Here is a 54,791-nt window from a genome sequence, read left to right on the forward strand (position 1 = left end):
CCGCGTCGTCCCGGCCGCTCGAGCCGGATCATCGGCGAGCTGGCTCGTCACCGCGATGCCGAGCGCCGTCGCGACGGTGCCGTCGATGCCGGCGAGACCTCGGTTCGCGTGCACGCCCACGCGTCGGGCGGGCGCGAGCGCGTCGAGCACGCGCACCAGACGCGACGCCGCGATGACCAGCCGATCGTGGGGCCACGTGCCGCGCCACACGCTCTCGACGAGCAGCTCGCGCGAGACCGGCTCGCGCATGATGGCGACCTCCGTGCGGGCGTAAGCGTTGCGCTCCTTGTAGCCCGGCGCGAGCGCCGCCTCGAGGTCGGGCTCGTGCACGGTGGAGCGCTCGCGCTGCAGCGCGCGGTCCGCGACGACCCAGGCCCCGAGCCAGCCTCGCAGGGCGCGGGCATCATGCTCGGGTGCGACGCGTGCGGCCGACACCACTCGAGCACCGCGGCTGGGATCGACGTACTCGGCACCGGATCCGTGGTGCGGATCGATCACGACCACGTCGACGTCGTCGCGACGCAGCAGCTGAGGAATCTGACGCGTGAGGGTCGGGTGGCCGAACACGATCGCGCGCTCCGTGAGGCCGCCGATCTGCGGGTCGTCGATCAGCGTGGCGTAGGCGGCGATGGTCTCGCGCCCGAATCGCGCTCCGCTCACCACCTCGGCGAGCAGCGGCAGGCCCGCGGCCTGCGCGAAGGCCTCGGCCTCGGGGCCCGCACCCGCTCCGGCGATCACGACCGCGAGCGCATCCCCAGCGTGCTCGTAGACATCTGCATCGTCCGCGATCGGCCCCGACTCGTCCGGCTCCGGGTGCTGCGCTGCTCGTTCTGCGGCCTCGCGGGCGGCCGCTTCGAAGCCCGCGACGATCATGCGCTCGAAACCTGCGGTCCCGGAGAGCGGGTCCCTGAACGAGAGATTCAGCTGCACCGGCCCGGCGGGCCTTCCGCCGGAAGCACCGAGAGCCGCGGCGAGGCCCCGGGTCACGAGCGTCGCCGGATCGCGCAGGGCATCGCGCACGAGGTCGCCGTCGACGAATTCGGGGGCCGGCACATCGACCGACCAGCGAGCGAATGCGTCGAAGAGACCCGCCTGGTGCGTCGCCTGGTTGCTGCGGATGCCGCGCAACTCCTCGGGGCGGTCCGCGGTGAGCAGCAGCATCGGCACACGGGCCTCGTGCGCTTCGAGCACCGCCGGCATGAGGTTCGCGACCGCCGTCCCGCTCGTCACGACGATCGGTGCCGGCATGCCCGTTTCACGTGCAACCCCCAACGCGAAGAACCCGGCCGATCTCTCGTCGAGCTTCACGTGGAGCCGCAGCGCATCGGCGTGCTGCGCCGCCGCACCAGCCAGAGCGAGCGCCTGAGAACGCGACCCGGGGCACACCACGAGATCGCGCACGCCGCGACGGACGAGTTCGGCGAGCAGTTCGACTGCGAAGACGGAGGCTGCTGCCGGCTGCGCCGAGCTCACGGCTTGGAGTCGCCGTCGGAACGCGTTCCTGGCTCGTCCGCACTCCGGGGCTTCGGCGATTCCTCCGTCGGTACCGCGTCAGGAACAGCGGGCGGAGCATCGGCATCAGCGTCGGCATCGATCTCGGCTTCGGCATCAGCTTCGTTCACGATCGGCGCTCCCGCTTCCGCGGGGGATGTGCGCGCTGCAGCGGCATCGGAAGTCGCCGCATCGCCGGTGCGATCCGGCGTCTCCGCACCATCGCCACCGCGGGCGAGCGTCGGCTCCTCCCCGGGAAACGTCTCGTCGTCGAGTTCGCGCAAGCGGTCTTCGAGATCCCGCATGTGCGCATCGAGGTCGGTGCTCGAAAGACTCGTGCCCGAGAAGCGCGGGTCATCGTCCGGTGCAGGCCGTCGCGTCGCCTGCGCCTGGGCGGACCCCTTGCCGATGAAGAACCAGAGCAGCGCGCCGATCACCGGCAGCACCGCGATGATGACGATCCACACCGGCTTGTTCATTCCGCGCGCACGCGATCCCTCGGTCATCGCCGCGTCGACCAGCGCATACAGCGTCAGTGCTACGGCGATGACGACCCCGATTATCACGAACCGCACCATACCCTTAATCGTACTCGCAAGCGTTCGCGAAACCCTGGGCCTTGCGCGGAGCCTCGCTTCAGGTGCCGCGGGTACACTCGTGCGGGTGAACAACCCGCGCACCGCCTGGATCGTGTACATCGTACTTCGTCTGCTCTTCTTCGCAGTGCCGTTCACCGTGCTCTTCCTCATCGGCCTGCAGCCGTGGATCGCAGCCGTCTTCGCCGCCCTGATCGGGGTCGCCCTCTCGGTCATCTTCCTCGCCCGCCCACGGTCGACGGCCTCCGAGAGCATCTACGACTGGCGCAATCGAGACCGCACACCCGACGACATCGTCGAGGACGAGGCCGTCGAAGCGCGCGAGACGCCGAGCGAGGCCGCTCAGCCGGGCCCTTCCGCCGGACCGGACGCGTCCGGCACTGGCACTGGCACTGGCACCGCATCGAACTCGCGTTGAACCCGCTTCGGTACGCGATTCGGCGTCGGTGAGCCACGTTCCGCGCGAATGATCTCACCGAAGCCGAATCCCACACCGAGTACCGGCGCGGCGGCGCACTCGGAGCAGCGCTACACCTGGGTCGCCTCCCACCCCGCGTAGAGCTGCGCGTACCGTCCGCCGAGCTCCACCAGTTCCGCGGGCGACCCGTCCTCGACGATGCGGCCGCTCTCCATGACGAGCACCCGGTCGGCGATCGCCACGGTTGACAGCCGGTGGGCGATGATGATCGCCGTGCGATCGGCGAGCAGACGCTGCAGCGCGTGCTGCACCAGTCGCTCGCTCGGCAAGTCGAGCGATGCGGTCGCCTCGTCGAGGATGAGCACCGTCGGATCGGCGAGGAACGCGCGTGCGAACGAGATCAGCTGGCGCTGCCCGGCCGACACGCGCCCGCCGCGCTTGTTGACGTCCGTCTCGTACCCGTCGGGGAGGGATTCGATGAATCCTTCCGCACCCACGGCGCGTGCCGCCGCCCGAATCTCGGCCACCGACGCGTCCGGTTTGCCGAGCGCGATGTTCTCGGCGACCGTTCCGCTGAAGAGATACGCCTCCTGGGTCACCATCACGATGGCGCGACGCAGATCGGCGGTATCGAGTTCGCGCAGGTCGACGCCGTCGAGTCGCACCGCCCCGCCAGTCGGATCGTAGAATCGCGCGACGAGCTTCGCGAGCGTCGACTTTCCGGCACCCGTCGTTCCGACGAGCGCGACCGTCTGGCCGGCCGGGATCTCGAGGTCGCAGTTCGCGAGCACCGTGCGGGCTCCACCGCGGTCGCCCCCGTAGGCGAAATCGACGTGATCGAAGCCGAGCTCGCCGCGCGGGCGCTCGAGGCGCACGGGCGCGGCGGGATCCTGCACCGTCGGTTCCTCCTCGAGCACGCCCGAGACCTTCTCGAGCGCCGCCGTCGCCGACTGATAGGAGTTGAGGAACATCGCGACTTCTTCCAACGGCCCGAAGAAGTTGCGCACGTAGAGCACGGCGGCGATGAGCACGCCGATCGCGAGCTCGCCGCCCGTCACGCGGAGCGCGCCCCAGAGCAGCACCACCGCGACCGTGACGTTCGCGAGCAGGATGAGCCCGGGATCGAGCACCCCGAAGAGCCGCAGCACGCGCAGGTTCGCGCGACGGTACTCGTCGGAGACGGCGCCGAAGTCGGCATCGCCGCGGCGCTCGCGCCGGAAGGCCTGCACCGCCCGGATTCCCGTCATCGTCTCCACGAACTGCACGATCAGGCGCGCGCTCGCGACGCGCGTCGAACGGAACCCCTTCTGCGACTCCACGACGAACCATCGCATGAGGATCGCGAGCGGGATCCCCATGAAGAGCAGCACCAGGCCGCTCTTCCAATCCAGCAGGAAGAGCATCACCATCGTGAACGTGCCGATGAGCACCGCGTCGACGAGTTCGTTGAGGCTGCCGTCGAGCAGCTCCTGAATCGATTCGAGATCGCTCGTCTGCCTCGAGATGATGCGACCCGATGTATACCCCTCGTGGAATTCGAGGCTCAACCGCTGGGTATGCCGGAAGATGCGCGTGCGCAGCTCGATCATGACCGCCTGCGTCAGGCGTGCGATGAGCACGACGTACCAGCCGACGAGCAGCGAGCCGATCGCGCCGGTCACCAGGAAAGCGAGCGCGACCCCGACGGCCGGCACCCAGTCCCCGGCGTCCAGCGCGGCCGGCAGCGCCGTGTCGATTCCATAGGCGATCAGTGTCGGACCCACCGCACGCATCGCGGATGAGATGATCACGACGACGGCCGTCAGCGCGATGAGGCGCCGGAGCGGCCGCAGAATCGAACCGAGCAGACGCAACGAACGGCGGCGGATCGCGCGACTCTCCTGGCGGGTGTACGAATCGCGATCCTCGCCGCTCGTTCCCTGCACGCTCGCGAGGCTCATGGGCGAACCTCCTCGGTGTCGGCGTCGGTGTCGGTGTCGGTGTCGGTGTCGGCGGTTGCGGTATCGGTCGGATCGGTCTCGGTCCGACCGGTCTCCGCCGTGTCGGCGAGGGCGTCCCGCTCGATCCCGGCGATCAGGCTGCGGTACTGGGCGCTCGTGCGCAGGAGTTCGGAATGGGTGCCGACGGCATCGATGCGACCGTCGAGCATGACCGCGACGCGATCGGCCAGCGCCACCGTCGACGGACGATGCGCGACGATGAGCGCGGTCGTGTCGGCGAGCACGCGTCGCAGAGCCGCCTCGACGAGCGCCTCGGTGTCGACATCGAGCGCCGAGAGCGGATCATCGAGCACCAGCACATCGGGGGCCGCCGCCACGACCCGGGCGAGCGCGAGCCGCTGGCGCTGACCGCCGGAGAGGCTGAGCCTCTCCTCCCCCACCTCGGTGTCGAGGCCGCGGGGAAGATCGGCGACGAACCCCGCCTGCGCAACGGCGAGCGCATCCTGCAGCACCCGATCCGCCTCGGCGCTGCCGAGAGCGAGATCATGGCGACCGAGCAGCACGTTCTCGCGCACCGTGGCCGAGAACAGGATCGGCTCTTCGAACGCCACGCCGATCCGGCGCCGCAAGTCGTCGAGCGCCAGATCGCGCACGTCGATCCCGTCGAGCGTGATCGCCCCGCCCGTCACGTCGTACAGCCGCGTCGGCAGCGTCGTGAGGGTCGTCTTGCCGCTCCCCGTCGCACCGACGATCGCGAGCGTCTCGCCCGGACGCAGCGCGAGGTCGAGCCCGTCGAGGAGGTCGACCTCTTCGGCACCCGCGTCGGGATACCGGAAATGCACGTCTCGGAAGACGAGTTCGCCGCGCGCCTGGGCGATCGTCTCCGGGCGCTCGGGCTCCCGCACGGTCTGCTCGGCGTCGAACACCTCGAACACCCGGTCGGTCGCGGTGCGCGTGTCGATCAAGAAGGCGAACAGGAAGCCGAGCGAGCCCATCGGCCACCGCAGCGCCGCCGCCATCGCGAAGAACGCCACGAGCTCCCCCGTCGAGAGCAGGTCGTGCGCAGCGAGCCAGACGCCCGTGATGAAGCACGCACCCATGGCGAGGATCGGCACGAGCTCGTACCAGAACCAGAGTCCGCCGACCTCCCGCGCCTTGCGCATCTCCGTCTCGCGCAACGTCTCAGCCCGACGCGTGAACTGCGAGAGCGCATGGCCGCCCCGGCCGAAGGCTTTGAGCACGCGAATGCCGTGCACGCTCTCCTCCACAGCGGTCGCGAGATCACCCGTCTGATCCTGGCTGCGCCGCGACAGCACGCCGTAGCGCTGCTCGAAGCGGTAGCCGACGACCCAGATCGGGATGGAACACGCGACGAAGACGACGCCGAGCGCCCAATGCCAGCGGAAGAGCAGTCCCATACCGATCACGATCGTCAGTACGTTGACGAGCAGCAGGATCAACCCGAACGCCAACCACCGGCGGATCGAGCTGATGTCCTGCATCATGCGGCTGAGCAGCTGGCCCGACTGCCACCGGTCGTGGAAGGCGACGGGCAAGCGCTGCAGTCGCTCGAAGAAGGACTGACGCACCGCGTACTCGATCGCAGCGGACGGGCCGAGCACGAGACGCCGGCGCATGAACACGAGCAGCGCTTCGAGGACGCCGAGCAGCAGCACGGCCAGGGTCGCCCAGGCGATGAGGGTGCGGTCGCCGGACGCGATGGGACCGTCCACCGCCCATTCCAGCACGAGCGGAACGACGAGGCTCGCGAGTGCGGCGCCCAGACCGAGGAACGCGCCGGTGATCAGTTTCGGGAGTGCGGGACGGGCGAACGGGAGCAGACGCGCGAGCGCGCGCGCCGTGGAGACGCGAGCGGGATCGCTCGGTGTGTGCTGAGTCGCAGCGAGGTGGTTCATGATGCCTGACGTGTGCCGGCGCCTGGACGCGGGCGCCCAAGGGCTGGCCGCGCGCGGCGCGAGAGGAAATGCTGAGGTGGAAGCGGAGAAGGGGCGGCCCGCGATCGGAGCCGCGTCGACCTACTGCCCTGGCTTCGGAGTGCCCCGGAGTCGCGGCGCCGACGGCTGGGTGATGATTGCCATGGTGCGCTCCTCTCCGGGGTCAGGGTTTCCGAACCTCAGCCTAGCCAGGCTGCGCGCTCGAGCACAAGGATCGCGTCGAACGCTCGGCGATCCTGCGCCGGATCACTCGGCGTCAGAACGCGAAGGCGATTCCGAGCAGCACACCGTAGGCGAGCGCGGCGAGACTCGTGAGCTGCAGGACGAGGATGAGCTCCCGCGCCGTCTTGGCGGTGAGTGTGATGATCGAAGCCGGAATGGCGAGGAGGAGCACGAACCAGACGAGGATCATGCCCGGCTGCGCGAGCGCGTAGAACGCCGGCACCGCGAACGGCAGCAGCACGCAGACGACGTAGAGGATGCGGGACGCGCGGTCGCCGATGCGAACCGCGAGCGTGCGCTTGCCCGCCAGGCGATCCGTCGGAATATCGCGGATGTTGTTCACCACGAGCACGGCCACCGCGAACAGGCCGACGCCGGCGCCCGCGACCCAGGGCTCCTGCACGTCGATGTCCGTCTGCAGCCACACCGTGCCGACCGTCGCGACGATCCCGAAGAAGACGAAGACGACGATCTCCCCCAGCCCCGCGTACCCGTAGGGGCGCTTGCCCCCCGTGTAGAACCAGGCGGCGACGATGGCCACCGCGCCCAGAGCGAGGAACCACCAGCGCTCACTGAGCACCACTGCGACGAGGCCCGCGACCGCGGCGAGCGCGAAGAACGTCAGCGCGACGGCCAGCACCCGCTTCGGGTTGACGAGCCCCGACCCGGTGAGCCGAGCGGGGCCGACTCGAAACTCGTCCGTACCCCGGATACCGTCGGAATAGTCGTTCGCGTAGTTCACCCCGATCTGCAGGAACACGGCGACGGCGAGCGCGAGCAGACTCAGTGTGAGCGAGAACTCCTGCACCATGTGCGCGATGCCGCTGCCCGCAGCCACCGGCGCCACGGCGAGCGGCAGGGTGCGCAACCGTGCTCCGCCCACCCAGTTGCGCCAGGTGATCCGCGGCGGCGCCCCCGCTGCGGCCTGCCGCTCAGCAGCGGCCCGAGCCGCGGGATTGCCCGATCGTCGACGGTCGTGTGCCTGGTTCACGTCTGATCCTTCTCTCCGTGCGCATCGCCCTGCGCATCTCCGTGCGCTTCGCCGTGCGCATCGCCCTGCGCACGCATGCCGTGCACGTGGGCGGCATCGCCGCGCCGCACCTCGCTGAAACTCGAGCGCAGTCGCCCCATCCATTCGCCGATCGCGGCGTAGTCGGGCTTCCCGCCAGGAAGCCGCGGAATCGCGTCCACCTCCGTCACCCATTCGGGCACGGCCGCAGGGCCGAGCGACGCGCGCAGCACCTCCTGCACGCGCTCGAAGGCGGCGCGTTCGTCGGGGGAGCTCTCCACGGCGGCGCCCGTGCCTGCGCCCGGGACCACATCGACGACGAGCGACACCCGCTCCCCCCACTCGGGATGCGGGGCGCCGAGTGCCACGGCGTGCTCCCACCCCGACTGCTCGCGCACCACGCGCTCGACCTCGTCGAGGGACACGTTGACGCCGCCCGAAATGATGACGCGATCGAGACGGCCGGTGACCGTCAGCATGCCGCCGAGCAGCTCGCCCGAGTCGCCCGTGCGATACCAGCGCACCGGCACCCCGTCACGTCCCGCCTCGGTGATGAAGGCGCGATCCGTGAGCTCCTGATCTCCGACGTAACCCAGCGCGAGGGCGCTGCCGGCGAGCTGCACCTCGCCGGCGCGAATGCGCACACGGGTGTCGCCGATCTCGACGCCGTCGTACACGCACCCGCCCGCCGTCTCCGACATCCCGTAGCTGCGCGTCAAGGCGATGCCCAGCGCGTGCGCACGGCTGCGGAGCGACACGCTCACGGACTGCCCGCCGACGAGCACCGCATCGAAACGGCGCAGCACATCGGCCGCCGAGCGATCCTGCTCGACGTGATCGATCAGTCGCGCGAGCTGCACCGGCACCACCGAGACGTAGCGACGATCGGCGTCGAGGGTCTCCGCCTGCTCGAGAAAGGCGGCTGGCTCGAAGCGGCCGTCGAAGAAGACGGGCTGCGTACCGGCGAGATCGCTGCGCACCAGCATCTGCAGGCCCGAGATGAGGTGCGTCGGCAGCGCCACCAGCCACTGCCCGTGCCCGCCGAACCGCTCGGCCGTCGCCTCGGCGCTCGCGCGCAGGGCGTCGGCGGAGAGCGCGACCGCCTTCGGAGTGCCCGACGACCCTGACGTGCGCACGACGACAGCTGTACCCTCGGGCAGATCCTGCTGCTGCAATGCGACGATCGCGTCGGGGTCGGCACCGGGAGCGACCGGCACGACCGGCGCCCCGCCGCGCAACGCATCGGCGAGACCGGCGGTCAGCCAAGCACGATCTTCGGTCGGGATCGCACGGAGTCTGTGGGGCGCAGTCACCCGACCAGGGTACTCCGCGCAGCCCTGCTGTGCGCATCGCCGGCGAGCGGGCGCGGCGCACGGCGGGCGGGCGGGTCGTGTGGCCGCCGTCGCCGCCGCCACGCCAGCCCAGGCCACCCACATGCGAGCGGGGTCACTGTTTGTGCGTGTCGCGGGCCTGACACGCACGAACAGTGACCCCGCTCCGGTGGAGACGGTGAGCGCAGCGGTGCAGGAGCACCCGTCGCGGTGCCGCCAACGCAAGACGGGTCACTTTGAGAGTGGGTCTGGGCCCGCCGCGCTGCGACACGCTCTGAAAGTGACCCGGCTCGGGTGAGCGCCGCGGAACAGCAGCGGAGCAGCCGCGGAGCAGCAGCGCACCTCGGCGCTCAGTAGTGGTAGGGGAAGGGGCTCCAGTCGGGCTCGCGCTTCTCGAGGAACGAATCGCGGCCCTCGACCGCCTCATCGGTGCCGTAGGCGAGGCGGGTGGTCTCCCCCGCGAAGAGCTGCTGCCCGACGATGCCGTCGTCGACGGCGTTCATCGCGTACTTGAGCATCCGGATCGCGGTCGGCGATTTACCGAGGATCGTGCGCGCCCAGGCGATGCCAGTGCGTTCGAGCTCCGCGTGCGTCACGACCTCGTTAACGGCGCCGATCTCTCGCGCGCGCTCGGCGGAATACTCCTCGGCGAGGAAGAAGATCTCCCGTGCGAACTTCTGGCCGACCTGCTTCGCGAAGTAGGCGCTGCCGTAACCGGCGTCGAACGAGCCGACGTCTGCGTCGGTCTGCTTGAACTTGGCGTGCTCCCGGCTCGCGATGGTGAGATCGCAGACCACGTTGAGCGAGTGGCCGCCGCCCGCCGCCCAGCCCGGGACGAGTGCGATGACGACCTTCGGCATGAATCGGATCAGCCGCTGCACCTCGAGAATGTGCAGCCGCCCGGCGCGCGCCGCGGCCTCCGGCCCCACCTCGGTCTCGTCATCCGAGTACTTGTACCCATCGCGGCCACGAATGCGCTGGTCGCCGCCCGAGCAGAACGCCCAGCCGCCGTCTTTGGGGCTCGGCCCGTTTCCGGTGAGCAGCACGACCCCGACCTTCGGGTTCACTCGCGCACGCTCCAGCGCGTCGGCGAGCTCGTCCACGGTGCGCGGGCGGAAGGCGTTGCGCACCTCGGGCCGGTCGAACGCCACGCGCGCGATGCGGCCGTCGAGGCTGAGGTGGGAGGTGATGTCGGAGTAGTGCTGAGCCCCGGGGGCGATCTCCCACTCGGCGGGGTCGAAGAGCTCGGATACCTGCTGCGTCATGCCCCTAGCCTAGGGCGCGGAAGCGCGACGGACACCGCCAGGGCGTGACAGGATCGAGGCATGACCGACACCCGCAGCGCCGCGCCCGCCGCCCCTCCGCTGGCCGAAGTGCTCGCGGCCGCGCACGTCGTCTCGATTCCGACGCGTACGCGGTTCCGCGGCATCGCCGTGCGCGAGGCGATGATCTTCGATGCTCCGCTGGGCGCGAGCGAGTTCTCGCCGTTTCTCGAGTACGACGACGCAGAGGCCGCTCCGTGGCTCGCGGCGGCCCTCGACTTCGGATGGGCGCCGCAGCCGGAGGCGCTCCGCGCGCGGATCGAGGTGAACGCCACGGTGCCGGCGGTGGGCGCGCACGAGGTACCCGGCGTGCTCGCCCGCTTCCCCGGCTGCACGACCGCGAAGGTGAAGGTCGCCGAACGCGGGCAATCGCTCGCCGATGACGTCGCCCGGGTGCGAGCGGTGCGCGAAGCGCTCGGGCCGGCGGGGCTCGTACGCGTGGATGCGAACGGCGGTTGGAGTGCGGACGACGCTGTCGACGCCCTCGCGGCACTCGCAGACTTCGACCTCGATTACGCTGAGCAGCCGAGCGCGAGCGTCGACGAGCTCGTCGAGGTGCGTTCGAGGCTGCGCGCGTCGGGCGTTTCAGTGCGCATCGCGGCCGACGAGAGTGTGCGCAAGGCCGAGGATCCGCTCGCGGTCGCCCGAGCCGGAGCCGCCGATCTGCTGATCGTCAAGGCCCAGCCTCTCGGCGGCGTGCGCCGCGCGCGGTCGCTCGTGATCGAGGCCGGGTTGCCCGTCGTGGTGTCGAGCGCTCTCGACACGTCGGCCGGCATCGCGATGGGACTGCATCTGGCCGCCGCCCTCCCCGAGGGGATGCTCGCGGGCGCGTGCGGTCTGGGCACCGTCGCGCTGCTCGACGGCGATGTGACGGCGTCGCCCCTGCTGCCGCTCGACGGTGCGATCGAGGTGCGGCGGCCCGGCCTCGACCCCGCGTTGCTCGATCGCTACCGAGCGGCTCCGGATCGCGAGGAGTGGTGGCGGCAGCGCGCGTCTCGCGCTTACGCGCTGCTGCGATCCCGACGCGACCAGCGCTAGGCGGGCGCCGGGCCCGCCTCAGACGAGCTTCGCCGCGCGGCGCGCGCCCTCGCCCAGCGCCTCGAGCTTGGCCCAGGCGATCTGCGGGTGCACGCGGCCGCCGAGGCCGCAGTCAGTCGCGGCGATGACGCGATCCGCTCCCACGACGTTGGCGAAGCGCTGGATGCGCTGCGCGACGAGATCGGGGTGCTCGACGAGGTTCGTCGAGTGGCCGACGACGCCCGGGACGAGGATCAGGTCGTCTGGAACGATGCTCTTGTTCTCCTCCCACACGGCCCACTCGTGCTCGTGGCGCGCGTTCGCCGCCTCGAAGGAGATCTGACCGACGTTCGCTCCGAGCACGGTCTTGAGGATGTGCTTCAGCTCGATGTCGGTGGTGTGCGGGCCGTGCCACGATCCCCAGCACAGATGCAGGCGCACCTGCTCCTTCGGCAGCCCCTTGATGGCCTCATTGATCGCGTCGATACGGATCTGCGTGAACGCGAGGTAGTCCTCGACCGAGGGCTCCGGATTGATCTGATCCCAGTTCTCGGCGAGTGAGGGGTCGTCGAGCTGCACGATCAGCCCGGCGTCGGTGATCGCCCGGTACTCCTCGCTCAGCGCCGCGATCCAGGCGTCGATGTGCTCCTGCTCAGAGGCGTAGAAGTCGTTCTGAATGCGCGCGGCCGATCCCGGTGCGATCGCCGTGATGAACCCCTGCTCGCCCGGCTGCAGCGCCGCTCGCAGGTTGCGGGTGTCGGTCGCGACGAGCTCCTGCCCGGTGTAGGTGATCGCGTCGGTCGTGGTGGGGAACGGCGTCGCGTTCGTGCCCACGTTGATCTCGGCCTGGTAGGCCTCGGAGAAGCGCACCCAGTCGCGGCGATCCGGGAACGACGTCAGCTGGATGTTTCCGGGCGTCGAGCGCACCGGTTCCTGGGTGAAGATGTTGCGCTCGGTGATCGTGAGGCCCGAGGTGCGCTGGAACGAGTACGTCCACCATGCGCCGTAGTCGACGGCGTTCGACATCGCCTTGCCGAACTCGCCGTCGCCGGGCTGCGTGATGCCGAGGTCTCGCTGGCGTGCGACGACGTCGCGCACGGCCTCGGTCACGAGCGCGTCGAACTCCGGCGTCGACTGCAGCGTCAGGCCGTCATCGGCAAAGGTGCGTGCGGCGTTCGCCTCGATGAGCGCCTGCGTGCGGGGCAGGCTGCCTGCGGTGGTGGTTTCGATCTGCGTCATACCTCGAAACTATCCGGCAGGACCCCTCATACGGCAATCGCGTGACGCCGCATGACGGCGGATCAGCCGGCTGGGTGGTTGTCCGGTCGGGGTCCGCCGATCCTGCGCAACGCTCAGCCCTTGAGCCCCGGGAAGTCCTCCTCGCGCCATTCGCTCGCAATGCGTTCGCCCGCCGCATGGGCAGCCTCCTCGCGCTGGCGCAACTCGATGCGACGGATCTTGCCAGAGGTGGTCTTCGGCAGCTCGAAGAACTCGACGCGCCGTACCCGCATGTAAGGCGGCAGTGCGCCGCGCGCGTGGGAGAGGATCTCGCGTGCGGCTGCCTCATCGGCGGTGACACCGGCTGCGAGCGAGACGTACGCCTTGGTCACGTTCAGTCGCGTGCCGTCCGGCGCTCCGACCACGGCGGCTTCGGCGACGAAGGCGTGCTCGATGAGCGCGCTCTCCACTTCGAAGGGCGACACCTTGAAATCGCTGGACTTGAAGATGTCGTCGGTGCGGCCGACGAAGGTGAGCACGCCGTGCTCGTCTCGCTGGGCCACGTCGCCGGTATGGAAGAGGCCGCCTCGGGTCGCGCGCGCCGTCGCTTCCGGATCGCCGTAGTATCCCGGCATCAGGTTGACGGGGCGCTCGGGGTCCAGGCGCAGACAGATCTCGCCCTCTTGCGCCTCCTCGCCGGTCGCAGGATCGATGAGCACTGCCGAGACTCCGGGGAGCGGCCGCCCCATCGCGCCGGGCACGATCGGGTCTCCGGGAAGGTTGCCGATGAGCGCCGTCGTCTCGGTCTGACCGTACCCGTCGCGGATCTCGAGCCCCCACCACTCGCGGATGCGCGCGATGACCTCGGGGTTCAGCGGCTCGCCTGCCGAGACGATCTCGCGCAGCGCGCGCGGCTTCCTCGACAGTTTGCTCTGGATGAGCATGCGCCACACGGTGGGCGGAGCGCAGAAGGTGTTGACCCCCGCGCGGTCGAGCTCGGAGACGAGGAATTCCGCGTCGAAGCGGGCGTAATTCGCGACGAAGATGGTCGCGCCGACGTGCCAGGGGCCGAAGAAGCTCGACCATGCATGCTTCGCCCAGCCCGGGGCGCTGATGACCAGGTGGGTGTCGCCGGGGCGCACCCCGAGCCAGGACAGCGTCGTGAGATGCCCGAGGGGATAGCTCGTGTGGGAGTGCACCACGATCTTCGGCAGGCTCGTCGTGCCGGAGGTGAAGTACAGGAGCGCCGGGTCATCGCTCGTCGTCGTCTTCGCGATCGGAGCGAGTGATGCCGCGGACGACTCCTCGTACCGCGCCCAGTCGTAGAGCCGCGCACGGTGATCGGCGGGTGCCGCATCGAATCCCACCCCGATGCCACGGTAGTCGCCGGGGACCTCGCCGAATTTCATCGCGTCCTCGGCGGCGGCGAACACCCATCGCACCGTGCCGCGCTCGACGCGATCCACGAGCTCGTGCGGCCCGAGCACGACCGAGGTGGGCAGGAGCACGACGCCGAGCTTCATTGCGGCGAGCATGATCTCCCACAGCTCGACCCGGTTGCCGAGCATGAGCATCGCGACGTCGCCGGGCTTGGCGCCGATGCGGCGCAGCCAGTTCGCGACTTGATCGGAGCGCTGCTTCAGCTGCGCGAACGTCCGCTTCAGCTCGCTTCCGTCGGCTTCGGCGATCCACAGGGCGGTGGTGTCGTTGCCCTCGGCGATCACGTCGAAGATGTCGTGCGCCCAGTTGAAATCCGGTCCGACCTCGGGCCACTCGAATTCGGTGCGTTGGCGCTGCGGCTCTCCTGCGAGCGCGAGCAGCTGATCCCGTGCGGCGAGGAATGAGGCCGTGGCGTCGATTTCGGTCATGCTCCCTATTGTCCCTTCTTCCGAGTGCCGGATCCCGTTCGCCGCGCCACCATCGCGCCCTGGGCGATGACCGCGGTGAGCATCACCGCGCCGAGTGCGATGGCTCCGCCGCCCCTGACGTCGCTGCCCGCCATCGGCAGCACGACCCAGCAGAACGTGATGCACTGCGCGAGCGCCAGGATGGGAAGGGTGAGCCACGCGGTCGTCCGCAGACTGGCGCTGGCAGGGCGCCGCACGCGCGTCGTGAAGACGATCACGCCGGCCGAGGCCACGACGACGATGCCCAGGAGCCCGAAGACCGCGACGAACGGCAGGTTGAGGCCGCGCTCGGAGCGTTCGAGGGCCCCGTCGTCGACGCCGCCGAACGTATCCGGGTGAAACCGCAGGAGCGCCCCGAGATCGTCGTCGAGGTCGAGTGCGTACTGGCCGAGTGTGCGGTTGAGGTCCGCATCGACCGTCCATTCGCCAGCTGGTGTGCCCGCGGCGAGGTCCTCGGCGACGCGCGACTCGACGGTGTCCGCGTCGATCTCGACGACGAGTGCCCCGTCGTCGCGCACCCGCTCGGATCCGATGCGCAGCTCTGAGTGCGTGCGATCCTCGAAGTCGGCCTCGTCGGAGTAGTGGCTCTGCTGCGTCACCCAGGGCTTGGCAGCGTTGCCGTCTTCGAGCGGCGAGCGGTCTTCATCCGAATCGGTGGTGATCCAACCGGCGTCGGTGAGGTTCCCGACGAGATCGGGGTGCACTGCGAGCTGGATTCGGAGCGGCCGAACGGGGAGCTTCGCCCCGGAGTAGTCGCCCGGTTCCGCGGAGTACTCGTCTTCCCAGAACGACAACCACGCCGCCCAGCGCACCTCCTGGACAGCGTCGTCCCCGGCGTCGGCGTCGACCGCAGCGTGGTCGAGCGAGTAGGCGATCTCGATCTCGTGCTCCCCAGAACGCACGTCGGGAAAACGGGTGAGCATCGCGAGGCTGCTCGTCTCCGATTGCGGCAGTTCGGTGTAGGGCGCGGCCTCCCCGTCGATCGTGACCGATTCGAGTTCGAAGCCGAGCGACTGCCCGAGGCGTTCCGTCGGCCATTCCTTCGCGAACTGCGGCACTTTCGAAGCCGAGTCGTCGAAGACCACGTCAAGCCGCTCGACGACGTCGAGGCGCGCTCCGCCGTCGTCGCCGCGTCGCAACTCGGCTTCGATGTCGAACCCGGAGACCTCGGTGTACAGCGTGCCGGGGAGGTCGTTCGACCAGGTGACGAAGTCGATATCGGTCCGGTACGGCGCCGGCTGCGTGGATACGGTGACGATCGAGCCCGCGAGCACCACGATCGATGCGAACAGTGCGAGAAGCGCGGGCGCACCCACGAAATGCTCGGTGCGCCATCCGCGTGAGATTGCGCGATCGCCGGTCTCTGCTCCCGCGTGCTCCGCGATCTTCCGACCGGCGCGGCGGGGGCGCTCGAACAGCAGGGCGTAGGGCAGCAGCGGGTCGTCGAGCGGTCCGCGGTCGAGCAGCCGGGTAGCCCGCGCCCACACGTCGATGCCTTTCAGCTGCTGCATCGCGAGTGCGCCGGCTCGCGTGAGGGGGCGGGGGCGGGAGACTGCGACGTTCGACATGATCGCCAGCACGGTCGAGACGAGCACGAATACGGCCGGCCACCAGACGACTGCGAGGATCACCTGGTGCGAGAGCTGACGCAGCACCCCCCACTGCAGCAGCATGATGGCGATGGGGGCGACGGTGAAGAAATCGCGCACGTAACTGTCGGGCACCCATCGAAGCCCGGCCCGCACGGCGGCTCGGCTCGATCCCCACGACCGCGTGCGCCGCAGCACCGTCGGAGTGTTTCCGAGGCTGCCCGCCCGACGGCCCGCCCGGGCGAGACGCCGGAGCCATTCCGCTCGTCGAGACGACCGCGGCCGGGGAGGGTGCTCGAGCGCAGTGAGGAGCTCGACGTGCCGTCTCTGCCCCATGAGCTCCGCGGCGAGCATGGGCGAGAGCCGTTCCGGCGGCTCGTTTCTCGGGAGGTACCACGGGTCGCCGGCGCTGTCGGCCCACACCACGCGCCGAGCGGCGAACGCGAAGAGCGTGAGCACGACGAGCACGGCCATCGGGAGCAGCGGCCCGTACGTCTGCACCCAGAAGAGCGTCGTCGTCTGCGGTTGCGTGAACGTGCCGGGTGCGAACTGGGCGCTGACCGAGAGGTCCGCGTTCGGCGGCAGCGCGTCATCGTTCGAGAAGGCGTACCGCACCCCGGCGGCGTCCTCCCCCTCGGGGGTCAACCACTCGGTGCCGCTGATGAGCAACCAGCCGATGTAGGCCCGCGGGGCCCGCACCAGAGCCTGGTCGATCTCGCGGGCGAGCGTCACGGATACGTCGATGCCTTTCGTCGCCTGCGGCCACGTCGGGGCGAAGAGCGGCCAGTCGAAACGATCGACGCGTTCCGCGGTCGCCTCGTCGACATCCGTCGTGACGAGGTCGTGCAGCTCGTATGTGAGCGCGATCTCCCGTGTACCGGAAAGCGCTTCGCCGTCGCTGCGGGTGAGCCGCACCTCCGTGGTGGTCGGCTCGTGTTGCACGTCGATCTCGGCTTCGGCGCCGTCGATCGTCGCACTCGTCAATGAGAAGCGCACGTCGTGTCCGTGGTACTCGGTCAGAACGGTGCGCGCCACGCTCGATTCGGGGCCGTTGCGGAATTCGGCGTCGAAGCGCTCGCTCACCTGCGCGACGAAGCCTCCTGCTGCGTCGCGGTCGATGACGTAGTCCACCTCGGCGTCTCGCGCGACCCAGTCGACGTCGTCGATCTCGGCTGATGCGATGACGTCATCGAAGTCGAGCGGCTCATTGATGACGGGGCCGACCAGCAGGAAGACTCCGACAAGGGCTACGAGAACCCAGAAGAACCGGATCGCGTTCCGCAGCGCGGTGTCGCCGCGAGCGCGCAGGCGCGACTCGACGAGCTGCAGCACGTTCGCGAGCCACCGGAACACGGGCGTGTGCTCGGGGAGCGGATCAGGGATCCTCCCGGACGTGAGCAACTCGGGGTCGCTTCCCGCGAGATCGAAGAAGTCGGAGGCGGGCAGCCGCTGCCCGCTGCGCTTCGATGATCGACTCATACTGCAAGCATCAGGCGAACCGCGGACATCGCGGCGTCAGCTCCGGAAGACCGTGTGCAGCGAGGCATCGGCGACGGTCTCGCGCCCGCCGAGGCCATCGATCTCGAAGAGCACCGACGTGCCTGCGGCGACGTAGCCGAGCCGCTCGACGAGTTCGTGGGCGGCCGCGAGCGTCCCGCCGGTGGCGAGAACGTCGTCGATCAACAGCACGCGGGTGCCCGGCGCGAAATCGTCGTGCGCTTCGACCTCTGCGGTGCCGTACTCCAGCTTGTAGCCGACGCTCGCCGCAGGACGGGGGAGCTTGCCCGCCTTCCGAATCGGCATGAGGCCGGTGCCGCTGGCGTACGCCGCGGCACTCGCGAGCAGAAACCCGCGCGCTTCGAGGCCCGCTACGACGTCGAACGAACCGTTGAACGGTTCGATGAGGGCGTCGACCGTCGCGCGCAGCGCGCCAGCATCGCCGAGCAGCGGCGTGATGTCGCGGAAGAGGATGCCGGGCGACGGATAGTTGGCGATCTCGCGGATCAGTGCTTCCGCGCGGGCGAGTTCTGGGCTCAGTGACACGGGTTCCAGGGTACCGCTCGCTCGCGACACGCGCGGCGCCATTGTGCGAAGGGGGCGTGATTTTCGTTTTTCGATCGTCTCGTGTAGTCTCTTTCGAGTTGGGAAACCAACGGGCGCCCCTAGCTCAGCTGGATAGAGCATCTGACTACGGATCAGAAGGTCAGGGGTTCGAATCCCTTGGGGCGCACCAGTTCACGCAGAACCCCCGTCGCGAAAGCGGCGGGGGTTCTGTCGTTTCGAGGCGGAGCACCGATTTCAGCTGGAGCCCGCGTACCGCCTCGTGACGTTCCTGACGATCACCGTACCGGCCGCAGGAGCCGTCGCTGCGATCGCTCGAGCCGTTACCTGATTCGAACTCGCCGCGCCTGCCGTTCATAGCCGAGCACGCCTGCCGCGCAAGCCGCTGCGGCCGCGACGCCGAACGCTCCCGCGTACCCCAGCTGCGCGACGAGGGCACCGACGACGGCCGCCCCCGCCGCCTGGCCGATCATGAACACGACGAAGAGCACGGCGGTGCCCGTAGCAGCGCGCGAACCATCGATCTGCGTAGTCCACTCGATCAGGGCGCCGGTCGCGGTCACGTATCCCCAACCGAACACGGCGCACACCGCTCCCGCAAGCAGAGGAGAGCCGGAGGACACTCCGAGAGCGGCTGTGGAGACTGCGGCCGGGATCGTGGAGACTGCCCAGAGGCTGCGCGGCCGCAGCCTCCGCACGAGCGGCGCCGTGAGGATCACTGCCGTCCCGCCGACACCGAGCAGCACCCACGCGAGCAATGAGACACCTGCAGAGGCGCCGGCATCGATGAGCGCAGTTCGCCCGTAGTTCCAGACCGCTGCAGCTCCGAAGCCGAAGGCGGCAGCGGCCAGGAGCGCTGCGCGATGAGACGCCCACCAGGCCGCGGGCGGCAACCGGAGCGCGGACCGCGCTTCCACGGCTTCCGACGCTTGCTCCCGACCCAACCAGAGCACCGCGATGGTCGCGAGCGCCGTCACTCCGCCGGCGATCACCCAGGCGAGCCGCCAGTCGGGCGCGAGCGACCACGCGATGCAGCCCGCTGCGACGAGGCCGGGGCCGGTCCCCGCGTTGACGACCGATTGCATCGTCGCCCGGTCGCCGGAGGACGCGGCCCGATGAATGATGCGCACGAGCCCGGGAGACGCGCACCCTGCACCGGCCGAACTCACGATCGCGCACGCGCTGAAGATTCCGACGTCGTGCGTCAACGCGATGCCGATCGATCCGCCGCCCGCGGTGAGACCGGCCGCGAGCACCAGCGCGCGCGGAAAGCGGTCCCCGACGAGGAACCCGGCGCAGGCGGCGAGCCCGTAGACCACGGATGCCCCGGCCGAGATCAACCCGAGGGTCGCGATGCCGAGACCGAACTCACGGCTCATCTCGGGGAGGTGGAGGCCGAACGCGAGTCTGACGAGGCCGTAGGTCGCGGCGATCACCGCGGTGCCCGCGACGACGAGTGCCCACATCTGCGGCGTGGCTCGCCGTGAACGAGTTCGCTGCTGCGCCGACATGCGCACCCCCAAAACGATAACGTGCGTTTCACTTATCGCTAGCCTAGAGTATTCCCATGGGGCTCAGGTCGAGTACGGAAGCGCGAATTCTCGACGCCGCCGAAGATCTGTTCTTCTCGCAGGGGATCATCTCGACCCCGATCGACGCCATCACGGCGCGCGCCGGAGTCTCCCCCGCGACGCTGTATCGCGGATACGCCAGCAAAGACGCACTCCTCGCGGCCGTGCTCGAGCGACGCCAGAACGCCTGGATCGAATCCTGGGATGAGGCGATCGCGAGAGCTTCGACCGATGAGCAGCGTCTGCTCGCGATCTTCGAGGCGCTCGACGCGTTTCGCGAGCTGCCCCGCGGCTCGCGCTGGTGCGCGTTTCTCGGAGCATCGGCCGAATACGCGTCGGCTCCTCCCGAAGTGGCTGCGGCGATCCGCGCAGAAACCGACGCCATGCGGTATCGCTTGACGCGACTCGCCGAACCGGTGTCGGCGCAGGACGCGCCCGCACTGGCGGAGCAACTCCTCCTCATCGTCAGCGGCGATCTCGCCATGCGCTTGCGCGCGCCCGATCACACCACGGGCACTGCTCGCGCGATCGCCGCATCGCTGATCGCTCAGCGCGCCTGAGAGCTATGCAAGTACGGCCACGCCGAGCGCCGCGAGCACGCCGAACACGACGCCCCAGATGATGATCGAGATGATCTGCCAGAAGATGACCTGGTTCTTCGGAGCCCCGAACGAGACCATCGCCGCCGACGTGATCTGACTCGGCAGGAACACCTGGCCGAGCAGGCTGACCCCGGGCACCCCGTAGCGCTCGAACCGCTGCTTGAGCTTCTCGCGTCGCGGCGTCAGCGGCTTCGCGTCCTTGCCTTTCGTCGCGCTGGCACGGACCCCGTGCGCGGTGAGCACGAAGACGAGCATCGAGATCACGTTTCCGACGACCGCTGCTGCAACCGCGATCACCGGATGAATACCGACGATGACTCCGATCGCCGAACCGAAGTAGGACTCGACGAACGGAATGGCCGCGATGACCAGTACGCCGAGCCACTGCAGCGGCTCCGGGAGCGAGGCGGCGAATTCCTGGAGAGTGGTGATCATGGGGACCTTTCACGTCGGGAGAGGATCAGCCCCGCCGTCGGTCGTGAGGGCGCTGCTGATGAGGTACGTCCATCGTTTCCCACTCGTCGTCGGCGCCGTAGTGCCCCCGTGTCATCGGTCGGCATGCACATCCGCACCACTTCGGCATGACATGTGTCACGCGACGGCGCACGCCGGGCCCGATCGCCCGAGATGCTCGTAGTCTGGTCAACGCTATGATTTCAGCTGACATGCACCGGGCTCCTGGCGCCGGTGTGACCGCGACGTGGAACTACACGCTCGGCTCCATCGTGTTCTTGTTCGTCGTCATCGACGCGATCATCGCGTTCGACTACCTCGCCGACTTCGCGGCGACGCGCGATCCTCTCGTGCTCGCGCTCCTGATCACGAGCGTCCTCGCCGCGGCCGCTCGGATCCGCTACTGCTGGTTTCTCCGCGATGATGCGCCCGACACGCGACCGCACCGCGGGTGGACCGTCGCACTCTTCCTGCCCCCCGCGATCTCGTGGGCCCTCGCCTTCGCCTCTCCCGAGTTGGCGGTCTACGCCGCGGCGCAGCTCTGGTTCTCCGGCGTCCTGTTCGCGGCCGTGCTCTCGGGCGGGCGCCGATGGGGGGCCACCGGCCTGGCGCTGGCTCTGGCCGCGATCCCGCTCCTCGTTCACATCAGCCGGGGATCGGCGATCCTGCAGCACTCACTGGATATCTCGAGCGGATTCGTGCTCCTCTACGGCGCTCTGCTCCCCTTCATGCTGTTCACCAGCCTGTGGATGTGGCGGATCATCCGGCGGCTGGACGAGGCCCGGTCTCTCGCGGCGACGCTCGCCGTCACCCGAGAACGACTGCGCTTCGCCGCAGACCTCCACGACATTCAAGGTCACCATCTGCAAGTCATCGCGTTGCAGGCCGAACTCGCCGAACGCACGCTCGGCCGCGACGCAGCTCGCACCGCCGAGCAGCTCACCGAGATCCGCCTCACCGCCAAGCACGCCATGGAGGAGACGCGAGCGCTCGTCGCCGGACTCCGGGACGTCGACCTCCCGGATGAACTCGAGAACGCTCGCGACGTGCTGACCCTCTCGGGAGCGGAATGCACGCTGGACATCGCGAGGAGCCCGGAGGACCCAGCCGCTCAGCGCGCGCTGGCCTTCGCGGTGCGCGAGGCCACGACCAACATCCTCCGGCACAGCGTCGCCGCCCGCGCGACCATCGCTCTCGCGCCTCAGCGAGACGGATTCGCGCTCGCGATCACCAACGACGGCGTGGAAACCACGCATGATGCGCATGCTGGCTCCGGACTCGCTGGGCTGCGCGACCGCATCATGGCCGTCGGCGGCACGCTGACCGCGTCGCACGACGACGAAGCGGGGCGTTTCGAGCTCACGGTATGGGTCCCGGGCGGAGGAGCACGATGACAGAACCGATCCGGCTGCTCATCGCCGACGACGAGCAGCTCATCAGAAGCGCACTCGAAGCGCTTCTCGAACTCGAACCGGATATCGAGGTCGTCACGGGCGCCGACGACGGCGCAACAGCCGCTGCGCTCGCGATCGAGCTGCGGCCCGATGTGTGCCTGCTCGACCTCGAGATGCCCGGCACCGATGGCATCGAGGCTGCAACGCTCATCGCGGCAGGCGCTCCCAGTACGCGCATCATCATCGTCACGCGACACGCGAGGCCGGGCGTGCTCCGACGTGCACTCGCCGCGAAGATCGTCGGATTCGTGCCGAAGTCGACGCCCGCCGGTGAACTCGCGCAGGTCATTCGCGACGTGGCTGCAGGCAAGCGCTACATCGATCCGGAGATCGCGGCCGCCGCGCTCTCGGCCGAGCACTGCCCGCTCACGGATCGCGAACTCGACGTGCTGCGCGCCACCCGCGTCCACTCGAACGTGCGCGACATCGCCGAAGCGCTGTTCCTCTCACCCGGCACGGTGCGCAACTACCTCTCCGCGGCGATGACGAAACTCGGAATGGGAAATCGCCAAGAGGCGGCTGAACACGCCTGGCAACAGGGGTGGATCTGACCCCTACGCACAGTTCGAGGCCGCAGTGCCAGGGGCTTGCACGTCGCCACGCATTCTTCGACGATGGAACCACTGCGCGGCGGACTCGTCCGCCGCAATGTGCGAACAGGAAGGAGCACTCATGACCGGTCGCGCCGATGACGAACAGGTGAATGAGCAGGTACCCGGATCCGAGGAGTCGCAGGACATCACGGAGAACGCGGAGAATGCGGAGTCACGCGAGGATATCGCGGAGCACCCGGGTTCGACCGAGGTGTCGCACGAGCACGCGGACGCCGTGGCAGACGAATGGGGCGAGGATTCCTTCCCCGGAAGCGACCCGCCCGCGCACTACTGATCCGATGAACGCAGAGGGCCGGCGGATTCCGCCGGCCCTCCGTCGTCCCGGCGAAGCACCCACGGGCGAAGCGGGCAGGTCGTTCTACTCCCGAGACGCCCCGCCGCGATCCTCCATGATCGAATTGCCGCCGTCGACGACGATGACCTGGCCGGTCACGTACGAGGCATCTGCCCGGGCGAGCCAGGCGATGGCACTCGCGACCTCCTCGGGCCGCCCCGATCGTCCGACCGGCGTCGCGTCTCCCATGCGGAGCTCGTGGGGCGTGGACGATCCGGTGTCGATCCACCCGGGCGCCACAGCGTTCACCGTCACCCCCTGCTCGGCGAGGTCGATGGCGGCGGCCCGTGTCAGACCGACGGCGCCGGCTTTCGCCGCGTGATACGCGATGTCGCCCGCGTAGGCCGTCACCGGCCCGGAGAGCGAGGCGACGTTGATGATCCGGCCGGCGCCGCTTCGCACCAGGGGCGGGGTCGCCGCGCGCGTGACGAACAGCATGGTGTCGAGATTGCGGCGGAGCGCCGCGTCCCACTGCGCGTTCGAGATGTCTCGAATGCCCGCCGGCTGCTCCGGATCACTGACCGAGGTCATGCCCGCGTTGTTCACGAGCACATCGAGTCGACCGAAGGCCTCGAGCACCTCGGCGACCGCACGATCCGCCTCCGCCGCATCAGTCAGGTCGGCGATCACGGTCACCACCTCGTGCCCGAGAGCGCGGAGCTCCGCCGCACGCTCCTCGATGCGGTCGGACGTTGCTGCGATACCGAGCCGGTGACCCGCCTCCGCGAGCGCCCGAGCCGCCGCGAACCCGATTCCGCGGTCGCTCCCCGCGCCCGTGATGAGCGCAACACGAGCCTCCGATGAACGCACGGCTGTCATGGCACCTCCTCGGCCCTCTACCATGGGTAAGCGTACAACCCGTTCTCCTCGCTGGGGCGAGAGGAACCGCATGCCGTGCGCATCCGTCGACCATTTCAGAGAAAGCACTATGGCGCAGTCACCACCGCAGACCGGATCGACGTTCCCCGAGTACGGGAGCTACCGCGAAGCCGGGCGTATCACGACACTGCTGCGCAAGGAGACGGTGGGCGGCATGCTGCTCGTCGTCGCTGCGATCGTCGCGATCATCTGGGCCAACTCGCCGTGGTCTGACGCGTACGTCGCACTGCGCGATTTCGAGTTCGGCTACGAGCCGTGGCATCTGAAGCTGAGCCTCGGCACCTGGGCCGCGGACGGATTGCTCGCCATCTTCTTCTTCCTCGTCGGGCTCGAGCTCAAACGAGAGTTCGTCGCCGGAGATCTGCGGAGCTTCCGCTCCGCAGTCGTACCGATCGTGGCCGCCGCCGGCGGCGTGCTCGTTCCCGCCCTGATCTACACCGCGGTCGCTGCACAGCGACCCGACCTGCATCACGGCTGGGCGATTCCCACCGCCACCGACATCGCGTTCGCGGTGGCGGTGCTCGCGATCATCGGCTCGCACCTGCCGCCGGCGCTCCGCATCTTCCTCCTCACGCTCGCGGTCGTCGACGATCTGCTCGCGATCAGCATCATCGCGGTCTTCTACACCGACCACATCGAGGTCGTTCCCCTCGTTCTCGCCGTCGCCGTGATCCTGGTCTACGGCATGCTCGCGCAGCGATTCCGGGTGTTCTTCAGTCGCCATGCGTCCGCGGCGTGGTGCATCCTCCTGCCCGTCGGCGCGGTCGCCTGGGCGCTGATGCATGCCTCCGGCATCCACGCGACCATCGCCGGCGTGCTGCTCGGCTTCGCGATCCCCGTGCTGCACCGGAAGGGAGCGCGCGACGACCGCTCCTCCGCCCCGGGCCTCGCCGAGGAGTTCGAGCACCGCTTCCGACCGATCTCCGCCGGGTTCGCCGTTCCCGTGTTCGCGTTCTTCGCCGCCGGGGTCTCGCTCGGCGGCGTCGACGGACTCCGCGAGGCGTTCACGCAGCCGCTCACCTTCGCCATCATGGCGGCGCTCGTGATCGGCAAGCCGATCGGCATTCTCGCATCGACCTGGTTGACGACGAAGGTGCTGCGCGCCCGGCTCGACCCGGATCTCCGGTGGATCGACATGGTCGGCGTCGGGCTCCTCGCCGGAATCGGGTTCACGGTGTCGCTGCTCATCGCGGAGCTCACCTTCGCGCCGGGCACCGAGGAGCACGACATCGCGAAGGTCGCCATTCTCAGCGCATCCGTGGTCGCGGCCGTGCTCGCCTCGCTGCTCCTCGGTTCTCGCAATCGCAGGTACCGGCGCATGGCGCTGCGCGATGCGGTCGACGAGGACGGCGACGGGATCCCCGACGTGTACCAGCGGAACCGCGAGGATCGGGCGCCCGAGACGGATGGCCGCGCTGACGCCGCGTCAGACCGTTAACCTCCGAGGAAACCGGCGAGCGCCTCGGTGATCTCGGCGCGCGCCTGGTCGTCGGAGATCGTCGGCGTTCCATCTCCGGGCTGCTCGCCGTACGCGCCGAACTGCGCGTGCACGGCCCCTGCGATCGTCTCGAAGCGGGTGCCATCCGGCAAGTCCGCGGCCGACGCCTCGATCTTCTCCGGCGTCGCGAGCCCGTCATTCGTCGCCGAGAGCGACAGCACGTCGACATCATCGCGACCGGCGAGGGCGTCGTCTGCGCAGTACGACGCGAACAGCACGAGAGCTGTGACGTCCTCCGGCTCGGATTCCGCGAACATGCAGGCCTTGACGCCGCCCATGCTGTGGCCGCCGACCGCCCACGTCTCGATCTCCGGGGCGAGACTCGTGAAATCGCTCAACGGGCGCGTCTCGAACAGGGGCAGGTTCAAGAACGATTGCACGATGACCACCGTCTGGCCTGCAGCCACCGTCTCACGGAAGGTCGCCTGGTACGCCCCGGGTTCGACTTTCGCCCCGGCGAAGAAGACGAGGCCGCTCGTCTCGGCACCCTGCGACGGGCTCATCACGATCGCCCCGTCTCGCTCGGTCACCGTGACGCGCTCGTCCTGCGCCACCGATTCGAGCGGGCCTCGCTCCGCTGGATACGTGAGGTTGGCCCAGACCACGAAGGCGACGACGGCGAGCACGAGCAGCGCACCGATCGCCGCTCCGCCGATACCGACGATGCGGCGCGCTCGACCCGTTCGCCCGGGCATCAGAGGGTGGCCTCGTCCCAGCCCTGCTGGGGCGTGCGGCACGTCTCCCGGTATACGAACTGCGATGGCGGGCGGCGCTCACGACTCGACCAGTCGATCTTCGGCCGTCGCTGGTCCTGCGGCACGTAGCCGAGCCGATACAGCGCCATCAGTTCGAGGTGATCGGGAACGTCGAGCAGTTTCGTCAACCGCTCCCACTGCTCCGGCGCCTCCATCGGGAACGAGATGAACTGGATGCCCATGCCGAGCTCGACGGTCGTCAGCCAGATGTTCTCGACGGCGGCCCCCATGCTGAACTGGCAGTAGAAGTCTGCGAGCGGGTGAGCCCCGCGCTCCGCCCGATCGAGCATCACGCCGAAGATCAGCGGGGATCCCGCGACCAGCTTGCGATTCTCCTCGCCGAGCGTCTGCGGCACCCTCAGCATCCGCATCATCGCGAGCCCCGAGGCCGTGAACACCGCGCGCGTGAACGGGCGCAGAGGTGCGGGCAGCTTGTCGAAGTACATGCCGGAGCGATGCTCGGCCATCTCCTCCGCACTGAATCGGAAGTGTCGCTTGTAGCGGGTGAAGAACGATCCCTCGCCGATGACCGCGGTCATCGACTCTCCGCTCACCCGCGCGATCGTCTCGATGGTGTCGCGATCCTCGATCACCACGAAGCGCCAGGGCTGACTGTTGAACTGCGACGGCGCGGAGGCCGCGGCCGCGATCAGCAGACGCTGATGCTCCTCTGAGACCGGATCCGGGAGGAACGGTCCGTTCGTCGTTCTCCGATTGAACAGCACATCGCGAAACTCCATGCTCGCCTTCCTCTCACTCCTTCCTGGACCCTACACGCGGTGCAGTGTCAGAAGGCGGCGACCGCCCAGAGCAGCAGCGCAATCGCGAAGCACGGTGCGGCCACCAATCCGATGATGATGTGCGTGCTGGGACGGCGGCGCACCGGTCTCCCCACGAAGGGCAGCGTCAGGAGTGGCACCAGCGCGACGATGAGAGCGGCGCCTCGAGCACCGTGCTCTGGGAACGAGGTCGCCGCGGCGATCGCGGTGAGCGCGAGCGCGACGAGGAAGACGCGACCGTGCCATGAGCGCGGCACACGGCGGCCGCGCAGGCTCGCCGTGCCGATGCAGACGTTGCCGGCATACGCGAGACATGCGAGCAGCGTCCACGGCACCTCCGCAACCATCAGCGTGCGGTCACATCAGGTCGGGATTCTTCTTCGCGTAGGCCTCAGCCTCTTCCTCACTGATGACGATCAGCCCACGCGGGGTGTTGGAAAGCGCGTTCAGCGCCTTCAACCAGGTCATGTTGAGTTCGGGGCGCTTGCTGCCGGAGAAGCGGAAGGCGACCGTGACGTACGGCGAGAGCCACACCGATACGCGTCCGCTGCCCTGGTCCGGAGTGCGCGACCAGCTGAGGAAGAAGCTCTCCTGCTTCACCAGTTTCTGCCCGATGACCGTCTTCAAATGCGTGAGGAGACGATCCTCGAACTCGTAATCGTTGCCGCCATGAATCAGAAAACCCATGCAAGCAGCATGGCACATCCGGACGGATTCGGGCAGGCTCGATTTCGTTTTGCCCGCAGTGCTGCGACCTCCGCTCGGCTCCCGCGTATACCCGCCCCTCCCCCGAAAACACAACCGTCTAATCAATACCGCGAATGCATGCGAGAGTCTCACCATGAGAACGATCACCTACGCTGGAGAAACCGTCACCACCACTGACGACGTCGCCGAGGCGCTGGTCAAACTCACGGCCGCCGTCGCGAAGAACGGACGTGCCGAGGCGGTGAGGATCCCGATCGTGACCGACGATCACGATCGGGTGGGCACCGCCGATCTCGTCATCGGAGTCGGCAACGACGTGCTCTCGCTCCCCGCCAACTGGGAGGGAGAGGAGCAGCCGGACTTCTCAGAGCACGCCGAAGAGCTGCGCACGCATCCCAGCTTCCCGCAGCCGGTGACCGGAGGCCCGCTCCTCGATGAAGAGATGCGAGCCCCCGATTGGGATTACGAGTTCGACGGCTTCGATCGATCCTGACGCGCCGGTCACGCGGTGGGCTCTCCCCGCGAGAGCGCTTATACCGAGCCGAACGCGTGCACCGGCCTTCCATGCGCTCCCCCGTCGAACATGTAGATGGCTCCTGAACCCGGAGCGGCCCGCAACTGCGCTTCGGTGAGGTTCTCGCGCGCAGTGCCGACGAGGGCCCGACCGAGACCCGGTCCGGCGAAGGCGACCGAGGTGACATTCGGCACAGGAATCGCGACCTCCTCGATCAGTTCTCCCGCTTCCGACCACCGCGCCACCACGCCCTCGCCGTAGAGCGCATTCCAGAACGTCCCGTCCGCGGCGAGCGCGAGGCCGTCACTCGGACGGCCCGACACGAATTGCTCGAGCTCCCCGAGGAGGCCATCCGGGCCGTACGAGCCGCGGTAGACCGTCTCGGTCGAGGTATCCGTCACGTACATGGTGCGCCCGTCGTCCGACCATTCCATGCCGTTCGTGATGCCGAAACCGCCCCGGAGTACCGTGACCGCGCCGTCCGGCGCGACAGACCAGAGATCCGCATCCGGGGTCTCACCGATGACGCTCATCCCGCCGACCACGAAACGTCCGAACGGATCGACCTTTCCCTCGTTCAGACGCATCCCGTCGCGACGGTGCCGCAGCAGCGCCAACTCGCGAACCACTGCGCCGTCGGCGTCGAGCAGCACGACGGAGTCCCGGAGCGATGCGACATACCCCTCGTCGGGGCCGGGTTGCACCGCCGAGAGCGGTGGGGGCAGGTGGACCACGCGATCCTCACTGCCATCCACCGCCCCGTCGAGACGTCCGCGATGCAGCAGTCCAGCCACGATGTCGACCCACACGACCTCCTCGGTACGGGCATCCCACCAGATGCTCTCGACGAGAATTCCGGGCGTCGAGCGGAACACCTGCATCTCGCGCTCGCTCATCACGGAGTCGGCATGCCGCCGTTGACGTTGAGCGTCTCCCCCGCGACATAGCTCGACTCCGCCGAAGCGAGGAAGACGTATGCGGGCGCGAGCTCTGCAGGCTGGCCCATCCTGCCGAACGGGGTCTCTGCGCCGAACTCCTCGATCTTCTCCTGCGGCTGGCCGTCGCTCGGCTGCAGCGGCGTCCAGATCGGCCCCGGCGCGACCGCGTTGACGCGAATGCCCTTGGGGGCGAGCTGAGCCGCGAGCCCCTTCGTGAATGCGTTGATCGTCGCCTTCGTCGACGCGTAGTCGACGAGGATCGCAGCCGGCGAGTACGCCTGGATCGACGTGGTGTTGATGATGGTCGACCCGGGAGCAAGATGAGGCAGGGCCGCCTTCGTGATCCAGAACATCGCGTACACATTCGTCTTGAACGTGTCGTCGAACTGCTCATCGCTGAGGTCGGCGAGTGATTCCTGGAACACCTGCTTGCCGCCGTTGTTCACCAGGATGTCGAGCCCGCCGAGCTGGGACACCGCATCGGCGACGAGCGTGCGGCAGTACTCGGCATCGCGCAGGTCTCCGGGCAGCGTCGCCACCGTGACTCCGGCGTCGCGGAGGATGCCTGCGATGCGCTGCGCATCGGTCTCCTCCTCCGGCAAGTAGGAGATCGCGACGTCGGCGCCCTCGCGCGCGAAGGCGATGGCGGTCGCCGCACCGATTCCCGAATCTCCACCGGTGATGAGGGCTTTGCGGCCCTGCAGACGGCCGGTTCCGCGGTAGCTCTCCTCGCCGAGATCCGCCTTCGGGGTGAGGTCGGCGTCGAGGCCCGGTTCGGGCATGTGCTGCTTCTGCGGCTTGATATCCGCGTACAGTTCGGCAGGGTTGACGAAGGTGTACTGGTCACGTGACATGGTGTTTCCTTTCACTCGTGTTTCCTGTTAGGGGTGCGTGCGCCCGGCGCGACCGTCAGCGGCCGTCGAGCATGTCTGGTGGCACGACATTATGAATCGTCATCGCCGCTCCGAGAAAGGCGAGGTGGCTGAGCGCCTGCGGCGTATTGCCCCACGCGGCCCCCGTCTCGGCATCGATCATCTCTGCGTAGATGCCCACGTCGTTGGCATGCTCGACGAGGGCCTCCATCAGCTCGAGGGCTTCGGCGTGGCGGCCGACGCAGGCGAGTGCCTCGACGCGCCAGAAGGCGCACGCCACGAACGTGTGCTCCTCGCGCTCGGCGCCGCTGTAGCGGTAGAGCAATGGGCCGGCCCCGAGTTCGTCGGTCAACGCATCGATGGTCGACGACATGCGCTCGCCGCGGTCGAAGCCGGTCGGGGCGTGCAGCAGCACGGATGCATCCAATTCGTTCCCTCCCGCGTAGAAGAGATACGAGCCGCGCTCCTCAGACCAGCCGTGTGCATCGATCCAGGCGCGGATGCGGTCTCGCTCCGCCCGCCATCGGCTGGCGTTCCCCGGGATAGCCGCAGCCTCGACGAGCGCGACAGCGTCGTCGAGCGCCTTCCAGCAGCCCATCTTCGAGGAGATGTAGTGCCGCTCCACTGCGAGCTCCCACATTCCCGCATCCGGATTGCGCCACAGATCGCAGGTGCGGTCGGCGACGCCAGCGAGCATGCGAGCCGTCGCCACGTCAAGTACGTTCCCGGCATCGACGTAGGTTCGGCAGATCGCGATGAGGTCGCCGTACACGCCGAGCTGCAGTTGCTCGCTGGCGGGATTGCCCGAGACGACCGGACCGATTCCTCGCCATCCGGCCACATGATGCTCCTGAGGGCCCGCCACGAGATCACCGTCGAGTGTGTACATCACCTGCAGCTCCGGGCCGTGCTTGCGAATGGTCTGCAGCATCCAGGAGAGCGCAGCCTGGGTCTCCTCTCGAAGCCCGAACCGCACCAGCGAGTGGGCCGTGTACGCGAGATCTCGCACCCAGGCGAAGCGATAGTCCCAGTTCTTGCCACCCTCGGGGTTCTCGGGCAGCGATGTCGTCGCTGCCGCAGCGATGGCTCCTGTCGGACTGTAGATCAGGAGTTTCAGCGCAAGCGCGTTCCGCTGCATCAGCTCGGCGTAGGGGCCGTCGTAGGAGAACACGTGCGACCAATGCCGCCAGTTCTCGATGGTCCGATCGATCCCAGCGTCGACGTTCTCAGGTTTCGGAAAGTGCAACGGCTCGTCATGCGTCGCGGCGATCGCGATGAGATGCCGCGACCCCGCCCGTGCGGTGAACCCGCCTTCGAGCTCCGGCCCCCGAGCACCGTCGGAGTCGGGCTCGCCCGGGCCATGCTCGAGACCGACGACGGTGAAGGCGGTCGCGCCGCTGCGCACCACATGCCCATGAGCGGTCGCTTCGATCCACGGCGCCGCGGTCTGCAACGACGTGCCAGGGTGCACGGCCCAGCGCACGGGCACTTCTCCCTCGATACCCGTCACCCGACGCGCGAGCTCCGCCCACGGGAGACGGCCCGAGACGCCGACGAGCAGGGCATCGGTGACGCGCACGCTTCCCGACTCGGCGACGAACGTCGTCTCGAGTACGTTGGTGCCGGGCACGTATCGACGCTCGGTCCGGTACTCCGTCTCGGGGAGGTCTGGCGCAACCTCGAAGTACCCGCCCGTGTCGGCGTCGAGAAGGTGCGCGAACACCGGAACATTCGTGAGGTTCGGCAGGGGAAGCCAGTCGATCCGCCCGTTCGAGCCGACCAGGGCGACCGTGCGGCCGTCGCCGATCGGCGCATATGACTCAATCGGGCGCGCCATGTGAGCCCGCCGAGGCGATCGCGATCCGGAATGCCATGCGCCCATCGTCGAATGCGGTGCGGGATCACGGCAGAGCCTTGCGTCCGGCCCGTCTCCCGCGATAAGAGTGTGGCATGCCCACCCGTCTGCTCATCATCGCCGATACCCACTTGCCGAAACGGGCGAAGCGAATGCCAGGGGCGGTGCTCGCGGCTGCGGCGACGGCCGACGTCGTGCTGCACGCGGGCGACTGGGTGGATGCCGCAACCCTCGACCTGCTGCAGGCGTCCTCTCGTTCGCTCGTCGGCGTGTGGGGCAACAACGACGGCCCGGAGTTGCGGGCGCGGCTTCCCGAGGTCGCGCACATCCGCGTCGAGGAGCTCGATATCGCGATGGTGCACGAGACCGGTGCTGCAGCGGGGCGCGAGCAACGGGCGGACACCGCATTCCCCGACGCCGACGTGCTGGTCTTCGGCCATTCGCACATTCCTTGGGACACGGTCTCACCCGGCGGCATGCGCCTGCTCAACCCGGGTTCCCCGACCGATCGTCGCCGCCAGCCGCAGTGCACCATGATGCTCGCCGATGTCGACGGCGCGGATCTCTCCGTCGAGCTGATCCCCGTGGATCGCGACGCCTGACTCACTCCCCCTGATTAGGCGCGGATGGCACATGATCGGCACTCGTGCAAGGCCCGTCCCCTCTCGAATTCCTTCGACTACAAACGGTGTCACACCGGCAACGATCCGGCGTGGAAGGAGAGAACATGTCCCATGAGAATGAGCTCCTCGGGAGCGGAAACGCGAATCCGAATCGCACACCATCATCCGGCACGGTCGACACCGCGAAGGAGGAGGCCGGCGAACTCGCCCACACGGTGCAGGAGGGTGCGAGCAACGTCGCCCACACCGCGAAGGACGAGATCGGCAACGTCGCTGAGGAAGCGTCGATGCAGTTGCACGAGCTCGTCGCGCAGACGACTCGCGAGCTGAACGACGAAGCCTCCAAGCAGCAGTCGCGGCTCGCCTCCGGCCTGCAGCGCGCCGGCGACGATCTCGAAGCAATGGCTTCGAGCGCTTCGGGCGGTGGTGTCGCACCCGATCTCGTGCGCCAGACGTCTGAGAAGGTCGCGCGCATCGGCGACTGGCTCGACAGCCACGAACCGCGCGAAGTCGTCAGCGAGGTCAAGGCGTTCGCGCGCCGACGGCCGGGCGCCTTCATCGGTATCGCCGCGGTCGCAGGCGTCGTCGCGGGGCGCCTCACCCGCGCTCTCGCTGCGAATGCGCACGAGCAGTCCTCGTCCGAGTCGAGCGCTCCCGCGGGCGGGACGACCCCGGCGCGCCCCGTAACCAGTCCCAGCACCAGCACGTCGGCTCCGGGTTCGAGCCCGGCTGCACCCGTATCGCGCCCCGTCGCTCCCGCTGCACCTCCGGCAGCGCCCGCGGCCCCGGTCGCGCCGGCATCTGGTCAGCCAGCACCCCCTGCTCCGGTCGCGCCGGAATCTCCCCTTCCAGGAGTGGGCCCAGGCGCCCCGGGAACCGCGCCCGGTGCGCCGGGAGCCTCGCGCCACGGCGACGTCACGGGAGGAGGCGCAGATGGTCGACCCAACCCCCTCTGAAGAACGGGCAGCGAACGAATCGCTCGGTGACCTGCTGAGCGAGGTGACCGGAGACCTCTCGACGCTCATGCGCCAGGAGCTCGCCCTCGCGAAAGCCGAGCTCCGCGAATCGGCGAAGAACACCGGCCGCGGAGCAGGCATGCTGGGCGGCGCGGCGTACGCCGGGAGCATGGTGGTGCTCTTCCTCTCGATCGCGCTCTGGGCAGCGCTCGCGACCCTGGTCGGCGGCGGGTGGTCGGGCGTCATCGTGGCCGCGATCTGGGCGGTGATCGCCGCCGTACTGTTCGTCATCGGCAAGGCGCAGCTCAAGAAGGTCAAGGGCGCGCCGCAGACGATGGAAACCCTGCAGGAATTCATTCCGACACTCAAGAGAAATGAGGAGAACTTATGAACGAGTCACCGGATGCCATCCGAGCCGATATCGAGCGCACGCGCCGTTCCCTGGGCCAAGACACCGACGCCCTGGTCGACAAGGTCACTCCCGGCAAGATCGTGGACCGCCAGAAGGACAAGGTGCGCACGAAATTCGGATCCATCAAGGAGCGCGTGATGGGCGCCGCGGACGATGCGAGCGGCACCGCATCGGGAGTCGCAGGTCGAGCCGGGGATGCCGCCCATGACGCCGCGCACACGGTCAAGGCGAAGGCCGAGGGGAACCCTCTCGCCGTCGGGCTCGTCGCGTTCGGCGTCGGGCTGGTCGCTGCGTCGCTGATCCCGAGCACTGACAAGGAGAAGGAACTGTCGCAGACGCTCCGCGACGAGGCGCAGCCCCTCGTCGACGAGGCCACGGCTGCGGCGAAGTCGGTCGCATCGAACCTGCAGGACCCCGCCACGGAGGCCGCTGAGGCCGTGAAGTCGACGGCGACGGAGGCTGCCGAGCACGTGAAGAGCGAAGCCACCTCGGCGACCGGCGACGTGCAGTCGCGCGCGGGCGAGGCGCGCGAGAACCTCTCCAACCAGTAGGGGCCGGTGCCGGCGAGTCGCCCGGCGTCGACGGACCTCCCGCTTCGGCGGGCGCCTCGTCGGCGCCGGGCACTGGCGTGCGCGGCCCGGTGCCCGCCCCCGTCGCCGCAGGGCCTCCGTTCGGCGATGCCCGCTCCGACCGCAACCCCCTGGCGCTCCACGGTCTGGATGGGCAGAGTGGAGCGCACGTGGCCGAGGCGGCCATGCGATCAGCGAAGGGGGCGTCGCTCATATGGATGCGCAGGTAGACGAAGATGTCATCGCCCGGGCGAAGGGACCGACGACGTTGCGCCAGGTGCTCGTCGCCGTCATCTTCCTGGTCATCGTGGCCGCGGTGGCCTTCGGCGGTTCCATCGCTTCCACTGGCAACGTCGACGGGTGGTACGCCGATGCGGAGAAGGTCCCGTGGGATCCGCCGAACGCCGTATTCGGGCCCGTGTGGACGGCGCTGTACGCCCTCATCGCACTCGCAGGCTTCCTGATCTGGCGCCCGGGTTTCCGCATGGGCGGGCCGAACGCCGCCCGTTCCACCCTCTCGCTCTTCGTTCTGCAGCTGGTGCTCAATGCCCTGTGGACCCCGGTGTTCTTCGCCGGATATCCCGTTTTCGGCGAAGCAGCCTGGTGGATCGCCGCCGTCATCATCATCGCTCTGATCGTCGTGGTCATCGCACTCGCCGTGTCGGCTGCGAAGTGGTCGCGGATCGCCAGCCTCATCATGGTGCCCTACCTCCTGTGGCTGTGCTTCGCGAGCACGCTGAACATCGGCATCATCGTCCTCAACTGAAGCGGGGGCGTCGTCTCCCTGAGAAGCTCGGGGCATCATACTGCCTCCGATTGGGCAAATCCGCCGGAATCGGCTAAAATTAGTAGGAAGTGCAAGTTCGGGGGCACAGCGGACCGCATATCGCGGCGTCCAGTCCCTTCGCACTCGTCGAGACCGTGAGGCATCCAGCCCGCGCGTCCGCACACGACATTGCCTGAGGAGATCACTATGCAGCAGTCTCACGTCGTGGGACATACCCTCGTGTACCCGCACCACGGTGCGGTTACGATCACTGCGATCGAGGTGAAGAAGATCGGCGGCGTCGAGCGCACCTGGCTGACGCTGCAGCCCCTGCTCAACGAGCTCTCCATTCAGATCCCCGCGGATCAGCTGAACGAGATCGGCGTGCGCGAACTCATCGATCGCGATGGCATCGAGTCGCTCATCCAGATCCTTCAGGAGGAGTTCACCGAGGAGCCAGGCAACTGGTCGCGGCGCTTCAAGGCCAATGGCGAGAAGCTCGCCTCCGGCAGTGTGCACCGCGTCGGCGAGGTCGTACGCGACCTGTGGCGCCGCAGCCAGGGCGCAAAGCTCTCCACGGGCGAGAAGGCGATGTACCAGCGGGCAAGCGGCATCCTCGTCACGGAGTTCGCGCTCGCCCGGGGCATCTCGGAGACTGACGCATACGAAGAGGTCGAGAAGATTCTCGCCGGCGAGAAGATCGCCGTCTGAGTTCCCTCTCCCGCAGAACGGGCCGCGCACGATGACTCGTGCGCGGCCCGTTCTGCGTGGTGAGGAGCTTCGGCCGCGGCTGATGTCGAGTGGCGCCTTCGGCAAACCAGTGGCTGCCGCCGGAAGACGGTGACGGTCAGGCGGCGGCGTTCGCGACTCGCGCTGCGCGAAGCACTTCGACGAGCGAGGTAGTCGGGCGGCCGATCAACTCGGTGAGCGTCGGATCCTCGACATCGAGATCCCCCGCCGCGATGCCAGCGTCGAGCCCCTCGAGGAAGCCGATCGTCCCCGCATCCAGTCCGGCGCGTTCGAGCGCCGCGCGGAATTCGGCAGCTGACACGTCGTGGTGCACGACCTCGCGACCCACCGCTTCGCCGATCGCCGCAGCGATCTCGTCGTACGTGACGGGTTCGCCCGCGAGCTCGTACACCTTGCCGACGTGCGCGTCATCGGCGAGCACGACCGCTGCCGCTGCCGCGTAGTCAGCACGAGCAGCCGCTGAGACGCGACCCCCGTGCGTGGCGGAGAGCAGCACGCCCGTCGCCTCGGCCTGGTCGAGGTTCGCCACGTAGTTCTCCGCATACCAGTCGTTGCGGAGAATCGTGGCGGGGAGACCCGACTCCGCGATGGCGCGCTCCGTAGCGAGGTGCTCCGGCGCCAGCGCCAGGGAACTGCGCTCGACGTTCGCGAGGCTCGTGTACACGAGATGCTTGACGCCCGCGCGGGCCGCCGCCTCGATGACGGCGAGGTGCTGAGCCGTGCGCTTGCCGACCTCGCTCCCCGAGATGAGCAGTACGCGGTCGACGCCGGCGAACGCTCCCTCGACGGACGAGGCGTCGTCGTAGTCGAGCGGCACGACTGTGACGCCGCGCTCCGCGATGTCAGCGGCCTTCGCGGGCGTGCGCGCACCGGCGACGATCTGCGCAGGGTCGATGCCGCGAGCGAGCAGTGCATCGATGACGAGGTGGCCGAGGGCGCCGGTGGCGCCGGTGACGAGAATGGTCATGGGGTTCCTTTCTGGAGGGGTTCGAGGAGTGCAGCGGTCTTCGACGGCCGCACATTCCCGAACGCGGGTACCCACTTTCCGGTAAGGTACTCCCCAAATGGTAAGTTATGCGGAATTGCGCGAAACCGGAGCCTTCGCTCCGGCGTGCTCGACGCGCGTGGTCCTCGATCACGTCATGAGTCGCTGGGGCGTGCTCGTGCTCTGCACGCTCTCAGACGGCACTCATCGCTGGGGAGAGCTGCGCCGTGAGGTCGAGGGCATCAGCGAGAAGATGCTCGCTTCGACCCTGCGCCAACTCGTCGCGGATGGCATCGTCCACCGGGAGTCACTGCCGACGGTGCCGCCGCACGTCGAGTACTGCCTCACCGAGCGCGGCCGCGACCTGATGGACCGCATGCTCCCGCTCATCGAATGGATCGCGGTGCGAGCCGATGACATCGTCGGCGTCGCATCGCGTACCACGCCGAACGCCCGCTGATCCCGCACTCCGAGACCACCGGGTGGACGACGGAATGGCTACATCTCTTCGTGGGTTCGGGGATCCGCACCGAACAATCGGCCGTCGGAGCGCCCGAGCGCGGTGATGGCCGACACCTCGGCCTCGTCCAGCACCACGTCGACAGCAGCGAGATTCTCCCGCTGCCGCTCCAGGTGCTGCGACCGCGGGATTGAGACGACGCCCCTCGCCGCATGCCACGCCAACACGACCTGCACCGGGGTGCACTCATGCGACTGCGCCAGCTCACGGATGACGGGTTCGCTGAGGATCGCCCCCGCGCGCCCGATCGGGCTCCACGCCTCCGTGATGATTCCGAGCTCGCGATGCGCTTCGACCGCTTCCACCTGAGGGAAGTACGGGTGCACCTCCAGCTGGTTCACGACGGGACGCACGCCGGTCTCCCCCTCGATGCGTTCGAGGTGTTCGAGGAGGAAGTTCGACACGCCGATCTGATCGACCACTCCCCGCTCGCGAGCGTCGATGAGACCCTGCCAGGCATCGACGTACTGCGCCTGCGACGGATTCGGCCAGTGGATGAGATGCAGACCGATCGCATCGACGCCGATACGGGAGCGGCTCTCCTCGATGCTCGTCCGATTCGCGGGCGCCTCATGATGCCGGCCGGGCAGCTTGGACGTGACGATCACCCCGGCACCGGAGTCACCGGCGAGGCGCACACCGCGGCCGACGGAGCCCTCGTTCTCGTAGTTGACGGCGGTGTCGAGCAGACGGTAGCCGGCACGCACCGCTGCCGCGACCGATTCAGCCCCAGCGTCGCCGTTCAGTCGATAGGTTCCGAGCCCGATGGGCGGGAGGACGAACCCGTTGTGCGCGGTGAACGGTGCGTACTCTGCCATGTTGCTCCTCCATTGGTCGCCGACTCGCGTACCTCCTGTCTAGCACGCCGCGCTCGGCGCGGCCTGCCTCTCCCCGCCCCAATCTGCGAGCGGGGTCACTCTTCGTGCGTGTCGGGGATGCAACACGCACGAAGAGTGACCCCGCTCGGTGGGTGGGTGGGTGGGTGGGGTGAAGGTGGTGGGTGGGTGGGGTGACGGTGGTGGGGGGGGGGGGTGCGGTGCGGTGCCGCGTCGCGTCAGGCGAGCCAGGCCGGCGCGCGACCGCGCAGGAGCGGGCGGTCGAGGGAGAGCGATCCGGCGCCAGTGAGTGCGATCCCGAGCGCCGCCGCACCGAGCACCGCGACGAATTCATAACCACCCTCGGCGACCCAGAATCCGGCCGCCGCGTGCACGAGCACGAGCGCCACGACCATGTCGATGGCGAGCAACAGGGCGACGAGCCGAGTCAGCAGCCCCAGAATCAGCAGGATCCCGCCGGCGAATTCGAGCACGGCGACCAGCGGCGCGGTGATCTCGGGAAGCGGAGCGCCCATCGCGCCGAACGATTCGACCGTGCCCGGGATCGTGAATTCGAAGAGCTTCTGCGCGCCGTGCATCAGGAAGACCGCGCCGAGCGCGAGGCGGATGATCAGCAGACCCCACGCTGTCGAGGCGGTCGGGGTGGAGGCGTGTGGCGAACGGGTGCGGGGCATGTGTGTCTCGCTTTCATGGCATCGGTTCATTCGGCCGTTGGGGCCGGGCGCCAGGTTAGGAGATGCGGAGAGTATGAATCTGAGGAGTTGCGAACTCTGCGGTTTCGAGACGTCCGCATCTGGTACTCGTACCGGCGAGCCGGGTCAGCGCCGCCCGGTCTCCCGCGCCACCCGGGCTCCCGCGCCGTCCGGCGGGCCGGGTCAGCGCCGCCCAGCCTTCCGCGCCACCGCTGCCTTGCCTTGCCTTGCCTGTACGAGCCGGGTCACTTGTGGAGGGTGTCGCGAAGCGAAACCGGCCGACACACGCCGAAAGTGACCCCGCTCGCATAGGGACGGCAGCGCAGCAGCGCAGCGCAGCGCAGCGCAGCGCAGCGCAGCGCAGGGACGGCAGCGCAGCGCAGCGGCTGGTCAGGCAGAGTGGATGTAGCTGCGCGGCACGCGCGAACCGATGCTGGTGAGGATCTCCCACGGGATCGTCTGAGCGGCGTGCGCCCATTCCCGCGCGTTCGGGCGCCACCCCTCCGCCGGGCCGAAGAGCACGACCTCGTCTCCCTCGGCGACACCCGAAGCATCCGGCCCGAGATCGACGACGAACTGGTCCATGCAGACGCGTCCCACGCTCGGGAATCGGCGCTCTCCGATGGCGACGTCGAACTTGCCCGACATGATGCGCGGCACTCCGTCGGCGTAGCCGAGCGGCACGAGCCCGAGCGTGGTGTCTCGCTCGGCGGTCCAGGTGTGGCCGTACGAGACGCCGTCGCCGGCGTGCACGCGCTTCATCAGCGCGAGCGGAGCCTTCAACGTCATCGCGGGCGTCAGCGACGTGTCGGGGTTCTCGAACGGGGTGTACCCGTACATCGCGAGTCCCGGGCGCAGAGCATCCAGGTGCAGGTCTGGGCGGGCGAGTGCGGTGCCAGAATTGCCGAGGTGCATCTGCTCGACAGGGATGCCGTGCCGGTCGAATGAGGCCCGGGCGGCCAGCAGTCGCTCGAGTTGCACGCTGTTCTGCGGATGATCGGGTACATCGGCGTGCGAGAGGTGGCTGAAGAGGCCGTGCACGCGCACGGCGCCTTCCGCCCGAAGGCGCCCCAGCTGACGCAGCACCTCCGGCAGCTCGGCCTCGGTCACGCCGTTGCGGCTGAGCCCGGTGTCGACCTTGACGTGGACCTCCACGGGCCGGCCGATCTCGCGGGCGGCGGCGGCGATCGCGTCGAGCTGGCTGCGCGAGTTCACACCGAGACGCACGTCTTGCGCGATGGCTTCGGCGTACCCGCTCGTCGACAACCAGCTCAGTATCGGGGCGGTGACCCCACCGGCGCGGAGCGCCAGGGCCTCGGAGATCGTGGCCACGCCCAGCGACCCTGCGCCGGCCGCGATGGCGGCGTGCGCGACCGGAAGTGCCCCGTGCCCGTATCCGTCGGCTTTGACGACTGCCATGAGCTCGGCGGAGGGCGCGAGCGCGGCGAGCACCCGGATATTCGACGCGATCGCGTCGAGGTCGACTTCGGCTACGGGTTCGGTGATCATCTGAGCGGCAACCACCCTTCCTTGGTTCGCCGCCACGTACGGAACGCAGCGTACCCACCAGTCTAGGCCGCGCGCGCAGTGCAACCTGCGCGCACCCCTCGGCTATGCCACGCGCACCCCGTGATCGAGTCGCACGATACGGTCGGCATTTGCGATCGCCGCGTCGTCGTGGGTCACGCACGCGACGGTGGCCCCGCGATTCGCTTCTTCGACGAGAATTGTCTGCGTGCGTGCGCGGCTCGCGGCGTCGAGGCCGGATGCCGGCTCGTCGAGGAGGAAGATCCGAGCCCGGCGTGCGATGCCCTGGGCGAGGAGCACCCGTTGGCGCTGCCCGCCGGAGAGCGCACTGAACGGCCGCTCGGCGAGGTCGGCGAGGGCGACTCGCTCGAGCGCATCGACGACCCGGTCCCGCCGCTCGCTGCGGGCGAGTCGCCGCCGCTCCCAGGTGCCCATGGCGACCACCTCGCGAACGGTGACGGGGAGCGCGTCGGGTGCGGCGATGCGCTGCACGACGAGCGCGACGGATCCGGATCGCTCGACGCGGCCGCTCGACGGGGTGCGCACGCCCGCCAGCACTTCGAGCAGCGTGGATTTGCCCGCACCGTTCGATCCAGCGATGACGGTGACGCTGCCGGGTTCGAGCTCGATGTCGATGCCTCGGAGCACCGGGGTGGTGTTGAACGAGAAGTGGATGCCGGTGGCGCGGAGGACGGCCGGTGGAGCGGCCGCGCGGGAGGTGCGCCGGTCCGTGAGAAGTGACATGCCTCAAGCCTAACTGATTTTGATAATGATTCTCGTTTATGAATATGATGAACGCGTGCTGCCACTTCTCGAACCCTTCACCGCCGACTTCGTGCTCCGCGCGCTCGTCGGCGGCGCCCTCGTCGCAGTCGTCTGCGGCGTCGTCGGCACCTGGGTCGTGATTCGCGGCATGGCCTTTCTTGGCGAAGCGCTCGGACACGGGATGCTGCCGGGCGTCGCCCTCGCGACCGTGCTCGGTCTGCCGACCCTGGCCGGGGCCGCTGTGAGCGCCGTCGCGATGAGCGTGCTCATCGGATGGGTGCAACGCCGCGGGCGCCTCTCGTACGACACCAGCATCGGCCTGCTCTTCGTCGCCATGCTCTCTCTCGGCATCATCATCGTGTCGCACTCCCGCAGTTTCGCCACGGATGCGACGGTGATGCTCTTCGGCGACATTCTCGCCATCACCCCCGCCGATCTCTGGCTGCTCGTCGGAGCCGCCGCGATCACGATCGCGGTCGCCGCCGGGTTCCACCGCCGATTCGTCGCCGCGGCGTTCGATCAGCGCATCGCTGCAACGCTGCATCTGCGGCCGCAGCTCGCCCAGGTCGTCCTGGTCGGCCTCGTCACGCTCGCAGTCGTCAGCTCCTATCAGGCCGTCGGCTCGTTGCTGGTCGTCGGCCTCCTGCTCGCCCCCGCGGTCGCAGCAGCGCCATGGACCAGCAGCATCGCGACCCGCATGGCGCTCGCCACCGCGATCGGCGTGCTCGCGGTCTTCGCAGGCCTGCTCGCATCGTGGCATCTCGGCACCGCCGCGGGCGCATCGATCGCGGCGGCCGCCATCGCTCTCGCAGCCCTCTCCGGGGTCGGCGTCCGCATGGTCGATGTCGTCCGTCGCGCCCCGCTTCCCCAGATCACCGCACTCTCGTGAAAGGCACGATGTCTCCGCACCCCCTCCGCCCGTCCCGCGCCACTCCTCTGGCCGGAGCCGCCATCCTCGGCCTGCTGCTCGCCGGATGCAGCGCTTCCCCCTCCGATTCGAGTGCGCCAGCAGACGCAGCGTCGTCTGCTGAAACTCCGAGCGACGACACGGGCTCCGGCCACGGCGAGATCGAAGGAGCCGCCGAAGCCTCCGAGCCGCCGCTGCATCTCGTCTCCATCGATGCTGCCGGATCGGTCTCGCTGCTCGACCTGCTCGACGGCACCGAGACCGAACTCGACAGCGTCCGCGCTCCGCGCTCGGTCGCCTCTGATGGGCGGTACGCTTTCGTCGCTGACGAGCACGGCGTTGACGTCGTCGACAGCGGCGCCTGGACGTGGGATCACGTCGACCACTTCCACTACTACCGGGCCGACCCGGCTTCGCCCGGAACCGTCGAGGGCTCCGGCGTCGCGTCGATCGCCACCGGCATGCTCTCGACCGCCGGCGGCACCGGCGTCTTCTTCCCCGACTCGGGTGAGGCGGTGCTGCTCGACAACGGAGCCCTCTCGAAGGGTGAGATCAACGAGACGCTGCGCCTCGAGGTCGCGCCGCACGACGGACTCATCGCCCCGCTCGGCGAGGGAGCCCTCGTCACCGAGGCTGACGGCAGTGGGCGGATCGAGCGCGTGCGCGCCGTCGATGCCGCGGGTGACGAGATCGACTCCATCGCGTGCACCGAGGCCTCTGGCACGATCACCACGCGGCTCGCGCTCGTGGTGGGTTGCGCCGACGGGGCTGTGCTCGCGACTTCCGTGGCAGGCGAGACCGCATTGACGAAGGTGGCGTACCCCGCTGACGCGAGCGGTGACGCCCCTCCCGCGACGGAGTTCTCCGCCCGAAAGGGCCGCCCCACCGTCGCGGGCCTCGGAGATGGGAGCGGTGTCTGGCTCCTCGATACCCGCGAGCAGTCATGGCGCTGGATCGCGATGCCCGAGCGTCCCGTCGCCGCGTCCGCCGTCGATGATGAGGCGGGTCACGTCGTGACGCTCACTCCCGACGGCAGGGTGCGCGTCTTCGACGCGGACGGGGCGGAGCGCGCGGCGACCGCTCCGATCGTCACCGATGCAGTGGGCGGCGGCGGCCAGGTTTCGCTCACCGTCGACGCGCAGCGCGCCTATGTGAACGACCCCGCTACGGGTGCGGTCTTCGAGATCGACTACGCCGACGGGGCACGCGTCGCTCGCACGCTCGAGACCGGGGTCCCGGCTCATTTCGTCGCGGAGGTCGGCCGATGACCCGGGCGTTCGAGGCGTCCGCATCTCGACGCCGCGCTCGGCGGGGAGATCATCGCACGCGGCGGCCGATCCGGCACGCGACTCTCGCGGCTCTCGCGACCGCGGTATTCGCCCTCACGGGCTGCTCAGCAGCGGCCGGATCCGGCGGCCCCGATCAGCCCCAGATCGTGGTCACCACCAACATCCTCGGCGACGTGGTCGGCGAGGTCGTTGGCGATCAGGCCGAAGTGACGACGCTCATGCGCGCGAACGCCGACCCGCATTCCTTCGAGATCTCAGCGCAGGAGGCCGCCCTGCTGGGCGACGCCGACCTGATCGTGTCGAGCGGGCTCGGCCTCGAAGAGGGGTTGCAGCAGCACCTCGATCGCGCCGCCGGGGCGGGCGCCCCCCTGCTCGTGGCCGGCGACGCCGTCGAAGCGCTGCCCTACACGAGCGGTGACGCCACGGGCGCCCCCGATCCGCATTTCTGGACCGACCCCGGCACCATGATCGACGTCGTCGATGCCATCGAGGTCTCCGCGTCGGAGATCGACGGCATCGACCGGACGAAGCTCGCCGAGCACGCGGATGCGTACCGGGAGGAACTGCGCACGCTCGATGCGGAGATGACATCCGCCTTCGAGGCCATTCCGCAGGAGCGCCGCGCTCTCGTGACGAACCATCACGTGTTCGGATACCTCGCCGAACGCTACGGCTTCCGCGTGGTCGGTGCGGCGATTCCCGGCGGCACGACCCTCGCCGCCCCGAGCGCCGCCGACCTGCGGGAGCTCAGCGATGCCATCACCCGGGCGGGGGTCTCCACGATCTTCGCCGAATCCTCCCAACCCGACCGCTTGGTGCAGGTGCTCGCCAGCGAGGCCGACATCGATGTGCGCGTCGAGGAGCTCTACACGGAGTCGCTCACGGGCCCCGGCGAGGGCGCAGAGACCTACCTCGAGATGATGCGCGCGAACACCGCTCGCATCTCCGAGGGACTGACGAAGTAACACCCACCGAAAGAAAGCAGGACACCACTATGACCCGACGACACCTTCGATACGCCGCTCCCGCGGCGCTGCTCGGGCTCGCGCTGCTCGCAACCGGCTGCTCCTCGAGCACCGCGAACGATTCAGCGGCGGAAGAGTCGCCAGCGGACGCGTCGAGCGAGGATCACGCCCACTCCGACGAGCAGCGCGTCGCCGTCTCGTACGAGGGAGGCATCGCCGTGCTCGACGCCGAGACGCTCGAGCTGGTCGACGAATTCGAGAGCGAGGAGTTCACCCGTCTGAACGCTGCTGGCGATGGCCGCCACGTCTTCGTGACGACGTCGAAGGGGTTCGAGCTGCTCGATACCGCGAAGCCGGCGCTCACCGGTCTGACCGTGGACGCCTCGGCCGCCGGGCACGTCGTGCGCCATGCCGGCAAGACCGTGCTCTTCGACGACGGCACGGGCGAGACGACGATCTTCGACTCCCACGACCTCGCCCACGCGGAGGATGCGCTGCCCGAATCGGTGACGCACACCGCCGAGCACCCGCACCACGGCGTATCGATCGAGCTCGAGGACGGCACGCTCGTGACGACCCTCGGCGATGAGACCACTCGTTCGGGGGCCGTCGCCCTGCACGCGCACGACGACCACTGGGACGAGGTCGCTTCGAACGACCAGTGCCCCGGCATCCACGGCGAGGGGACTGCTGCTGACGAGGCGGTCGTCTTCGGATGCGAGAACGGCGCGCTGCTCTACCAGGACGGCGCGTTCACCAAGCTCGATGCCCCCGATGCCTACGGCCGCATGGGCAACGCATTCGTCTCCGAGACGAGCCCCATCGTCGTTGGCGACTACAAGTCCGACCCCGACGCGGAGGGTTACCTGCTCGGCTCGGTCGCACTCATCGACACCGCCACACAGGAGCTGCAGGTCGTCGATCTGCCGGAGAACGTGCGCTACACCTTCCGCGATGTCACTCGCGGCACCGACGATCTCGCGTACATCCTCTCGACCGACGGCTCCATCCACGTGCTGGATCCGGAGACCGGCGAACTGGTCGACGAGTTCCCCGTGATCGACGCCTGGGAGGGTCCGGCCGAGTGGCAGGATGCGCACCCGGCGATCATCGGCACCGGAGGCGACACCGCGTACGTGACGGAACCGGCGGCGAATTCGGTGCACGCGGTCGACCTGCGCACTGGTGAGATCACCGCCACAGCGGAGCTCGAGCACACGCCGAACGAGTTCGCGGTCGCGCTCGGCGAGCACTGACCCGCACCGACCGCAGCGATGCCGCGGTCGGCGGGAGTGCGCTGAGCAGCGCGCACTCACCCCTGAGGGCGTCGCATCACTCCGATGCGGCGCCCTCAGCCGTCTCTGCGAGCGCTCCGGCTTCGGCCGCCTCCGCCCAGGCGATGCCGCTGACGTCGATCTCCGCGGTCATGTCGCGCAGGAAGCGCTCGACGACCTCGCGCTCGTCGGGAGTGAGGCGCGCGGCGGCGTTGAAGCGGTTCGCCTGCTGCTGACCGACCGTGCGCTTCGCGGCTTCATGGGTCTCGGGCGTGATGCGGATGACGAGTGCTCGCCGATCATCTGGATGCCGCTCTCGCGAGATGTGCCCGCCTCGCTCGAGACGATCGAGCAGTTTCGTCGTGGACGCGCTCGATATCCCCAGGTGGGCGGCGATGGCTCCGGGTGTCGGCAGCACCTCGGTGTTGCCTGCGACGATCAAGAAGTGCAGCGCCCGCATGTCGACGCTGCTGAGGCGCATGTACTTGAGCGAAGCGGCCGAGAGTCGTTCCTCCGCTTCTCGCAGTGTTCTGAGCGCCTCCATGAGCCGCGCGATCTGCTGCAGATCGTCGTGGCTGAGACCGGTCCGGTCGACGAGTTCTGACTTCGGGTCGGAATGGTCCATCCGGTAGAGGGCGGAGGCGTCGCCGACATCGGCCGACACGTCGGTCTCAGCGCTCCGCTTGTTTTTCGTCACACGAGAATATTATCCTGAAGTTGATCACTTTCTAGGTGAGTAATCAAGATTTCTACATGAGCGGGGGCAACGTGGACGAGTTGCGAGAACACCGCGCGGTGCCGGGCACCGCAGCGCCGCTCGACAACGCGGGCCTGGTCTCCCGTTCGATCTCCGAAGTCTTCGCCACCCGCGGGCGTTCGGCCGAGGCCTATCACCCCGCGTTCGCGCAGCTCTGGAAGATCTGCGGTGAACGCATCGCCGGCGGCAAGCGCATCCGCCCACGTCTGATGCTCGACATGTTCGCAGCGCTGAGCGACGACGATCTGCCTCCCGCGGCGATCGAGATCGCAGCGGCGATCGAGCTGCTGCACGCCTCGTTCCTGCTGCACGACGACGTGTTCGACGGGGACCTGACCCGCCGTGGCTCCCTGAACCTCGTCGGCCTGCTCGCGCACGATGAACGGCTGTCCCACGAGCGACCCTCCCCGCAGCGCCTGCACTGGGCGCGCAGCTGCGGCATTCTCATGGGCGACCTCCTGCTCGCCGAAGTGCATCAGATCTTCGCCAGGGTCGACGTCGAGCCCGCCATGCGCACGCGCCTCCTCGACCTCCTCGCTCACGCGATCACCGAATCCGTGGTCGGAGAGCAGCTCGATATCGGGCTCGAAGACGGCACCGTCGTCGCCGACACCGCGACCGTCCTCGAGATGTGCCGCCTCAAGACGGCGACCTACACGTTCGAACTGCCGCTGCGAGCGGCCGCCATCCTGGCAGGGGCCGACTCCCCCGCAACCGACGCCGCGCTCGCTGCGGCAGGCGCTCACCTCGGGCTCGCGTTCCAGTTGCAGGACGACGTGCTCTCGACCTTCGGCGATCCCGCCGCGCACGGCAAGGATGCGTTCTCGGATCTGCGCGAGGGCAAGGAGACCGCTGTCATCTCGGCGGCGCGGATGACGAGCGCGTGGCCCGAGATCGAGCCGTCGTTCGGCACCGGATCCCTCACGAACGCCGAGGGCGAGCGCCTGAGAGGCCTGCTGCGGGAGTGCGGGGCCGAAGCGTTCGTGCGCGGCCTCATCGACGATCAGATGCGCGCACTGCACGAAACGCTCGCCGATCCCGCATCCGGCCTCCCCGACAGCGCGCGGCAGCCTCTCGCGGCACTGGCCGGTCGACTCGACGGGCGACGCTCGTGAGGGCCGACACCCCGCTCGACCGGTACACCCGTTCGGCGATGCGCGCCTCCGCCGTCGTGATCCGCAGCTACTCCACCTCGTTCGGCGCCGCGACCCGACTGCTCGGGCGACGGCACCGCGCGCACGTGCGCAATGTCTATGCACTGGTGCGCGTCGCCGATGAACTCGTCGACGGCGTCACCGAAGGGGCCGGGCTCACGCCCGGCGAGCAGGCGGACGCGCTGCAGCGACTCGAAAGCGAGGTCGGGAGAGCGATCGGCTCTGGCTACTCGAGCGACCTCATCGTGCACGCCTTCGCGCGCACCGCGCGGGCCGCTGGGATCGACGCGGCGCTCACCGCCCCGTTCTTCGCCTCGATGCGCGCCGACCTGCCCGCGCCGACCGACACGGCGGAGCTGCGCGGGTTCGATGCCGAGCAGCACGGCGCCTACGTCTACGGCTCGGCCGAAGTCGTCGGTCTCATGTGCCTGCGCATCTTCACCCGGCATCGCTCGCTCGACGCGCTCGAGCAGCACCGCCTCGAACGCGGGGCCCGCAGCCTCGGCGCCGCATTTCAGAACGTCAACTTCTTGCGCGATCTCGCAGATGACACCGACCGCCTCGGCCGCAACTATCTCGGCACGCAGGAGCGTCTCACCGACGCCGATCGGATCGATTGGGTGCGTCGAATCGAAGCGGAGCTCGCCGACGCGCGAGCGGTGCTCCCGCTCCTGCCCAAGGACGCGCGGGCCGCGGTGCGCTCCGCACTGAACCTCTTCGCAGCCCTGAGCCGCCGGATCTCGCGCACGACGATCGATGAGCTGTACGCTCGCAGGGTGCGCGTGCCCGACTGGCAGAAGACCGCGATCATCGTGCGATCCATCGCCCGCACTGCGGGGGAGACTCGATGAGCGCGGCATCCGCACGCCGTCGCGGCTTCGACCCGGCTCCGCGCACCGTCGTCATCGGCGGCGGTATCGCCGGTCTCGCGACGGCGGCGCTCCTGGCCAAGGAGGGCCATGCCGTGACGGTGCTCGAGCGCGGAAACCGCGTCGGCGGCCGTGCGGGCACCGTCTCACGAGACGGCTTCCGGTTCGACACCGGACCCTCCTGGTATCTGATGCCGAGCGTGTTCGATCACTACTTCGAGATGCTCGGCACGACGACGCGGGAGCAGCTCGACCTCCGCCTGCTCGACCCCGGCTACCGCGTCTTCAGTGAGCCGGGCGCCGACGGCAGCGCGCCGGAGCCGATCACGATCCCCGCGGGCCGCGGCGCCGCGCGAGCCGTGTTCGAGCGCCTCGAGCCTGAGAGCGGGCAGGCGTTCGACGCATACCTCGATTCGGCGGCCGAAACCACGGTGATGGCCGAGCGGTACTTCCTCTACAACCCATTCACCCGGCTGCGCACGCTCGGCGTCCCGCCCGTGCTGCGCGCACTGCCCCGGCTGGCACGGCTGCTCGGCACCTCGCTGCGATCCTTCGTGGCGCAGCGCTTCGAGCACCCGGTACTGCGCCAGGTGCTCGGGTATCCGGCGGTCTTTCTCGGCACGAACCCGAAAGACGCCCCCGCCATGTACCACCTCATGAGCGCCCTCGATCTCGACGAGGGCGTGCGCTACCCGATGGGCGGTTTCCACTTCCTGGTCGAGCGCCTCGCCGCGCTCGCGGAGGAGGCGGGTGCGCGCATCGTGCTCGGCGCCGACGTGACCGAGATCGAGGTGGGCGCCGGATCCCCTCAGGCCGATCACCCGGTGGCCGGACGCAGCACCGGCTTCTCGACGTCCGCGCGGGCCGTGCGCTGGCGGGATGCCGACGGCGACGAGCACCGCCTTCCCGCAGACGTCGTGGTCTCCACCGCCGACCTGCACCACACCGAGACGCAGCTGCTGCCGGAGGCCGCTCGCACCTACCCCGAAGCCTGGTGGTCGAAGCAGATCAGCGGCCCCGGCGCCGTGCTCGTGCTGCTCGGGGTGCGCGGGGCGCTGCCGGAACTCCCCCATCATTCGCTCTTCTTCGCCCGCGACTGGGAGCGGAACTTCGGCGACATCTTCGACGAGCCGCGGCGCATCCCGGCGCCCGCCTCGTCGTACGTGTGCAAGCCGAGCGAGACCGATCCGAGCGTGGCGCCCGCCGGCCACGAGAACCTCTTCGTGCTCGTGCCCGTGCCGGCCGATCCCGAGATCGGCAGCGGGGGCAACGACGGCGCAGGTGACGGCGTCGTCGAACGAGTCGCCGATGCTGCGATCGATCAGATCAGTGCGTGGGCGGGTATTCCCGACCTGCGCGAGCGCATCGTCGTGCGCGAGACGATCGGCCCGCGCGATTTCGTCGACGACTACCACTCGTGGAGCGGCGGCATGCTGGGGCCGGCGCACGTGCTGCGCCAGAGCGCGCTGTTCCGCGCCCAGAACCAGTCGAAGCGCGTCGACAACCTCTACTACGCCGGGGCGACGACCGCTCCGGGCGTCGGCATCCCGATGTGCCTGATCAGCGCCGAACTCGTGCTCAAGCGCATCCGAGGCGATCACTCAGCCGGCCCGCTGCCGACCCCGGAGCGATCCTGACGTGGGAATCATCTACCTCGCATCCCTGCTCGGAGCGAGTGGCTGCATGCTGCTGCTCGATGCGCGCTTCCGGCTCTTCTTCTGGAGCGACTGGCGCGCCGCGACCATCGTCACCGCCGTCGGCGTGCTGTTCCTGCTCGCCTGGGATCTCGTCGGCATTGTGACGGGCGTCTTCCAGATGGGCGCGAGCCCGGGCATGACGGGCATTCTCATCGCGCACGAGCTTCCGATCGAGGAGCCCGTCTTCCTGGCCTTCCTCGTGCTGTGCACCATGGTGACGTTCACCGGCGCCGTTCGCATCATCGAACGGCGAACGAGCCGGGCGGGCCGCGCGGGCCAGGGTGAAACCATCGGGGAGGATCGATGACCTACCTCCTCATCAGCATCCCGTTTCTCGCCGCAGCGCTCCTCGGAGCGCTCGCGCTGACGCCCTGGCGCGAACCGGCCGTCGCGCGACGCCAATGGGCGGCGACCGGCATCGCGATCGTCGTGCTCGCGATCCTCACCGCCGTCTTCGACTCACTCATGATCGCCGCCGATCTCTTCTCGTACGGCCACGGGCGCACGCTCGGCCCGACCGTCGGCCTCGTCCCCGTGGAAGACTTCAGCTACCCGGTGACCGTGGCGCTGCTCGCCCCGGCGCTCTGGACCCGGCTCACCACGCGGAAACGCGTCGCAGGAGAGGACCCGACCGATGAACGCGCGTGAGCACTCCGGCTGGAACGCACAGCTGCTGAGGCAGGCATTCGTCGCATCTCGACCTGTGAGCTGGATCAACACGGCGTACCCCTTCGCGGCCGCGATGCTGCTCACCACCCGCGAGGTCGACTGGGTACTCATCGTGGGAGCGATCTACTACCTGATTCCGTACAACCTCGCCATGTACGGCATCAATGACGTCTTCGATTACGCCTCCGACATCAACAACCCCAGAAAGGGCGGGATCGAGGGCGCTCTGCTCGCTCCGAAGTACCACCGGCCGATGCTGTGGCTCGCCGCTCTAACGAATATCCCGTTCCTCGTGGTGCTCGCCATCGCCGGCGGGCCCGGATCATGGCTCGCCCTCGCGGTGAGCACATTCGCGGTCCTCGCCTACTCCGCGCCGGTGCTGCGATTCAAAGAACGACCGTTCATCGACTCCGCGACATCGAGCACCCACTTCGTGAGCCCCGCGATCGTCGGGCTCACGGCGGCCGGCGCGCACTTCACCCCGGAGCTCTGGCTGATCCTGCTCGCCTTCTTCTGCTGGGGCATGGCCGCGCACGCCTTCGGCGCCGTGCAAGACGTCGTGCCCGACCGGGAGGCCGATATCGGGTCGATCGCTACCGTGCTCGGCGCGGCAGCGACCGTGCGAGTCGCGCTCGCACTGTGGGCGCTCGCGGGAGTGCTGATGCTCTTCACACCGTTCCCCGGACCGCTCGCCGCAATCGTCGCGATTCCGTATCTCGCGAACTGCGCGCCGTACGCCCGCATCAGCGACGCCGACTCCGGGCGCACCAATCGTGCCTGGCGCCGCTTCATCTGGCTGAACTACGCCTCGGGGGCGCTCGTCACGATGATTCTCATCGTCTGGTGGTTGCGCACCGCGTAGCACTCGGTCTCACCACTGCTCCGGTTCGCAACATTTCGTGCCCTAAGAACCTCGTTACGTCAAGGGCTTATCGGGAAACGGCGCGCACTCGTACGCTGATGCATGCAGGAGCCGCACTGCGGGGTCCCCTGCCGCGGCAGTTCAGAAGGAGTTTGGCATGCGCTTCCCATCGGATCTCAGCCGCGAACCGGAAGCCCTCCGCACCGTCGGCGTCGAGGAGGAGTTGCTGCTCGTCGACCCGCGCACCGGCCGGCCGGCCCCGGCGATCGAACTCGTTCTCGCCGCCGCCGCTTCTGACGACGTCGCCGCCCTCGTTCCCGAGGCGGCGGGCGTCACGCATCTCGAGCGCGAGAGCAAGCGCGAGCAGATCGAAGTCATCTCGGTGCCGCACACCTCGCTCTCCGACCTCGCACGGAGCGTCATGGCGGGGCGCACGCTCGCCGACGCGGCCGCTCAGCAGCTCGGCTTGCGCGCGGCGGCGATGGCGACCAGCGCGACAGCGGGGCCGACGCAGCTCACCGTCTCCGGTCGCTACAGCGCGATGGAAGAGCGATTCCAGGGCATGATGCGCGAGCAGCTGACCTGCGGCCTGCACGTGCATGTCGGCGTGAGCGATGACTCCGAGGGCGTCGCCGTGCTCGATCGCATTCGGCCCTGGCTGCCGCTCGTCCTCGCGCTCAGCGCGAACTCCCCCATGTGGAACGGCGCGGACAGCGGCTACGCGAGCCAGCGGTACCAGGTGTGGAGCCGATGGCCGACGGCGGGGCCGTACGACACCTTCGGCTCTCCCGCGGACTACCACCGCACGGTCGACGAGCTGCTCGCCACCGACGTGCTCGTCGACGAGGGAATGATCTACTTCGACGCGCGCCTCAGCCCGCGCTACCCGACCGTCGAGATCCGCGTCGCCGATGTCTGCCTGGAGGCCACGCATTCCGTTGCGATCGCCGGGATCATCCGCGCCCTCGTCACGACTGCCGCGCACGAGTGGCGCTCGGGCTTCTCGCCCGACCCGTTGCCGACCCCCGTGCTGCGCCTCGCAATGTGGTCGGCGAGCCGGCACGGTGTCACGGGTCCGCTCCTGAACCCGATCCTCGGCAAGCCGAGCGCCCCCGACGTCGCGATCGACGCACTCCTCGCGCACATCGCTCCGGCCCTCTCGGCGTCCGGAGATCTCGATCGCGTGTCGCGGATGGTCGCCGACGTCTTCGCGAACGGGACCGGTGCGGAGCGGCAGCTTCGCGCACTGCACGCCCGTCGCAGCGCCCGGGCGCTCGTGGAGGAGGCGATCGAGCAGACGCACCGCTCGATCGGCCCCTCATCATCGGTGCTCGATCCACTGCCCATCTGAGCCGATCGACGATGTCGCTGCGTGCACCGGCATCGATCCGTCCGACCGCATCTCGCACCACATCCATCTCCAAAGGAGTTCACCGTGATAGAGCCGCATCGCGCTCGGCCGACCCAGCCCTCGGCGGGACCCGTCGCAGCAGCCACGGCGGTTTCACTGTCGTCGACGGCTCGTTCGCAACCCGTGATTCCGGTGCACGCGGACGCGGAGCCGCCGCAGCAGCACCCGCTGCGGCTCGCGAGTCTCGCCGCGCTCTTCGGTCTGAGCCGCCGCCGGTCGGTTCCCGCGAATTCGGCACTCCCCGATGATGACCCGTACATCGCCTACCTGCGGTGGGCGTCGAAGAGTGCCGCGGCAACCGCGGACCGCTCGATCCCCCGCGACCGCCTCGGCCGGAGTTCAGCTCTCGACGATAGCGAAACCGCGGCCGCGTAGCCGGGAGCGCTCCTCGGCGAGATAGTCCACGAGCCGGACTCGTGTGGCCTGCGTGTGAGCGGCGATGAGCGTCGCCGCCCGGTCGGCGTCTCGTGCCTGCACGGCGCCCAGAATCTCACGATGGCCGTCGCGCACCTGGGCTCGGGATACCGCGGTGCGCACGACGAGCCATCGCGGGCGAGCAAGCCGCGTGAGCGTCGACGTGACGGCGTCGAGCAAGAAGGGGTTGCCGCTCAGCTGGGCGAGCGATTGGTGGAATCCGCTCCCCTCGCGCAGGCTCGTCGCCTGGTCGTCGAGTTCTCCCGGCGCGATGAGCGACTCCTCCAGTGCGCGCAGTTCGGCGTCGCTCGCACGCTCCACCACCAGGCGCACGACGCCGACCTCGAGGAGCTCCCGGTACTCCATGACCGCGCGCACCTCGGTCACGTCGATCGGGGCGACGCGCCAGCCACGACCCTCGCGCCCGGTGAGCCCTTCCGCTTCCAGCCGGATCAGCGCGGCGCGAATCGGGGTGCGCGATGCGCCGAGAGCCTGCTCGAGCCCCCGCTCCGAGAGCCGTTCGCCGGGCATGACGTCGAATTCGAGGATCGCCGTTCGCAGAGCTTCGTACGCTCCGGATTCAGAGCTCGTCACCATGCCGCCAGTATGACATACCGAATTGGTATACCATTCGGGTACACCAGAGGGGGCAGGATGAGTCACGAGTCGGCGAGATCGAGCGACGCAGTACCCGCGCGGGCCTGGGCCGTGCTCGTGCTCGGTCTCCTCGCGCAGGCTGCCGGCACCATGCTGGTCAGCGCACCCGTCTACCTCATCCCACTGCTGCACCTCGAGTTGGGGTTGCCGCTCGCCGCGGTCGGGATGCTCACCGCTGCTCCGACGCTCGGCATGGTGCTCACCCTCGTGCTCTGGGGCGCAGCGGCGGATCGCTTCGGCGAGCGCTGGGTGATCGCAGGCGGGCTCGGACTCACGGCGGCGGCGGCGGGCGCTGCCGCCGTGACTGCCGCGATGACCAGCGACCTCATCCCGCTCGGCATCGCGCTCTTCTGCGGAGGCGCGGCCGCCGCGAGCACCAACGCGGCAAGCGGCAGAGTCGTCGTCGGTTGGTTTCCGCGTCACCGGCGCGGACTCGCCATGGGCGTGCGTCAGATGTCTCAGCCCCTCGGTGTCGCAGCTGCCGCGGTCGCCGTGCCTCCCATCGCGTCGGCGCTGCAGACCGCAGGCGTCTTCCTCGTGCTCAGCGCACTGCTCGCCGTCAT

56 protein-coding genes and 1 tRNA gene (2 of these 57 only partly in view) are annotated in these 54,791 nt (G+C 68.9%); 29 read left to right on the forward strand and 28 right to left on the reverse strand.

Going from position 1 to position 54,791, the window contains the following annotated elements:
• On the reverse strand, window positions 1–1,473 hold the 5' portion of the coding sequence (menD, locus tag WFH23_RS05650) for a 2-succinyl-5-enolpyruvyl-6-hydroxy-3-cyclohexene-1-carboxylic-acid synthase (RefSeq protein ID WP_336661857.1). Its footprint begins 318 nt before the window's first position; only the first 1,473 of its 1,791 coding nucleotides appear in the window; its start codon is at window positions 1,471–1,473; the stop codon falls past the left edge of the window.
• Window positions 1,470–2,069, reverse strand: coding sequence for a PLD nuclease N-terminal domain-containing protein (locus tag WFH23_RS05655; protein ID WP_336661858.1), 600 nt, complete (start codon window positions 2,067–2,069; stop codon window positions 1,470–1,472). Before WFH23_RS05655 ends, menD begins: the two co-directional genes overlap by 4 nt.
• An 85-nt stretch (window positions 2,070–2,154) precedes the next feature.
• On the opposite strand from WFH23_RS05655, the gene WFH23_RS05660 reads away from it, so the two are divergent.
• Window positions 2,155–2,505 (forward strand): DUF4229 domain-containing protein, encoded by a 351-nt coding sequence (locus WFH23_RS05660; RefSeq protein WP_336661859.1) that lies wholly within the window; start codon window positions 2,155–2,157, stop codon window positions 2,503–2,505.
• Window positions 2,506–2,615: 110 nt separating this feature from the next.
• On the opposite strand, the gene WFH23_RS05665 is transcribed toward WFH23_RS05660, so the two are convergent.
• The 5 genes from WFH23_RS05665 to WFH23_RS05685 all read right to left on the reverse strand — a co-directional run bounded on the left by WFH23_RS05665 (window position 2,616) and on the right by WFH23_RS05685 (window position 10,227).
• Complete coding sequence (locus tag WFH23_RS05665) at window positions 2,616–4,445, reverse strand: ABC transporter ATP-binding protein (RefSeq protein ID WP_336661860.1); 1,830 nt, start codon at window positions 4,443–4,445, stop codon at window positions 2,616–2,618.
• A complete protein-coding gene (locus WFH23_RS05670) occupies window positions 4,442–6,361 on the reverse strand; it encodes an ABC transporter ATP-binding protein (protein ID WP_336661861.1) in 1,920 nt (639 codons plus the stop codon). The genes WFH23_RS05665 and WFH23_RS05670 overlap by 4 nt, the downstream gene beginning before the upstream one ends.
• A 295-nt stretch (window positions 6,362–6,656) precedes the next feature.
• Window positions 6,657–7,613 carry a 1,4-dihydroxy-2-naphthoate polyprenyltransferase gene (locus tag WFH23_RS05675; RefSeq protein ID WP_200332126.1) on the reverse strand — a complete coding sequence of 319 codons (957 nt, stop codon included), beginning with the start codon at window positions 7,611–7,613 and terminating at the stop codon, window positions 6,657–6,659.
• Window positions 7,610–8,944, reverse strand: a complete 1,335-nt coding sequence (locus tag WFH23_RS05680; protein WP_336661862.1) for an AMP-binding protein — start codon at window positions 8,942–8,944, stop codon at window positions 7,610–7,612. The genes WFH23_RS05675 and WFH23_RS05680 overlap by 4 nt, the downstream gene beginning before the upstream one ends.
• A gap of 368 nt (window positions 8,945–9,312) precedes the next feature.
• Window positions 9,313–10,227, reverse strand: coding sequence for a 1,4-dihydroxy-2-naphthoyl-CoA synthase (locus WFH23_RS05685; RefSeq protein ID WP_090152593.1), 915 nt, complete (start codon window positions 10,225–10,227; stop codon window positions 9,313–9,315).
• A 60-nt stretch (window positions 10,228–10,287) separates the two neighbouring features.
• Between WFH23_RS05685 and WFH23_RS05690 the strand changes: the two genes are divergently transcribed.
• Entirely contained in the window at window positions 10,288–11,322 is a 1,035-nt protein-coding gene (locus WFH23_RS05690; RefSeq protein ID WP_336661863.1) for an o-succinylbenzoate synthase, read from the forward strand.
• Between the two features lie 18 nt (window positions 11,323–11,340).
• Here the strand turns inward: WFH23_RS05690 and WFH23_RS05695 are convergent, their stop codons facing one another.
• The 4 genes from WFH23_RS05695 to WFH23_RS05710 form a co-directional block, all read right to left on the reverse strand.
• Window positions 11,341–12,540: a cobalamin-independent methionine synthase II family protein gene (locus WFH23_RS05695; RefSeq protein ID WP_336661864.1), complete on the reverse strand. Its 1,200-nt coding sequence runs from the start codon at window positions 12,538–12,540 to the stop codon at window positions 11,341–11,343.
• Between the two features lie 113 nt (window positions 12,541–12,653).
• Entirely contained in the window at window positions 12,654–14,387 is a 1,734-nt protein-coding gene (locus tag WFH23_RS05700; protein ID WP_336661865.1) for an AMP-binding protein, read from the reverse strand.
• 5 nt (window positions 14,388–14,392) lie between these two features.
• Complete coding sequence (locus WFH23_RS05705) at window positions 14,393–17,494, reverse strand: hypothetical protein (RefSeq protein ID WP_336661866.1); 3,102 nt, start codon at window positions 17,492–17,494, stop codon at window positions 14,393–14,395.
• A 36-nt stretch (window positions 17,495–17,530) separates the two neighbouring features.
• Window positions 17,531–18,058, reverse strand: a complete 528-nt coding sequence (locus WFH23_RS05710) for an adenine phosphoribosyltransferase (protein ID WP_176698412.1) — start codon at window positions 18,056–18,058, stop codon at window positions 17,531–17,533.
• A gap of 113 nt (window positions 18,059–18,171) precedes the next feature.
• On the opposite strand from WFH23_RS05710, the gene WFH23_RS05715 reads away from it, so the two are divergent.
• Window positions 18,172–18,248, forward strand: a tRNA-Arg gene (locus tag WFH23_RS05715).
• 151 nt (window positions 18,249–18,399) lie between these two features.
• On the opposite strand, the gene WFH23_RS05720 is transcribed toward WFH23_RS05715, so the two are convergent.
• Window positions 18,400–19,587 (reverse strand): MFS transporter, encoded by a 1,188-nt coding sequence (locus WFH23_RS05720; protein WP_336661867.1) that lies wholly within the window; start codon window positions 19,585–19,587, stop codon window positions 18,400–18,402.
• A gap of 56 nt (window positions 19,588–19,643) precedes the next feature.
• On the opposite strand from WFH23_RS05720, the gene WFH23_RS05725 reads away from it, so the two are divergent.
• The gene (locus tag WFH23_RS05725; protein ID WP_336661868.1) at window positions 19,644–20,207 is read left to right on the forward strand and encodes a TetR/AcrR family transcriptional regulator; all 564 of its coding nucleotides are present in this window, start codon (window positions 19,644–19,646) and stop codon (window positions 20,205–20,207) included.
• A 3-nt stretch (window positions 20,208–20,210) separates the two neighbouring features.
• Here WFH23_RS05725 and WFH23_RS05730 read toward each other — a convergent pair whose 3' ends face one another.
• A complete protein-coding gene (locus tag WFH23_RS05730) occupies window positions 20,211–20,684 on the reverse strand; it encodes a small multi-drug export protein (RefSeq protein WP_336661869.1) in 474 nt (157 codons plus the stop codon).
• A gap of 215 nt (window positions 20,685–20,899) precedes the next feature.
• On the opposite strand from WFH23_RS05730, the gene WFH23_RS05735 reads away from it, so the two are divergent.
• From WFH23_RS05735 to WFH23_RS05745, 3 genes are all read left to right on the forward strand, one after another.
• Window positions 20,900–22,096, forward strand: a complete 1,197-nt coding sequence (locus tag WFH23_RS05735) for a sensor histidine kinase (RefSeq protein WP_336661870.1) — start codon at window positions 20,900–20,902, stop codon at window positions 22,094–22,096.
• A complete protein-coding gene (locus WFH23_RS05740) occupies window positions 22,093–22,707 on the forward strand; it encodes a response regulator transcription factor (protein WP_200332117.1) in 615 nt (204 codons plus the stop codon). The genes WFH23_RS05735 and WFH23_RS05740 overlap by 4 nt, the downstream gene beginning before the upstream one ends.
• A 121-nt stretch (window positions 22,708–22,828) precedes the next feature.
• A complete protein-coding gene (locus tag WFH23_RS05745; protein WP_090152640.1) occupies window positions 22,829–23,044 on the forward strand; it encodes a hypothetical protein in 216 nt (71 codons plus the stop codon).
• Between the two features lie 84 nt (window positions 23,045–23,128).
• On the opposite strand, the gene WFH23_RS05750 is transcribed toward WFH23_RS05745, so the two are convergent.
• Window positions 23,129–23,923: an SDR family NAD(P)-dependent oxidoreductase gene (locus tag WFH23_RS05750; RefSeq protein ID WP_090152643.1), complete on the reverse strand. Its 795-nt coding sequence runs from the start codon at window positions 23,921–23,923 to the stop codon at window positions 23,129–23,131.
• 109 nt (window positions 23,924–24,032) lie between these two features.
• Here WFH23_RS05750 and nhaA point away from each other — a divergent pair, with 109 nt between their 5' ends.
• On the forward strand, window positions 24,033–25,421 hold the full coding sequence (gene nhaA / locus WFH23_RS05755; RefSeq protein ID WP_336661871.1) for a Na+/H+ antiporter NhaA: 1,389 nt from the start codon (window positions 24,033–24,035) through the stop codon (window positions 25,419–25,421).
• On the opposite strand, the gene WFH23_RS05760 is transcribed toward nhaA, so the two are convergent.
• Genes WFH23_RS05760 through WFH23_RS05775 form a run of 4 tightly spaced genes read right to left on the reverse strand, consistent with a single transcriptional unit; the run spans window position 25,418 to window position 27,702 of the window.
• The gene (locus tag WFH23_RS05760) at window positions 25,418–26,176 is read right to left on the reverse strand and encodes an alpha/beta hydrolase (protein ID WP_336661872.1); all 759 of its coding nucleotides are present in this window, start codon (window positions 26,174–26,176) and stop codon (window positions 25,418–25,420) included. The genes nhaA and WFH23_RS05760 overlap by 4 nt on opposite strands.
• Window positions 26,176–26,976 carry a nitroreductase family protein gene (locus WFH23_RS05765; protein ID WP_211649285.1) on the reverse strand — a complete coding sequence of 267 codons (801 nt, stop codon included), beginning with the start codon at window positions 26,974–26,976 and terminating at the stop codon, window positions 26,176–26,178. Before WFH23_RS05765 ends, WFH23_RS05760 begins: the two co-directional genes overlap by 1 nt.
• Window positions 26,977–27,023: 47 nt before the next feature.
• Window positions 27,024–27,362: a hypothetical protein gene (locus WFH23_RS05770; protein ID WP_336661873.1), complete on the reverse strand. Its 339-nt coding sequence runs from the start codon at window positions 27,360–27,362 to the stop codon at window positions 27,024–27,026.
• A 10-nt stretch (window positions 27,363–27,372) separates the two neighbouring features.
• Window positions 27,373–27,702, reverse strand: a complete 330-nt coding sequence (locus WFH23_RS05775) for a DUF7882 family protein (protein ID WP_090152662.1) — start codon at window positions 27,700–27,702, stop codon at window positions 27,373–27,375.
• A 154-nt stretch (window positions 27,703–27,856) separates the two neighbouring features.
• On the opposite strand from WFH23_RS05775, the gene WFH23_RS05780 reads away from it, so the two are divergent.
• Window positions 27,857–28,216, forward strand: coding sequence for a hypothetical protein (locus WFH23_RS05780; RefSeq protein WP_336661874.1), 360 nt, complete (start codon window positions 27,857–27,859; stop codon window positions 28,214–28,216).
• A gap of 38 nt (window positions 28,217–28,254) precedes the next feature.
• Here WFH23_RS05780 and WFH23_RS05785 read toward each other — a convergent pair whose 3' ends face one another.
• The 3 genes from WFH23_RS05785 to WFH23_RS05795 are packed head-to-tail and all read right to left on the reverse strand — an operon-like array spanning window position 28,255 to window position 31,884.
• Window positions 28,255–29,133 carry an SMP-30/gluconolactonase/LRE family protein gene (locus WFH23_RS05785; RefSeq protein WP_336661875.1) on the reverse strand — a complete coding sequence of 293 codons (879 nt, stop codon included), beginning with the start codon at window positions 29,131–29,133 and terminating at the stop codon, window positions 28,255–28,257.
• On the reverse strand, window positions 29,133–30,029 hold the full coding sequence (locus WFH23_RS05790; protein WP_090152673.1) for an SDR family oxidoreductase: 897 nt from the start codon (window positions 30,027–30,029) through the stop codon (window positions 29,133–29,135). Before WFH23_RS05790 ends, WFH23_RS05785 begins: the two co-directional genes overlap by 1 nt.
• A gap of 55 nt (window positions 30,030–30,084) precedes the next feature.
• On the reverse strand, window positions 30,085–31,884 hold the full coding sequence (locus WFH23_RS05795) for a glycoside hydrolase family 15 protein (protein ID WP_336661876.1): 1,800 nt from the start codon (window positions 31,882–31,884) through the stop codon (window positions 30,085–30,087).
• A gap of 113 nt (window positions 31,885–31,997) precedes the next feature.
• Between WFH23_RS05795 and WFH23_RS05800 the strand changes: the two genes are divergently transcribed.
• The 6 genes from WFH23_RS05800 to WFH23_RS05825 all read left to right on the forward strand — a co-directional run bounded on the left by WFH23_RS05800 (window position 31,998) and on the right by WFH23_RS05825 (window position 35,939).
• Window positions 31,998–32,504, forward strand: coding sequence for a metallophosphoesterase family protein (locus WFH23_RS05800; protein WP_336661877.1), 507 nt, complete (start codon window positions 31,998–32,000; stop codon window positions 32,502–32,504).
• A gap of 125 nt (window positions 32,505–32,629) precedes the next feature.
• Complete coding sequence (locus tag WFH23_RS05805; protein ID WP_336661878.1) at window positions 32,630–33,481, forward strand: hypothetical protein; 852 nt, start codon at window positions 32,630–32,632, stop codon at window positions 33,479–33,481.
• The gene (locus WFH23_RS05810; RefSeq protein WP_336661879.1) at window positions 33,459–33,872 is read left to right on the forward strand and encodes a phage holin family protein; all 414 of its coding nucleotides are present in this window, start codon (window positions 33,459–33,461) and stop codon (window positions 33,870–33,872) included. The genes WFH23_RS05805 and WFH23_RS05810 overlap by 23 nt, the downstream gene beginning before the upstream one ends.
• On the forward strand, window positions 33,869–34,444 hold the full coding sequence (locus tag WFH23_RS05815) for a DUF3618 domain-containing protein (RefSeq protein ID WP_336661880.1): 576 nt from the start codon (window positions 33,869–33,871) through the stop codon (window positions 34,442–34,444). Before WFH23_RS05810 ends, WFH23_RS05815 begins: the two co-directional genes overlap by 4 nt.
• A gap of 232 nt (window positions 34,445–34,676) precedes the next feature.
• Window positions 34,677–35,228: a TspO/MBR family protein gene (locus WFH23_RS05820; RefSeq protein ID WP_336661881.1), complete on the forward strand. Its 552-nt coding sequence runs from the start codon at window positions 34,677–34,679 to the stop codon at window positions 35,226–35,228.
• Window positions 35,229–35,435: 207 nt separating this feature from the next.
• Window positions 35,436–35,939 (forward strand): CarD family transcriptional regulator, encoded by a 504-nt coding sequence (locus tag WFH23_RS05825; protein WP_090152699.1) that lies wholly within the window; start codon window positions 35,436–35,438, stop codon window positions 35,937–35,939.
• A gap of 136 nt (window positions 35,940–36,075) precedes the next feature.
• Here WFH23_RS05825 and WFH23_RS05830 read toward each other — a convergent pair whose 3' ends face one another.
• Window positions 36,076–36,945 carry an SDR family oxidoreductase gene (locus WFH23_RS05830; protein ID WP_336661882.1) on the reverse strand — a complete coding sequence of 290 codons (870 nt, stop codon included), beginning with the start codon at window positions 36,943–36,945 and terminating at the stop codon, window positions 36,076–36,078.
• A gap of 97 nt (window positions 36,946–37,042) precedes the next feature.
• Between WFH23_RS05830 and WFH23_RS05835 the strand changes: the two genes are divergently transcribed.
• On the forward strand, window positions 37,043–37,423 hold the full coding sequence (locus tag WFH23_RS05835) for a winged helix-turn-helix transcriptional regulator (protein WP_336661883.1): 381 nt from the start codon (window positions 37,043–37,045) through the stop codon (window positions 37,421–37,423).
• Window positions 37,424–37,461: 38 nt separating this feature from the next.
• Here the strand turns inward: WFH23_RS05835 and WFH23_RS05840 are convergent, their stop codons facing one another.
• From WFH23_RS05840 to aztA, 4 genes are all read right to left on the reverse strand, one after another.
• The gene (locus WFH23_RS05840; protein ID WP_200332086.1) at window positions 37,462–38,301 is read right to left on the reverse strand and encodes an aldo/keto reductase; all 840 of its coding nucleotides are present in this window, start codon (window positions 38,299–38,301) and stop codon (window positions 37,462–37,464) included.
• 236 nt (window positions 38,302–38,537) lie between these two features.
• Window positions 38,538–38,993: a DoxX family protein gene (locus WFH23_RS05845; RefSeq protein WP_090152714.1), complete on the reverse strand. Its 456-nt coding sequence runs from the start codon at window positions 38,991–38,993 to the stop codon at window positions 38,538–38,540.
• Between the two features lie 408 nt (window positions 38,994–39,401).
• Window positions 39,402–40,535, reverse strand: coding sequence for an alanine racemase (gene alr, locus WFH23_RS05850; protein WP_336661884.1), 1,134 nt, complete (start codon window positions 40,533–40,535; stop codon window positions 39,402–39,404).
• Window positions 40,536–40,622: 87 nt separating this feature from the next.
• A complete protein-coding gene (gene aztA, locus WFH23_RS05855; protein ID WP_336661885.1) occupies window positions 40,623–41,282 on the reverse strand; it encodes a zinc ABC transporter ATP-binding protein AztA in 660 nt (219 codons plus the stop codon).
• Window positions 41,283–41,337: 55 nt separating this feature from the next.
• Here aztA and aztB point away from each other — a divergent pair, with 55 nt between their 5' ends.
• The 4 genes from aztB to aztD all read left to right on the forward strand — a co-directional run bounded on the left by aztB (window position 41,338) and on the right by aztD (window position 45,720).
• Window positions 41,338–42,192, forward strand: a complete 855-nt coding sequence (aztB, locus tag WFH23_RS05860) for a zinc ABC transporter permease AztB (protein ID WP_336661886.1) — start codon at window positions 41,338–41,340, stop codon at window positions 42,190–42,192.
• An 8-nt stretch (window positions 42,193–42,200) separates the two neighbouring features.
• Window positions 42,201–43,478 carry an ABC transporter gene (locus WFH23_RS05865; RefSeq protein WP_336661887.1) on the forward strand — a complete coding sequence of 426 codons (1,278 nt, stop codon included), beginning with the start codon at window positions 42,201–42,203 and terminating at the stop codon, window positions 43,476–43,478.
• 68 nt (window positions 43,479–43,546) lie between these two features.
• Window positions 43,547–44,464, forward strand: a complete 918-nt coding sequence (gene aztC / locus WFH23_RS05870) for a zinc ABC transporter substrate-binding protein AztC (protein ID WP_336661930.1) — start codon at window positions 43,547–43,549, stop codon at window positions 44,462–44,464.
• Window positions 44,465–44,493: 29 nt separating this feature from the next.
• Complete coding sequence (aztD, locus tag WFH23_RS05875) at window positions 44,494–45,720, forward strand: zinc metallochaperone AztD (RefSeq protein WP_090152724.1); 1,227 nt, start codon at window positions 44,494–44,496, stop codon at window positions 45,718–45,720.
• A 76-nt stretch (window positions 45,721–45,796) separates the two neighbouring features.
• Here the strand turns inward: aztD and WFH23_RS05880 are convergent, their stop codons facing one another.
• Window positions 45,797–46,435 carry a MarR family transcriptional regulator gene (locus tag WFH23_RS05880; protein ID WP_090152727.1) on the reverse strand — a complete coding sequence of 213 codons (639 nt, stop codon included), beginning with the start codon at window positions 46,433–46,435 and terminating at the stop codon, window positions 45,797–45,799.
• Between the two features lie 35 nt (window positions 46,436–46,470).
• Here WFH23_RS05880 and WFH23_RS05885 point away from each other — a divergent pair, with 35 nt between their 5' ends.
• From WFH23_RS05885 to WFH23_RS05920, 8 genes are all read left to right on the forward strand, one after another.
• Window positions 46,471–47,610, forward strand: a complete 1,140-nt coding sequence (locus tag WFH23_RS05885; RefSeq protein ID WP_336661888.1) for a polyprenyl synthetase family protein — start codon at window positions 46,471–46,473, stop codon at window positions 47,608–47,610.
• A 38-nt stretch (window positions 47,611–47,648) separates the two neighbouring features.
• The gene (locus tag WFH23_RS05890; protein WP_090152821.1) at window positions 47,649–48,500 is read left to right on the forward strand and encodes a phytoene/squalene synthase family protein; all 852 of its coding nucleotides are present in this window, start codon (window positions 47,649–47,651) and stop codon (window positions 48,498–48,500) included.
• Window positions 48,497–50,155, forward strand: a complete 1,659-nt coding sequence (crtI, locus tag WFH23_RS05895) for a phytoene desaturase family protein (protein ID WP_336661889.1) — start codon at window positions 48,497–48,499, stop codon at window positions 50,153–50,155. The genes WFH23_RS05890 and crtI overlap by 4 nt, the downstream gene beginning before the upstream one ends.
• A 1-nt stretch (window position 50,156) precedes the next feature.
• Window positions 50,157–50,522: a lycopene cyclase domain-containing protein gene (locus tag WFH23_RS05900; protein WP_336661890.1), complete on the forward strand. Its 366-nt coding sequence runs from the start codon at window positions 50,157–50,159 to the stop codon at window positions 50,520–50,522.
• Window positions 50,519–50,863 carry a lycopene cyclase domain-containing protein gene (locus WFH23_RS05905; protein ID WP_336661891.1) on the forward strand — a complete coding sequence of 115 codons (345 nt, stop codon included), beginning with the start codon at window positions 50,519–50,521 and terminating at the stop codon, window positions 50,861–50,863. The genes WFH23_RS05900 and WFH23_RS05905 overlap by 4 nt, the downstream gene beginning before the upstream one ends.
• Complete coding sequence (locus WFH23_RS05910) at window positions 50,850–51,746, forward strand: prenyltransferase (protein WP_336661892.1); 897 nt, start codon at window positions 50,850–50,852, stop codon at window positions 51,744–51,746. Before WFH23_RS05905 ends, WFH23_RS05910 begins: the two co-directional genes overlap by 14 nt.
• Before the next feature lie 157 nt (window positions 51,747–51,903).
• Window positions 51,904–53,097, forward strand: coding sequence for a carboxylate-amine ligase (locus WFH23_RS05915; protein ID WP_336661893.1), 1,194 nt, complete (start codon window positions 51,904–51,906; stop codon window positions 53,095–53,097).
• An 84-nt stretch (window positions 53,098–53,181) separates the two neighbouring features.
• Window positions 53,182–53,532, forward strand: a complete 351-nt coding sequence (locus WFH23_RS05920; RefSeq protein ID WP_200332068.1) for a hypothetical protein — start codon at window positions 53,182–53,184, stop codon at window positions 53,530–53,532.
• Here the strand turns inward: WFH23_RS05920 and WFH23_RS05925 are convergent.
• The gene (locus WFH23_RS05925; RefSeq protein WP_336661894.1) at window positions 53,497–54,168 is read right to left on the reverse strand and encodes a GntR family transcriptional regulator; all 672 of its coding nucleotides are present in this window, start codon (window positions 54,166–54,168) and stop codon (window positions 53,497–53,499) included. The genes WFH23_RS05920 and WFH23_RS05925 overlap by 36 nt on opposite strands.
• A 57-nt stretch (window positions 54,169–54,225) precedes the next feature.
• Between WFH23_RS05925 and WFH23_RS05930 the strand changes: the two genes are divergently transcribed.
• Window positions 54,226–54,791, forward strand: partial view of an MFS transporter gene (locus tag WFH23_RS05930; RefSeq protein ID WP_336661895.1) — the start only. 673 nt of this gene lie beyond the right edge of the window; the window shows 566 of its 1,239 coding nt (coding positions 1–566); its start codon is at window positions 54,226–54,228; the stop codon falls past the right edge of the window.

Source organism: Leucobacter sp. USHLN154 (genome assembly GCF_037145595.1).
GTDB lineage: Bacteria > Actinomycetota > Actinomycetes > Actinomycetales > Microbacteriaceae > Leucobacter > Leucobacter alluvii.

Coding starts and splice junctions, on each gene's coding strand:
- WFH23_RS05655 (WP_336661858.1), bottom strand. CDS start 2,069: ATGGTGCGGTTCGTGATAATCGGGGTCGTCATCGCCGTAGCACTGACG.
- WFH23_RS05665 (WP_336661860.1), bottom strand. CDS start 4,445: ATGAGCCTCGCGAGCGTGCAGGGAACGAGCGGCGAGGATCGCGATTCG.
- WFH23_RS05670 (WP_336661861.1), bottom strand. CDS start 6,361: ATGAACCACCTCGCTGCGACTCAGCACACACCGAGCGATCCCGCTCGC.
- WFH23_RS05685 (WP_090152593.1), bottom strand. CDS start 10,227: ATGACGCAGCAGGTATCCGAGCTCTTCGACCCCGCCGAGTGGGAGATC.
- WFH23_RS05690 (WP_336661863.1), top strand. CDS start 10,288: ATGACCGACACCCGCAGCGCCGCGCCCGCCGCCCCTCCGCTGGCCGAA.
- WFH23_RS05695 (WP_336661864.1), bottom strand. CDS start 12,540: ATGACGCAGATCGAAACCACCACCGCAGGCAGCCTGCCCCGCACGCAG.
- WFH23_RS05700 (WP_336661865.1), bottom strand. CDS start 14,387: ATGACCGAAATCGACGCCACGGCCTCATTCCTCGCCGCACGGGATCAG.
- WFH23_RS05705 (WP_336661866.1), bottom strand. CDS start 17,494: ATGAGTCGATCATCGAAGCGCAGCGGGCAGCGGCTGCCCGCCTCCGAC.
- WFH23_RS05720 (WP_336661867.1), bottom strand. CDS start 19,587: ATGTCGGCGCAGCAGCGAACTCGTTCACGGCGAGCCACGCCGCAGATG.
- WFH23_RS05725 (WP_336661868.1), top strand. CDS start 19,644: ATGGGGCTCAGGTCGAGTACGGAAGCGCGAATTCTCGACGCCGCCGAA.
- WFH23_RS05730 (WP_336661869.1), bottom strand. CDS start 20,684: ATGATCACCACTCTCCAGGAATTCGCCGCCTCGCTCCCGGAGCCGCTG.
- WFH23_RS05735 (WP_336661870.1), top strand. CDS start 20,900: ATGATTTCAGCTGACATGCACCGGGCTCCTGGCGCCGGTGTGACCGCG.
- WFH23_RS05740 (WP_200332117.1), top strand. CDS start 22,093: ATGACAGAACCGATCCGGCTGCTCATCGCCGACGACGAGCAGCTCATC.
- WFH23_RS05745 (WP_090152640.1), top strand. CDS start 22,829: ATGACCGGTCGCGCCGATGACGAACAGGTGAATGAGCAGGTACCCGGA.
- WFH23_RS05750 (WP_090152643.1), bottom strand. CDS start 23,923: ATGACAGCCGTGCGTTCATCGGAGGCTCGTGTTGCGCTCATCACGGGC.
- nhaA (WP_336661871.1), top strand. CDS start 24,033: ATGGCGCAGTCACCACCGCAGACCGGATCGACGTTCCCCGAGTACGGG.
- WFH23_RS05760 (WP_336661872.1), bottom strand. CDS start 26,176: ATGCCCGGGCGAACGGGTCGAGCGCGCCGCATCGTCGGTATCGGCGGA.
- WFH23_RS05765 (WP_211649285.1), bottom strand. CDS start 26,976: ATGGAGTTTCGCGATGTGCTGTTCAATCGGAGAACGACGAACGGACCG.
- WFH23_RS05770 (WP_336661873.1), bottom strand. CDS start 27,362: ATGGTTGCGGAGGTGCCGTGGACGCTGCTCGCATGTCTCGCGTATGCC.
- WFH23_RS05775 (WP_090152662.1), bottom strand. CDS start 27,702: ATGGGTTTTCTGATTCATGGCGGCAACGATTACGAGTTCGAGGATCGT.
- WFH23_RS05780 (WP_336661874.1), top strand. CDS start 27,857: ATGAGAACGATCACCTACGCTGGAGAAACCGTCACCACCACTGACGAC.
- WFH23_RS05785 (WP_336661875.1), bottom strand. CDS start 29,133: ATGAGCGAGCGCGAGATGCAGGTGTTCCGCTCGACGCCCGGAATTCTC.
- WFH23_RS05790 (WP_090152673.1), bottom strand. CDS start 30,029: ATGTCACGTGACCAGTACACCTTCGTCAACCCTGCCGAACTGTACGCG.
- WFH23_RS05795 (WP_336661876.1), bottom strand. CDS start 31,884: ATGGCGCGCCCGATTGAGTCATATGCGCCGATCGGCGACGGCCGCACG.
- WFH23_RS05800 (WP_336661877.1), top strand. CDS start 31,998: ATGCCCACCCGTCTGCTCATCATCGCCGATACCCACTTGCCGAAACGG.
- WFH23_RS05805 (WP_336661878.1), top strand. CDS start 32,630: ATGTCCCATGAGAATGAGCTCCTCGGGAGCGGAAACGCGAATCCGAAT.
- WFH23_RS05810 (WP_336661879.1), top strand. CDS start 33,459: ATGGTCGACCCAACCCCCTCTGAAGAACGGGCAGCGAACGAATCGCTC.
- WFH23_RS05815 (WP_336661880.1), top strand. CDS start 33,869: ATGAACGAGTCACCGGATGCCATCCGAGCCGATATCGAGCGCACGCGC.
- WFH23_RS05820 (WP_336661881.1), top strand. CDS start 34,677: ATGGATGCGCAGGTAGACGAAGATGTCATCGCCCGGGCGAAGGGACCG.
- WFH23_RS05825 (WP_090152699.1), top strand. CDS start 35,436: ATGCAGCAGTCTCACGTCGTGGGACATACCCTCGTGTACCCGCACCAC.
- WFH23_RS05830 (WP_336661882.1), bottom strand. CDS start 36,945: ATGACCATTCTCGTCACCGGCGCCACCGGCGCCCTCGGCCACCTCGTC.
- WFH23_RS05835 (WP_336661883.1), top strand. CDS start 37,043: ATGGTAAGTTATGCGGAATTGCGCGAAACCGGAGCCTTCGCTCCGGCG.
- WFH23_RS05840 (WP_200332086.1), bottom strand. CDS start 38,301: ATGGCAGAGTACGCACCGTTCACCGCGCACAACGGGTTCGTCCTCCCG.
- WFH23_RS05845 (WP_090152714.1), bottom strand. CDS start 38,993: ATGCCCCGCACCCGTTCGCCACACGCCTCCACCCCGACCGCCTCGACA.
- aztA (WP_336661885.1), bottom strand. CDS start 41,282: ATGTCACTTCTCACGGACCGGCGCACCTCCCGCGCGGCCGCTCCACCG.
- WFH23_RS05865 (WP_336661887.1), top strand. CDS start 42,201: ATGTCTCCGCACCCCCTCCGCCCGTCCCGCGCCACTCCTCTGGCCGGA.
- aztD (WP_090152724.1), top strand. CDS start 44,494: ATGACCCGACGACACCTTCGATACGCCGCTCCCGCGGCGCTGCTCGGG.
- WFH23_RS05890 (WP_090152821.1), top strand. CDS start 47,649: ATGCGCGCCTCCGCCGTCGTGATCCGCAGCTACTCCACCTCGTTCGGC.
- crtI (WP_336661889.1), top strand. CDS start 48,497: ATGAGCGCGGCATCCGCACGCCGTCGCGGCTTCGACCCGGCTCCGCGC.
- WFH23_RS05905 (WP_336661891.1), top strand. CDS start 50,519: ATGACCTACCTCCTCATCAGCATCCCGTTTCTCGCCGCAGCGCTCCTC.
- WFH23_RS05910 (WP_336661892.1), top strand. CDS start 50,850: ATGAACGCGCGTGAGCACTCCGGCTGGAACGCACAGCTGCTGAGGCAG.
- WFH23_RS05915 (WP_336661893.1), top strand. CDS start 51,904: ATGCGCTTCCCATCGGATCTCAGCCGCGAACCGGAAGCCCTCCGCACC.
- WFH23_RS05925 (WP_336661894.1), bottom strand. CDS start 54,168: ATGGTGACGAGCTCTGAATCCGGAGCGTACGAAGCTCTGCGAACGGCG.